Here is a 57671-nt window from a genome sequence, read left to right on the forward strand (position 1 = left end):
CTGCTGGCGTTCCCGCAAGTACCTCTCGATGGTTGGCACGTCATATTGCGCCCCTTCCGCCACCACTACAATGCAGTGCGCCTTGCCGCGGATGTAGGCGTGATCGAGGACGGTGGCGACATCCTCCAGCTCGAAGGGCTTTTCGGGGATGCAGATCATCTCCGCGCCGGCGGCAATGCCAGCCATCAGCGCCAGATAGCCGCAGTGACGGCCCATCACTTCGATCAGAAAGGCCCGCCGGTGGGAGGAGGCGGTGGCGCGGATCATGTCGATACAGTCGATCACGGTATTGAGCGCTGTATCCACGCCGATGGTGATCTCTGTGCCGTACAGGTCATTGTCAATAGTGCCGGGCGCGCCGACTACTCTGATGCCGGATTCGTGGAGGGCCATGGCCCCGCGCATGGAACCATCGCCGCCGAGCACGACCAGCCCTTCGATCCCCTGTTCATTGAGCGTGCGCAGGGCTTTGCGGTGGCCTTCCCGGGTCATAAATTCGTCGCTGCGGGCGGTCTCCAGAATCGTCCCGGCACGGTCCAGGATGCCGCCGACCGAGCGCAGGGTCATCTCCCGCACATTGCCGTCGCACAAACCCTGATAACCGGCGATGATGCCCACGACCTCCATGCCATAACCCAGCCCGCGACGCACTGCGGCCCGGATGAAGGGGTTCATGCCGGGGGAATCGCCGCCGCTGGTGAGGATGCCAATCCGCTTCACGGGTGTCCTCCATAAGGGGCCAGAACCAGAGCGTGTCCGGGCTAATGATAACACAGCGCCGGGAACGGGGCATTGGCGCGGCGGCTATTCCTCCGCCTGCTGGGGCGGCGGTACACCAGCCGCCAGCAGACGGTTGTACAGCGCTACTGCCCGCGGGTCAATCGCTTCTCCCTTTCGGAGCAGCCGGCGGAGCTGGTGCACCAGGGCGAAAAGCAGCGCCTCATCCAGATCACGTTCGGCCAGCGGACGTAACCGGACGATCCACCCGGCAGTCCGTGATGGCTCAACCAGATCGGCCAGGTAGAATAGTTTGTCAGCGCGGGTCATTGCCGGGTGGCCGGTGGTGTGGTAGAGCACGGCGCTGGCCGTCACTGGATCGTGAAAGCCCAGCGCTGCCTCGGCCTCCCGGAGGGCTATCGCCCCGTGGAGCAGCGCCGGGTTCTGTCGTTCAACAGGCCGGATCCGGCAGCCCAGCCGCTGCGCCTCAGCCAGCAGGTCATGACCATCGTTTTCTTTGGCGGCGTCATGGATCCAGCCGGCCAGCCGCAGCGCGGGCAGTTGCTCCGCCAGGCCGTGCAGTGCCGCCAACCGGGTCACCGATTCGACTACGCCGGCCGTATGGGCGAAGCGTGCGTCTGAGAGTCGCTCCCGCGCCCAGGCGCGCGCCTGTTGCTCCAGTGCAGAGGCGATTTCGGAGTCAGACAAGGAGTGGGCGGTCATCAGGATTCCGTTAGCAATACGTTGCCCGGTGGGTGGACGGCGGCCAGCTATCCGTGTCACCGGGCTGTGTTACAATGATATAAGTATACCATCGAACCTGTCTATGGTATGGCGCTGGTTCAGGGTCGGGAGGAGCGCGGTATGATGCGGTCGATGATGGTGCGGCTGGGGGTGGTCATGGCAGCTATGCTGGCGCTGGGCCTGCTGGTAGAGGCTCAGGGGCCAACGATCCTGCGGCTGGGACTGCTGGATTCGGCGGATAGCCCTGCCGGGCGCGGCGCGCAGATGGCCATCGCCGAGATCAATGGAGCAGGGGGGCTGCTTGGCCCGGATGGCCGGGTCTACGCTTTTGAGTTGCTCTCGGTGCCGGTGACTACCGCAGACGAGGTGCGCTCCGGCTTGCAGGCGCTAGCCGAACGTGACGTGCTGGCCATTCTGGGGCCGGATGACACTGCGGTGACGCTGGCCGTGTTTAACGACCTGCGGGCGCTGGCCCGGCCTGTGCTGACAGCGGCAACGGGCGATTCGATCACCATCGCCGACACCGCCGACTTCATCTTTCGCTCCCGGGCGCCGGAGCAGGTCTACGCGCAGGCGGCGGCGACCTTTCTGCTGGAACGGCTGCGTGCCCAGAATGTGGTGATCATCCAGGCCGGGGAAGGCACCGCTGAGAGCGTTGCCACGTTCACGGCGGCGCTGGGCAGCCGCAACATTGTGCCGCGTTCAACACTGCAGTGGAACGACCCGGAGGCGCTGGATAACCTGCTGGCCGACCTGCGTAGCCTGAATCCGGAGGTGGTGGCGATCTGGGGTGGGGTGGAAGCAGCAGCCGACCTGCTTGTTGCCTTGCGCGGTGCGGGTTGGGAAGGGACTTACTTCTACCGCGACGCCGACCAACCTGCCTTTCAGGAAGCGATTCGCAGCGCGCTTGGGCCGCGGCTGGGTTCCGTGGTCGGCGTGACTAACTGGACGCCAGGCGTGCGCTCCGCGCCCAGCGATCGCTTTCTGCGTCGCTATGTGACCACCTTCGGCGCGGTGCCGGACGGTTTGAGCGCCGCTTTCTATGACGCTGTTTACCTGCTGGCAGCGGGCATCGAGGCAGCTGGCCCGGTGCCTGAACAGGTGCGCCAGGGGTTGCAGGGCCTGGAAAGCCGGGTAGGAGTGCAGGGCACGTTCACGCCGGGGCGCTTTGTCATCGGTGAAACGATCAACGCCGCTGCGGTGTTCGAGCTGAATGCCTACGCCGTGCCACAGGTGCTCAGCCTGGTGATCAACAACCAGCTTGTCCCCAACCCCGGCGAAGATGTGGTATCGCTGCAGACGCCTGTCCCGGCCACACCGACTCTCTCGCCAACGCCGTCGCCCACAGCCACGCCGGAGGGCGTGTATGGGATTGTGCAGAGCGAACGCCTCAATGTGCGGACTGGCCCTGGTTTGAATTATGAGGTTGTCGGCCAGCTTCAGGGTGGGGAGACGATCTTCCCGGTTGGGGCAAACGCCGATTTCACCTGGCTGGTGGTGCCGTTCCGGGGGTCAACGGGCTGGGTGGCGGCCTACCTGGTGGACCTGCGCGGCAACCGCAACCTGCTGCCGATCATCGTGCCACCGCCGTCGCCCACGCCGGTCATCACACCCACGCCATCCCCCGCTCCGCTGGCTGACCTGATCGTGATCTCGGCCAGTATCGAGCCGGTGCGGCCTATCTCCGGGCAGCAATTCCTGGTCAGGGCGGTCATCCGCAACCAGGGGGTGGTGAATTCTGTGGAAACGGCGCTGGCGGCATCCTTCCAGCCCGGTGAGGTGTATACCTCGGCGCCGATCCTGCCGCTGGCGCCTGGCCAATCGATCGAAGTCTTCCTGACGCCGACGGTCAACGGTTCCGGGACATATACCGTGCAGCTGGTCACCGACCTCAACAACCTGGTCAACGAGGGGCCAGCGGGCGAAGCCAACAACCTCTACCCGGTGACCTATACGCTGGATCGCGCTGTGCTGCGGGCTGGCACGGCGATGCTCGCGCCGGGACAGGAACATGACATGATGGGGAGCGGGACGAGCATCCTGCGCTGGGACGGGGCGACGCTCAGCGCCCTGAATGGGGCGCAGGTGACACTGCTGCCGGGCGTGTCCTGGGGCGGGTTGTATTACGACCTTTTGCTGGGTGTAGCTGGAGGGAGTGTGCCCCGTTCCAGTCTGCCGACCGGGGCGGTGGTCGGGCTGATCACTGTACCGGAAGGATACCGTGGCGCGTTGCGTATCGATGGTTACGATGGCGACACGCTGCGCTACACCTTCCGGGTGTACACGCCCTGATCCGGGTGGAAGTCCGGCGCGCCGTCCAACCAGTTCCAGATCAAACAGGCCCGCATGCTGATGTTATGCGGGCCTGTGGACAGCAGTGAACGATGCCCGACCGGCTTAATCTTCTTCTTCGTCCGACCGGGAGCCAGGACGCTGTTTCTTGTAGCGGTAGACGATCCGTCCACGCGTGGGGTCGTAGGGACTGAGTTCCAGGCGCACCCGGTCGCCGAGCAAGATGCGGATATAGTACTTGCGCATCTTGCCGGAAAGATAGGCCAGCACCTGGTGCCCGTTGTCCAGCTCGACGGTGAACTGGGTATTGGGCAGGGCTTCAACCACGCGGCCCTCGACCTCGATCTTCTCTTCGCTCTTAGGCATAGGTCACTATGGACGCCAGTCTACCCATGGCCCACTTTGCCCAGGGCCTTCCGTTGACGGCGGCGCGAGCGGCGGATCGCCTTTTTCTTCTGGATACGGCGCAGTTCACTCTTGGAGACGTGCCACCGCTTGCGGCGGACGGTGCTCAACACACCGCTCTTGGCGACGCTCTTGCGGAATCGCTTCAGCAGTTGTTCCTGTGATTCGTTAGGGCGCAGCGTTACTGAAGGCAAACCAACCAACCTCCCTTAGTCTTCGATCTGACGTAACCTGTGATGTGTTAGCATGGATTATACCGTACAGGTAATTACCATGCCAGAGTCAGTTTACAGACCGCTTTAAGCCTCGGCGGTTTCAGCTTCTTCAACCGCTTCAGTTGTCTCGTTGGCGGCGCTTTCAGCAATTTCGCCGTTGCCACCCTGGGCTTCGCGCTGGGCGCGCCATTCGGCCTTTTCTTCCTCGGTGACTTCCTTGAGGCTCAGGCCCAGGCGCTGGCGATGGCTTTCAATGCTGATGACGCGCATGAGCAGCTTGTCGCCTTCCCGCACCAGCTCAGTCGGATCCGCCGGGGCGGGATCGGCCATCTGGCTGGTGTGCAGCAGCGCCTCAATACCCGGTTCCAGGCTAACAAACGCACCGAACTGGGTAACACGGGAGACCTCGCCTTCGACCAGCTGACCGACATGGTACATCTCGTCAACCAGCGCCCAGGGGTTGGGCTGCAGGCGCTTGAGGCTCAGGCCAATCCGCTTGCCTTCGGCGTCCAGGCGGAGCACATATACCTCGACCTCGTCGCCGACGTTCAGCAGTTCTCGCGGATGGCGCACGCGGTGCCAGGCCAGTTCGGAGATGTGGATCAGACCGTCAGCCCCGCCAAGATCGACGAATGCGCCGAAGTCGCGCAGGCCGCTGACGATACCCTTACGCACTTCGCCTTCCTTGAGTTCTTCCAGGAGGGCTTCCTTGCGCTGGGCACGGCGGCCACTCTGCGCTTCACGCTGGCTCAAGACCAGGCGGCGGCGCTTGCGGTTGACCTCAATCACCTTGACGGAAATCTTGCGGCCGATCAGGTCGGCCATGTGATTCTTGCGCTCGTTTTCGTCCAGGCCACGCGGCAGGTCCATGACATGGCTGGCGGGCACGAAACCGCGTAGATTGCCGAATGGCACGATCAGACCACCGCGGTTGGCTTCAGTGATAATACCTTCGAAGATCGTCTCATTGGCCAGGGCTTCTTCTGCCTTGGTCCAGTCTTCGATCTGGCGGGCCTGTGCGACGGAAACCACCAGGTTACCTTCGCCGTCCTCCGGGCGAACGACCATGACCGGGATTTCGTCGCCCACAGCGCAATGGAAGTCGTCGCCCAGCCGCTCCAGATCGCTGCGGGGCACGACGGCGTCGCGCTTTAGCCCGACATCGACAATCAGGCCCTGGTTGTCCATGGCCAGGACGGTGCCGGTCAGGATGTCTCCCCGTTCCGGCTGTTCGAGGTCGAACGAAGCTTCCAGCAGTGTAGCGAAGTCGACGCTGTCCTGAGCGTCCCAGGTTGTTACATCATTCATAGCTGTTTGTTATTCCCCCGAGGGTAGATTTTTGTTGATCTTCAGGCGAGACAAAACAAATACCCGGCGTTGAAGCGAACGCCGAGTGCGGAGAGGCAGCGCGCCAGTCGGTTATGCAGGGCTGGAAAACCAGGTAGGATGTCCGGCCAGGCCAAACTGCATCTGGATTGCGTTCCGTCCCGCGCTCAGATCGTCCAGAGTATAACCGTTTGGATTTCAGTTTGTCAACCTTGAATAAGGTATTTTCAACAAGGAGTCCAGCCGGGGAGCCTGCCAGGCAGGCAAACGCCCCGACCTGTGGGCCGGGGCGCCTGTCGCGAGGGAATAGCCTGTTGGGATCAGGCAGCGTCAAATTCAGAAAGGTCTGGCTCGTCTTCCTCATTCTCTGGCAGGATAGCTGGCTTTTCTGGCTCGTCCTGCGGCGCTGGGGACTCGGCGGCGGGGAGGGGGGCTTCCGCCTCATCCGCACCCACGCCCCAGCGCTGGGTGAAACCCACCCGACGGCGTTCTGGCTCCAGATGGCTGATGCACAGGGTCAGGCGGTCGCCCTTTTTGACGTAGGAGTACGGTTCCTTGAGCGTGCCATCGCCCATCTCGGAAAGGTGCAGCAGCCCTTCTAGGCCATCATCCAGGGCGATGAACGCCCCGAAGTCCACCACATTGGTGACCGTGCCTTCCACCTGCTGGCCTTCATGGTAGGTTTCCATGACGGAGACCCAGGGATCCGGCAGCAGGCGTTTGCGGCTGAGGGCGATGCGATTGTTGCTGCGATCCAGGCTGAGGATGTAGACGTCGATTTCCTCGCCAATGCGCAGGACATCGCGAGGATGGTCAACGCGGTGCCAGGCCAGCTCGCTGACGTGGATTAGCCCATCGGCCCCGCCCAGGTTCACAAACGCGCCGAAGTCCCGCAGCCCGGTGACTGTGCCACGGACGATCTGGCCCTCGGTCAGTTCGGAGAGCAGGCGGGCCTTCTGCTGCAGACGCCATTCCTTCTGCGCTTCACGCTCCGAGAAGATCAGGCGGCGGCGGTTCGGCTCCACTTCGATTACTTTGACGTGCAGGGTCTTGCCGATCAGGTCCTGGAGCGTCTCGCGCCGGTCGTTGCCGGACAGGCCGGGACTGACGGACACCATGTGGGAGGTGGGGATAAACCCCTCCAGCCGGTGCCAGCGCACCAGTACACCGCCGCGGTTATGGCCGGAGACGGTAACATCGACCACTTCCTGCGATTCCAGCAGCGCCTGCGCCTCATCCCAGTCATGCTTCTGCAGGCCCATGTTGATGGAGACGATGACATTGCCATCGGCGTCGGGATTCATGATGTAGACCGGGACTTCCTGGCCGACACGCAATTCAGCGCGGAGTTCAGGCTCCAGGCGCTCAAGGTCCTGGGCCGGCACAAGGCCGTCCTGCTTGACGCCCAGATCGACAATGATCTCGTTGTTACGGATTTGCTGGATGGTGCCAACCCGGATCTGCCCGCGTTCTAGCGGCGCGAAATCGGGCGAGGATTCCAGTAACTTTTCAAAATCGCTTTCCGACGAATTCGGGTCTACATGAGCCTTTTTATTATCCATACGAACGATTTAACCTGCCTTTGACGTAGAGTGGAGACGCCCAGAATAACCCACCTGGCCTAATGAGCCGTTTCCATCTGAGCCAGGAGGCGGCCCTGCCAGTATTCACCACCACACTCCCATGCTTGCTGTGTCGCTGACAGACGGGCGGCGCTGGAGCCAGCGGCGACGCCTGCCTGTGCCGTCAGTATTCCTCGTTCTGGTAGCCTCTCACGGGCATTTGGACTAACAGGCTTAATATAGAATGGCGACGCAAGCTTACACCGGCCTTTGTGGTAGCTCCTGCCACCTGTAGTATATCCCGGCGCGGTGTAATAAGCAAGATAGATGATTACAAAATTGGCAGCGCTTCCTGCTCGCTGGAGGCGTTATGTCTGCCTGCCACACCGGCAAACACCCGCACAGACGGTCCTAACGCCCTCCCAGTTCGATGTTGTGCAACCCCCGCGCCATTTCCCAGGGGTAAACGATGAAGGCGTCGGTGACCGCGCCGTAGAAATCCGGCTCAACCCGTGTAAAGAGCGACCGGTAGGGGTTGAAATGAAAGACACAGGTTGCCGCCTCGCCGCCGGCGGCTTCCACACGGCCCCGCACAGCGGTGCTGGTACGCCCGCTGCCCCAGACATCATCCACGATGAGGACGCGCCGGTCAGCCAGCAGTACGTCGCTGGGGAACTGCAGGAACTTGGGGAGCGCCAGCAGCTTGGTGGAATCGGTCTCTTCCGGGAAGTACACAGCGGCTGTCAGTACGTCGCGGATGTCCAGTGCTTCGGCCAGCAGGCCGCCGGGGATGATCCCGCCCCGGGTAACCATGATCATTGCGTCAAAGTGAGCGACGCTTTGAATCTGCGGCACAAGGACATCGACCAGTTTGTCCACGTCTGCCCAGGTCAATACTTCATGGCGTACAGGTCCTGTCGAGGTCATACGTTCCTGTGTCCTTGCCGTCACTGTTTGCGACCTGCGCCAGTCCAACTGGCTCCACCATCGCAGCGGATCAACACGAAGCAGGCAGCAGAACGCTTGCCGCCCGGCTATGTCCTCATATTGGCCACCGAGGTGACCGTGTGGTGGGTGCGAAACAGGCTGTACTGGCCCACCCGTCCCGGTACCTCATTCAGCACGTTTTCATCCTGCATAATCGATAGCCAGAGCTGCAGCTGGTCATAGGGCAGACCGGTTTCTGTCCGGACGGTTACTTCTGAGATCGCCTCATGGCGGTCATAAAGGGCCAGCAGCGCCCGGACGAACCGATCGCGCTCCGCCAGGATTTCCGCCACCAGCGGCGACGATTCCACCAGCGAGATGCCCTTGGTGCGGAACTCGCTCTGCGGGTTCTCGTATTCCTGGACGCGCACAGCGTCCTGTTCCAGCAGGCGCTCGATGGCCTGCTGAAAGACCGTGCCGGGGTCGTGGATGCGCAGACGGCGATGCAGGCTGCCCAGCGGGCACCAGAGAAAGCCGCGGAAGCTGGTGAACTGCTCCACGCTGACCACAATCCGCTTGATCATCGCCTGCAACTGCGTCTCATCCACCTTGCTGAAGAGAAAGCTGTGCTCTTCTGTGGTGGAATCGACATGCTCCAGGCGGCGCAGGGTGGCCTCGGAGAGCTTGATCACCGGCACGAGATCGTCCGGGTTATGGCGGTGAGGGACCAGTTCGCGGTGCAGGATGCCTTCCCGCACCAGGCAATCCACCCATTCGGAGCGCCACTGGTCGTTGAGGTTGAGGCCAGGGCGGTCCAGTTCGCGGTCCATGGCGATGCCCTTGAGCAGGAAGCCGTAATTGACGTACTCCCAGCCGCGCACATCCAGCGTATTTGCCACACGGGCGACGATCCGGTCACGGACCAGCCGCGTCTGTTCCACCAGTGGGTGGGTGTGATTCAGTTGCAGGAAGTCGGGGTCTTCCGCGCGGGCACGCAACAGGCCCATCGCCATCGCCTGAGTGATCAGGTTTTCCGCCCGGCTCTCGTTGACCACCGCATTCACGTTGACCAGCTGGGCAACCAGATCCTGGCGATGGACAGCGTATTCGTGGCCCTCCATGTTGTCATACTGCAGGATGATGCTGACCCACTGCGATGGGCGCACCTCGACCGCTGTGGCGGCGAATTCCTGCGGGCCGGGGCCAGTAGCGCCATACAGGCGGCCCAGCGCCTCATGCGGTTGCATCTGGGTGAAGTCTTCGATGTACTCCACGAGCACGCCGGGGTTGCTTTCCACCTGGCGGCTGATGCTGCCGCGCACCCCCCACACGATCACCTGCTTATTGTGGGCGCGCAGGGTGTTGATGATCTCGTTGAAGTCGCGATCGCCACTGGCCAGGATAAACACATCTGGGCTTTCCGGGTGCATCAAGTCGCCCAGCAAATCGCGGGCGATGCGCATATCGGCGCTGTTCTTGCCGGGCAGGTTAAAGACTGGATCGATGTTACTCATGGCCAGACGGCTGGGTGCTTCGTCGGTGATCTCCCGCCCCAGGTTGTCGACCAGCGGCGGCAGGCTACCGCGCTGGCCCCAGGGGGCATAGGCGGCCATCTTGACTACCTGGCCGTGGGCGCGCGCCTGGCTGACAAAGCGCGAGATCAGGTGTTCCAGGTTGACCGTCAGCCCCTGTTTATCCAGGCTGATGGCAATATTTTCGAAGTCGATGTACAGCGCCACCTGCGTGCCAGATACGCCGAGGATCGTTTCCAGCGGCTGGACAATCACATTGGGCTTGTCGGTTCTGAGCGCGCCCAGGTCCCCCCACAGCCGGATGCGTGCGCCGGGGGTGAGTTGCAGCGCATCGAGCAGGTCAATCACCGCCGGATCGTGGGTGACGATGATCAGCTCATTGATGGCCGGGTCTTGACGCAGGTACGTCTCCAGCAACAGGGTATTCAGGTTGGCTCGGCTGGTGAGGGTGGCAAGCTGGTAGCCGGAGGCTCGAAAGGCCTGCCGCGGGCTAACCGCACCGGTGTGAACGCCATCCTGCAGTTCCCAGTCGGCGATGGCGACAGCGGTCAGTTCGTTGACGCTGGCCAGCCCCGCGGCCAGGGCCGCACCATTGCGTAGCGTCACACCCAGCTCATACAGGTCAACTGCCGGCCCGCGCTGGCGCAATCGTGTGAGGAGCGTATCAACATCAACAAATAAGTAGGAACCCATGCCACAACCTGTTATTCGAAAAATAAACCCCGCACAGAATGAGTGGGGTGTGAATAGGGACTCCAGTTCCGGGCGCAGGGAGATATAGTCGATACTGCCACTGCCGCGCTTTCAACCGACGCAGATCAACCCAGTGTGAGGACGCCGGGTCAGGCAGTTCGACCAGAGCCACTCTCATTGTGGCGACGGTGCCGGTCGTCACCGTCACCCCTGAACGAAGGACGCAAAAGGTCGCCTCGTCAGGCCACTCCAGTCAGCAGGTCACCTAAAGTCTCTTTGTCACTCAAACCCACTTAAAATGATTCTAACAAATCCGCTGCCCTACAGCAAGGCTGAGGTTTGGCGCGGTGACACGCCTGCAGGCGCCCATCTCCGTACCTCCGGGGAGGATGAACCGCTGAGACGCCGGAGCAGATGAGGAGGAGGGAAGCCAGCAACCCGGCAAGGGGCAACATCGAGAAGAGCGCCCGGCAGCAGTGTGACCAGCCGGGCGCTCTGTGAGCTAATAAGCGCGGGCAAAGTAGGCCATAGCCGTGGCCTGCTGGCCGCAGATGATGCAGGGGCCGTGCTCGCCGGGGTGGGGCTGATCCAGCGGGAAGCAGCGCGAGACAAGTTGATGATCTTCTTTGATCTTTTCCTCGCAAGCCCTGTCGCCGCAGAACCAGGTGAGCGCCCAGCCGCCGCTTTCCACGATCTCGCCGAAACGCCCGTAATCCCCCGCAACCTCGAACAGGTTGGAGTCGCGGAACTCGGTCGCCTGGCGGAGCATGTTAGCCTGGATATCTTCCAGCAGCGCCCGGACACTTTCCACCAGTCCAGCCTGTGGGACAAACTGCTTGCCCGCTTTGCCGGGCACATCGCGCCGGGCCAGGGCGACGGTTTGCTGTTGCACGTCACGGGGGCCAACTTCCAGCCGGACGGGGACGCCGCGCATCTCCCAGTCGTTGAATTTGAAGCCAGGGGTCTGGTCGTCGCGGTCGTCCACATGGACACGGATGCCCGCATCCTTGAGGTCGGCTTTGAGTCGCCAGACGGTCTCCATCACCGGGGCAATCTCAGCTTCCTGGCGGTAGATCGGCACGATCACGACCTGGATAGGGGCCATGCGCGGTGGCAGCCGCAGGCCCTTGTCGTCGCCATGGACCATGACGATTGCGCCGATCATGCGCGTGCTGACGCCCCAGCTGGTTGTCCAGCAATACTGCAATTCGTTATTGACATCCAGATACTGGATATTGAAGGCTTTAGCGAAGTTCTGGCCCAGGTTATGGCTGGTGCCGGCCTGCAGGGCGCGTTTATCGCCCATCATTGCTTCAATGGCGTAGCTGTGCAGGGCGCCGGCGAATTTCTCCTGGTTGCTCTTGCGGCCCTTGATGACCGGGATAGCGGCGTCGTTGACAGCGAAATCGGCATAGAGATCGAGGATGCGCAGGGTTTCCTCTTCCGCTTCCTCATAGGTAGCATGGGCGGTATGGCCTTCCTGCCACAGAAACTCCATTGTGCGCAGGAAGAGCCGCGTGCGCATCTCCCAGCGGACGACATTGGCCCACTGATTGATCAGCACAGGCAGGTCGCGGTAGGACTGGATCCATTTGGCATAGGCCCAGCCGATGATCGTCTCCGAGGTCGGGCGCACAATCAGCGGTTCCTCCAGCTCCTTGCCGCCACCGATGGTGACTACGGCCAGCTCCGGCGAAAAGCCTTCCACGTGTTCGGCTTCTTTCTTCAGGAAGCTTTCCGGGATGAACAGGGGGAAGTAAGCGTTCTGATGGCCGGTTTCCTTGAAGCGGCGATCCAGCCCGCTGCGGACGGCCTCCCAGAGTTCATAGCCGTAAGGCAGGATGATCATGCAACCCCGCACCGGGGCGTAATCAGCCAGGCGGGCCATTTGCACCACATCGGTGTACCAGCGGCTGTAATCCTCGCTGCGGGGGGTAACGCCTTTCTCGGATGCCATAAAGACGGAAACTCCTTTGATGTACGGTGATGGGCAGGATGGCGACAGGCAGCCCCTTATTCGCGCCGCCCGGCGGCCTGGGCCGAATAGCGGGCGTAGGCTTGCCGGAAGGCCGCGTCAAGTTGCTGATGGTAAACCTGGATCAGCAATTTCGCCAGTGGCAGCTCGGTCTGTTCCCGGACAAAAGCCAGTTGCGTGGCCTGGTCCCATTGCTCCCACATTTCACGGAAGGATGGCTGGCGCAGCAGGGGGATGATCAGGGGCACGACCACGCTCTTCTGGAGCCGGGCCAGGTCGGCAGGATCAAGCGAGCGCTTGAACCACAGATAAGTCGGCACGAAGACAGAGTCGATGAGATGGCCGAGATCGGCCAGGCTGACCCCCAGGCGGTGAAAATGCTCGCGGAAGCCATCGTCCTGCCAGAGCGTATCCAGGATGAAGCTTGCTGCTTTGGTGTAGGCGCTCATTGGCTGTTGCCTGCCCATCCACGGCGATACTGTCACGGGGCGGGGCCGCACGCTGGCGTGCCTTCCGCCGTCTTTATTGTGCCATATTTCACCGCGGGCCGCCCGCGCGCCAGCCTGACCTGCCTTAGCGCTGTCCCTGAACCTGGGGCAGGACCGTGGCAGCAAACGCCTCCAGCCGGTCGATGTCGTCCTGGTCGAGCCACTGGAGCATCACGCGCTGGACGCCCGCCTCTGCCAGGCGGCCAAGCTGCTCAACAACCGCGCCCGGCGTGCCCACGATGATCCCGCGCGCGATGAGATCGTCGATGTCGCGATTCTGGAGTGCAGGCAGGGCGTGAAGCTCGGCCTCATGCCGGCCAAACTGGATGTTTGTCATCAGCGAACGGCGCACCTCATTCGGCGCACGACCGACAGTCTGGAGCAGTTCGTCCAGCCGGGCATTGAGTTCGGCAAAGCGCCCGGCGGGGAGGTAGACGCCGTTCCATTCGTCCGCATAGCGGGCGACCAGGGGTAGTGTTCGCTGCGGGCCGTTGCCGCCGATCAGGATCGGCGGGCCGCCGGGCCGCGCCGGGCGCGGCAACAGGATTGCCTCCTGCAGGCGGTAGTAAGCCCCGGAAAAGGTCACCCGTTCTTTGCTGCGCAGCAGGCCGTTGATCACCTGCAGGGCTTCCTCAAAGCGGGCAAAGCGCGCCTCCACGTCAAGCAGGTCATAGCCAAACATGGTGTGCTCGCGCTCTTGCCAGCCCGCGCCGACACCCAGGGTGAGCCGTCCACCGCTCAGATCATCCACCTGCGCGGCGATCCGGGCGGTGAAGACCGGATTGCGGAAGGAGACCGGCGAAACCAGCGGGCCGAATTCGATCCGGCTGGTGTGGCTGGCCAGCCAGGTCAGCGAGACCCATAGTTCCAGCGAGTCCTTCTCTGGTGGGTTGGCGTTGGTGAAGTGGTCGGAACGGTACAGCCCGACAAAACCCAGATCTTCAACAGCGCGGGCTAGATGCTTCCAGCGTGGCCAGTTCAGGCCGTCCTGCCCCTCAATCATGATCGCCAGTTCAAGCATGGTCTTGCTCCTTGTCTGCCTCCGTGTGGCCATTCAGGACGGCAACGGCTGCTGCTGGCCCGTCCACGCATTGCCAGAGGCGCATGTCCTTGTCGCGGATATATTCGCCGTTCCCGTAGAACTGACGCAGCAATGCTCCCCAGCTTTCCCCGACCAGGATCAGCGGGCGGACAGCAATCTCGCCGACCTGCATCAGGCTCCAGGCCAGCGATACCTCGCTCAGGGTGCCGATCCCGCCGCGCAGGGCGATCAGCGCGTCGCTGAAGGTGATCAGGTGGATCAATCGCTCGCGCAAAGTAGGGAAGCGGATCTCCTCGCGGACCCAGGGGTTGGGGTGGATGGTACGTGCTTCCCAGCGGTTGAGCCGATCGGTGGTCACGCCAATGACATGCCCGCCGGCTTCTGCCGCGCCGCGGCTAACGGCTTCCATCGTGCCACTATAGCCGCCGCTGGCGACGGTGTAACCGGCTTCCGCCAGCAATCGCCCGAGGGTGTACGCTTCCTGGTAGGCCGGGGAGCCGGGTGCGGGCGCCGATCCCCCCAGTACGCTGACGATACCTGCCTGCCTCATACTGCTGTCTGTCCTTCCTGTAGGATGGTAGCGCGGATCACGTTTGCCTGGCGGGTCAGCGGCCTGTTTGTGTCGGCACAGCGGCGCGGATAGCCTGCGCCAGCAGAGCGACGACCTGCTGCATTTCCGCTTCAGTGATGATGGCTGGCGGGCCGATCATGACACAGTCGCCGCTGGCGCCGTCAACAGCGCCCTGGGCCGGGTAGAGCATCAGTCCCAGTTCGCGGGCGGCATCGAAGACACGCCCGGCAACGCCCAGTCTGGACGGGAAAGGCGCGTGTGTGGCTTTGTCCGCTACGAATTCGACGCCCCACATCAGGCCCAGGCCGCGTACGTCGCCGACTCCGGGCAGATGGTCCAGCGCCTCATGCAGCATCTCGCCGAGGATGACACCCTTGCGCGCTGCGGCAGCAACCAGATCGTGCTCCTGCAGGTAGCGCAGGGTGGCCAGACCGGCGGCGGCGCCGACCGGGTGGTGGGAGAACGTGCCGGCATGGGCGATGTCCTGCCGGGCGGCGACCAGTTCCTCAACCAGCGCGCCGCTGACGGCCAGCACCGACAGGGGGAAGACCCCGCCTGCCAGCCCCTTGCCCATCGTCAGGATGTCCGGGGTGAAGTTGAAGTGCTCAAAAGCACACCAGCGACCCGTCCGCCCGAACCCGCACATCACTTCGTCAGCGATGAGCAGGATGCCGTAGCGGTCGCAAATCTCGCGGATGTGCGGCCAGTATTCCGGTGGCGGGACGGTAGCGCCGAGCGCCGCGCCGGAGACCGGCTCGGCAATGAAGGCGGCGACTCGCTCCGGCCCGTGTTCTACGATGGTGGCTTCCAGCAGGTCGGCGCAGGCGATGCCACAGGTGGGGTAAGTCTTGCCCAGCGGGCAGCGGTAGCAGGTCGGCGGCTCAATATGCGGCATGTCCGGCATCATGGGGCGGAAGCGTTCCCGCGCGGCCAGCCGCCCGCCGACCGCCAGCGTGCCCAGCGTGGTGCCGTGATAGGAGCGCCAGCGGCCGATAATGAGATAGCGATCCGGGTGGCCACGGATGAGCTGGAGCTGGCGGGCCAGCTTGATCGCGCCCTCGTTGGCTTCGCTGCCGGTGGTCAGCGGGAAGAAGCGCACACCGGGCAGAGGGATGACTTCAGCCAGTGCGGCAGCGTATTCCTCCAGCACGGGGGTGGTGAATTTCTCCGCGTGCACGTAGGCAATCTGTGCTGCCTGTTCGGCGATGGCGCGGGCGATGGCCTGCACGCCGTGCCCGGTATTGACCACGATGGCCCCACCAGCGGCATCAAGATAGCGGCGGCCAGCGTCATCGATCAGGGTGATGCCTTCGCCGTGCACGACAGTCGGATAGGTGTGCCACATGCGGCGGTAAAGGACATGGCCGTCAGGGTGTTGTGGACTCATGGGTGGTTCCGCGTCCTGCGACACAGAGAAGGGACGCCGTACTCCTTTCCTGGTATTACAGCATACACCTGTTGCAGAGGTCTGGCCGGTGATTCCTGCAGCGGCCCGGAATCATGGACTCTGACCGGCGCTCGCAGCGGGGAGGGTCAGCAGGAGCTGCTCCTCTGAGGGTACGTAGCCGCCCGTGCCGCGCGCCAGGCCCGACCCGGCGGCGAGCACGTCCAGGTACGGAATCAGGTGGTCACCGGGGCATTCGGTCTCCGGGTTGAATTCGCTGTGCCCGGCCAGATGAGTCAGGCCGAGTATCGCTGCCAGCCACTGCACCAGCAGCAGTGTGTTGGCCAGTTGCGACACGGTCGGTTCGGTCTCTTCAAAGTTGCCCAGCAGGCACACGCCGACGCTGCCCGTGTTATACCCTGCCACATGTGTGCCGCGCACATCCAGCGGACGCCCGGCGTAGATCATTCCTTCCCGACCGACGAAGAAGTGATAGGCGACATCGGCCCAGCCGCGTTCCTCGCGGTGACGGCGCTGGATGTACAGCAGCGTGTCAATGTCGTCACGGCCATAGTTGGCTGAGTGATGGATGACCACAGTCCGGTATACCGCGCGTAAATCGCCCTCATAGACGCGCCAGCCCTCTGGATTGTCCAGGCTGTAGAACCCTGGCTCATTGGGGGCGTTGTGATCCGGCGGCAGCGCGCCCCATTGGGCGCGTGGGACGATCGGCGGCGGGATCAGGGCCGCGGGCGGCGGGGTTGGGGAGGTGGGCAGCGCCACCAGCTGGCGCGCAGCGCGTAGCAAAAGCAACAGCAAGGCCCCGCCAGCGCCTCCGGCGACTGTCAGCCCGCCGAGGCCCAGCAGAGCCAGCATCGCCCGCCGTGAAAGTCCCGTTTGTTGCCGCGGCATGGTTTTCCCGTTGCAGGGGGGCTGCGCCTAGGCGCGGTAGAGGCCGGTCGGGTCCAGCTCTTCGCGCATGATGCGCAATTCTTCCAGCGTAGGCGGCTCCACCGTGGCCAGTTCCGGAGCGACGCGCAGGTCCCAGCCCACTCCAGCGCGGACATCATCGATCGTCACGCCGGGGTATAACCCGGCCAGGCGCATCTCCCCGCTCTCCGGATCAAAGTCGAGCACGGCTTTGTCAGTAATCACTGCCTGCGGGCCGTCGCCGGGCATGCCCAGCGCCACCCGCTCAGCGCGCCCGCTCAGGAAGCCAGGGCTGGTCAGGAAGTCCACCTTCTCCACAAACGTGCGTTTGCTCAGGCGGGTGATATTCAGGATACGGCGGGCGTTGATGGCGATCTCACAGGCGCCGCCGCTGCCGGGCAGACGCACTTTGGGATGGGCGTAGTCCGTGCCGACGATGGTGCTGTTCAGGTTGCCAAAGCGGTCGATCTGGGCCGCGCCGAGCATGGCCACGTCGACCAGGCCTCCCTGCAGGTAGTACATGAACAGGTCGGCCATGGGCATCACCGCCGCCGCGCCGCTGACCAGCGTGGGATCGCCAATGGAAAGCGGCAGGCGGGCCGGTTGTGCACCGTAGACGCCCGATTCGTAGATCAGGGCCAGGCCGGGGTTGGTGGTGCGGATGGCCAGGTTGCAGGCGATGTTGGGGATGCCAACCCCGACAAAAGCCGTCTGTGCGCCGGCCAGGTGCCGGGCAGCGACGGCGATCATCATCTCGGAAGCGGTATAGGCTTGGTCAGTCATTGGTCACGATCCTCAGCCAGGACTGGCCCGCCCGAAAGGGGGCGGGGTTACTCCCCGCGCAGGCGGGAATTCAGGTCTTCGGTATCCTCCGGGGGGAACTTTAGCGTCTCCTGCTCATCCACACTGAAGCGTAACTCGATCTCCGTACGGGGCGGCTGCTCGATCGTGGCGAACAGTTCACGCCCCTGCTCATCGGGTACGCTCACCCACAGGTAGCGTCCGTTGGCCAGCGCCGCCAGAAACTCGGCGGTGGCGTCTGTTTCCGCCGGGAGCCAGCGCCCACGCCAGACGACCGGCCAGCGGGTTGGGTTTTGCACATAACCCACCAGGCGGTTCTGCCAGGTGATCGGGTAACGGTCGGTGGTCATGCCCCCTGGCTCCTTTCGGTCAGGCATACACGCCGTAGTTGACCGGCTCACTGGGCGCCTGGCCAGGGCGCAGTCTGGCCAGCGTTTCTTCGCCCAGCTTCTTCAGGTAGGCAGCCCGATCCGGCACGCCGTAGACCCATTCCTCCAGCCAGCGGTTGGTTGCCTCAATGTCTTTGGAAAGCTCGCCCCATTCCAGGTAGAAAGCGTTGTCGCGGTCGTAGTAACCCTGCACGTAGGAGGGGTGAGCGCCGTACGGCTCGACGACAATCGCATCGACGATCAGGCCGGGAATCAGCGTGCGGTTGGGGTCGGAGCGAATGATGCGCTCATCTACGACCTCTTCCACCACAACGATCACCTTTTCGGCGGCGAAGGCGACCTCTTTTTGCATCCCCACCAGACCCCAGACCTGGGTGTTGCCGCTGGCGTCGCAACGCGGCGCGTGAAGGATGGCGACATCCGGGTTGAGTGGCGGCACAACGGAGATCACCTCGCCATCGGCGTAGGGACTCTGCACGGTCCTGATGGCCGGGTTGTGGGCGGGCAGGTCGCTGCCGCTATTGCTGCGCAGCGGGAAGAACGGCAGCCGTGCTGCCCCGGCAATATAGCGCCCGATCATGCCGAAATGGGTGTATTCCTCGATCTCCAGCGGGGCGGGGATGCCCTGTTCCACGGCGCGGCGGATGGCGTACAGGGAGCCAACGCCAGGGTTGCCCAGGTAGCTGAAGATCAGCTTGCGGGCAGTACCCGCGGCGACCATCTGGTCGTAGATCAGATCGGGCGTCATACGGCAGAGGGTCAGATCGCGGCGGCCCTGGCGGATGATCTCGTGGGCGGCGGCGAAACAGATCAGCCCGGTGAAGCCCTCGATAGCCAGCGTTGCGCCATCATGGACAAATTCCTGAATGGCTTCCTTCATGCTGATGATCTTGTTCATGGCGGTTCCTTGCGTGCCGGCTCTGGATGGCAGCCACCAGGCCGGCAATGCCCCATGCAGTGTACATCTTATTGCTTTAACACAAAAATCGCCCATCCGGAAGGGCTTTGGCCACGCATCCGGCGGACCAGCGCGGGGAAGAGCAGCAGGCCGGGGTGTCCCGGCCCGCCGCCAGAACTGCCGCCTTAGCCGATGATGCGTGTGCGGCTCTGCTCCCGACCATACTGGGGGACGGTGTAGTAGGAGCCGATAGCCTTGCCTGTGGAGCCGCTGGCTTTCCAGCCGCCGAAGGCCTGAATGCCCGGCCAGGCGCCGGTGGTCGCCCCGGCGGCGCGGTTAACGTACACGACACCGGCCTCGATGTGGTCAAAGAAGTACTGGATCTCGGCTTCGTCCTTGCTGAAGAAACCGGCGGTCAGGCCGTATTCGGTATCGTTGGCCTTGCGCAGGGCTTCCTCCAGGGTCTTGAAGGTGCCAACGTACAGGATTGGCAGGAACATCTCATGCTTGACCAGTTCGTGATCTTCCGGCACGCCGGTGAAGATGGTCGGTTCCACATAGTAGCCTTTGGCGAAGGGGCCGTCGGTCAGGACATTGCCACCGTAGAGAATCTGGCCGTCAGCGCGGGCCTTGGCAACATAGCGCTTGTAGTCTTCGTAGGCGTTGCTGTTGACGACCGGCCCCATGAAGGTGCGGCGGTCGCGCGGGTCGCCGACGACGACTACCCGCTGCGTGGTTTCCAGTAGCCTGGCGATGAAAGCATCCTTGACTTCTTCCTGAACATACACCCGCGAGCAGGCCGAGCACTTCTGCCCGTCCAGGCCAAAGGCGGCGCGGACGACGCCCATGGCTGCTATGTCCAGATCCGCCGAGGCGGTGACGATGGCCGGGTTCTTGCCGCCCATCTCCACGATGACCGGCTTGGGGTAGGTCTTGGCGAACTTCTTGTAGACCATGTTATAGCCGACATCGTAGCTGCCGGTGAAGGTGATGCCGTCAACGCCGGGGTTATCGATCAACTCCGCCCCAACGGAGCCACCGCCGCCAGTTACATAGTTGAGGGCGCCCTTTGGCAGGCCGCCTTCCAGGAACAACTCGGTGACTTTGACGCCGACCAGCGGGGTATCGGACGAGTACTTCCACACAACCGTGTTGCCCATCAACAGGGCCGCCGCCGCCGGATTGACCGCCAGGGCCATCGGGAAGTTGAAGGGTGAGATCACGGCCCAGACGCCATACGGGCGCAGTACGCTGAAGTTGACATCCTTCTTGGGGTCGTAGGAGCCAAGCGGCTTGACGTAGCCGTTGTTTTCCCGCATCTGTTTGACATTCCAACGGATCAGGTCAGCCGACTCTTCGACCTCGCCCAGGGCCTCGATGCGGCTCTTGCCCATCTCCATGACCATCACCGCCGCTAGATCGTAGACGCGGGCGCTGATCAGTTCGGCGATCCGTTCCAGGATGGCGCAGCGTTCTTCCCAGGGCGTGGCGCTCCAGGCGGGGTAGGCAGCGCGGGCGGCAGCGATGGCGTCCTGGGCATCTTCGCGGGTGCCGCGCTGGAAGTGGCCGACGACAATATCGGTGTCGATCGGGCTGCGCGATTCGAAGGTAGGACGGCCTGTCCGCCGTTCAGCCCCGATGAACTGCGGATGTATCCTGCCGAACTCGGCGCTCAGGCGCTCGACAGCTTTTTCGAACTCGATGTGCAACTCCTCGTTGTCGGCGGAAAGGGTCGTGTAGGTGATCTTCTGCCTGGCCATAAATCTCTTCTCCTTGGTAGACGGACGGGACTCAAGCCATATGGCCGGCGGAGAGGCGCTACGCGCCGCGTCATCCGCCCGCCCGGTGAACAGGATCATGGTTCTGACCATGCCCGATTATGCAACATACACAAGCGTAATGCAATCAAAGTCGGCGGAATCGCACCGCAGAAAAACCCTGTACCGGCGCACAGCTTTGTGCTATAGTGAGGACATGTGGGCGCGTAGCTCAACGGCAGAGCAGGGGCCTTTTAAGCCTTTGGTTGGGGGTTCGAATCCCTCCGCGCTCATCACCATGACCAGCCAACCGGCTGGTTTTTTATTCGGTAGCGGCGGAGACCCGGGGGCGGCGATGAGCGAAGCAGCAACCTGCCCGGAATGCGGGGCGCGCTGGCAGGATGGTATCACCTGTTGGGAGCACTTTGAGCGGATGCTGGCGCGGGAGTTCGAAGACCCGGCTGGAGCCGGGGCAGTGCACCATCTGACTGTGCTGTGTTATGGCATCCAGCATCCGAGCGCGTACTCTGCGCAGGGATTGGCGGAAGCAAAGACGTTGCTCGTCGCCTTTGTGGAGCGCGGCGATAGCCCGGCCAACGCGCGCCGCCGCAACCGCCAGCGTCTGGATTCAGGCCGGCGCACCTGGAAGATCGCTGGCACTGCTGCAACTTTGGAGCACGCGGTACACTGGCCGGTGACCATCGTCGATGTATCTCCCGGCGATGCTGACAACTATTGTGACCGGGTTGAACGCTGGGCGCGCTCGATCTGCCAGACACTCAGCAACACCAGTGAACGCCAGGTCCGGCGGTAGGTATGGCGAACATGGTTCCGTGGGAAGACCGTGACGCCCCGGCAGCGCCGTCTATGGCCCGCCAACCGGCTCGGCGACGACCACCAGGCGCGTGTCGTATTCCTGCCGTGCCAGGTCCCAGTCATCACAGGTGATCAGCGTCAGGCGCGGGATACCATCCTGGGCTACGTATTCGATGGCGTCGGGCGGCACCCGCACGATGGCAGTGACGCGGTAGGGATATTCCCGCTCGCCATCGAGCAGGATCACCTCATCGCCGATCTGCGCCTCAAACAGGTAGGCGAAGGGTCCCGGCTCGCCGCGCTCGTTGGTCACATGCCCGGCCAGGACGATGTTGCCACCTGGCTCGCCGATCCAGCTGGTGCCCTGCAGATGGCCGACCGAGTCGCCCAGATAGCGCGTCTCCCAGCTCTGGGCGGTGCGGGCAGCGTTGATGATGCGGGAGGTAACCAGCGCGCCGGGGAAAGTGATTGCTCGCGGTATGGCCACCGGATCGATGGTTGGCGTGGGCAGGACATCGGCGCGAGTCAGCCGTTCCGGCATGGTTGGGGTGAGGCCAGGGGCTAGTTCTGGCGGCAGGGTAGGTGTTGAGGCCGGGCGCGGGCTGAGCAGCGGCGTGCCAAGGTGCTCCCAGCCGATCACGATCAGCACAACGATCAGGGCCATCAGGGCGAGTTGCCACCAGAGGATGCGGCGGAGTCTTCGCCGCTGGTAGGGAGAGTACATGGCTGGTTTCCTGAGCCTGCTCGCAGCACGTAATGGTGATTGTAGTTCGGGCAGGCCGAAACACAACAGCTGGCTGGTCGGAATCCCCGCCTGTCACTATACTGATGGGCAACGCTGTACAGCTGAACCCTCAACCGAAGTGTAGCGGGGAGTTTGAGCCGTGGCCCTGAAAGATCTCACCCTGACCGATGTGATCGCCGCTGCTGAGACGGTGGAAGAGCTGGACATCCCGGTTATCATTGTCAATGATCTCCTGCTGCGGCTGCTGTATAACGAAGGGCAGGTCAGCCTGAGCCGGGCGACCGAAGTCATCCGTGTGCATGGCCACGTGCTTGATTCGCTGCTCCAACAGATGCAGTACGAGCATATGGTGGAGGTCGCCTCGGCGGGGGTAGTTGGCCGCATGAGCTACGTCTATTCCCTGACCGAAGAAGGACGCGCCCGCGCCCGTGAGGCGTTTGAGCGCAGCGCTTATGTCGGCCCGGCCCCCCTCTCCTTGGAGCGCTACAGCCAGGCCATTCTGATGCAGACGGAACAGGCGGAGGTCGTCCGACCGGAGACGGTCAGGCAGGCCCTGAGCGATCTGGTGCTGCCCGATAACTTCCACCGCCGGATCGGGCCGGCGATCAATGCCGGGCATTCGCTGTTTCTCTATGGCCCGCCTGGCAACGGTAAGTCGACCATTGCCGCCTCTATCGCCCGCCTGCTCAGCGGCGAAAGCCCGATCTGGCTGCCTTATGCTGTCACCGTCGCCGGGCAGATCATCACCATCTTCGATCCGCTGATCCACCGCTCAGCCTCTTTGCCGCCGGAGCGGGCCGCACTGCTGAACGTTGACCGGCGCTGGGGGCTGTTCTATCGCCCGGCGGTGACGGTGGGCGGTGAACTGACGCTGGACGCGCTGGAGTTGCGCTACGATGAGGTGGCCAAATTCTACGAAGCGCCACTACAGATGAAGGCCAACGGCGGTATGTTCCTGATCGACGACTTCGGGCGGCAGCGGATCAGCCCGGCGGCGCTACTTAACCGCTGGATTGTGCCGCTGGAATCGCGGGTGGACTACCTGCGCCTGCGCACCGGCCAGACCATGCAGGTACCCTTCCGTCAGTTCCTGGTGTTTAGCACTAACCTCGATCCCCAGGACCTGGTTGACGATGCTTTCCTGCGCCGTATCCAGGTCAAGGTGGCCGTGACCCGGCCCGATGAGCGGATGTTCTACCAGATCTTTACCCGTGTCTGTGAGCAGTTGAACCTGCCCTTTGATCGCGATTCATTTGTTCATCTGCTGCAACGCTGGTACCGCGAACCGCAACGCAAGCTGCAGGCCGTTCATCCACGGGATATCCTGAGCATTGTGGCGGCGATGTGCGAGTATGAGGGTCAGCCACGCCATATGACGCCGGAATTGATCGATGACGCGTGCGAGAGCTACTTTGTCAAGGAAGCCAGCGCCATGTAGCGGCAGAGGGCTGCTGTGCATCGCCCTGCATCTCTCATCCGGCTCATGGCCTGGGCGCCCTGCGTAGCTTGTCCAGCGCCACATGACCTGTTTGCCCGTTGACCAGCACCAGCCGGGTGTCGCCGTCAATCTCGATCAGTTGCCCTACCCATACCGGCAGCAGCGCCAGGCGGTAGGTCATGAACTGGGTATAAGCGCTAATTTGCAGCGAGCCGGGATCGTTGTTATAGCCGGTGTTGCGCGGACGGTGCAGGCGCAGACTCACCCCGGCACGATGCAGGGCTTCCCGCGTCAGGCGCGGGCGGACATCCAGCGAGGCCTGAGTCATGTCGGTCGCGTAAATCTGGGCCGGGAAGGCGGCTAGCAGGCGTGGATCATAGTCTACGCCGCGCCGGAGATCGTACGGCTCCAACTGCCTCAGCAGGGCAGGGGATGGGTTTGGCACGGCAGGATGCAGCACATCGCTGAGTAGCACGGGGTGTTGGCCGCTCGCCGCCGCCCGTGTCCATGACCAGTTGACGATCATGTCCGCATCGAAGACCCAGAAGGGCAGGTAGCTCCCCTGCAGGTCAATACGGGCTATGTCATCGGCGAAGAGGCGAGTGATCCGCCGCAACCCGCTACGCAGGAATTCCTCGACCGCCTGTTGCGCCTCCGCCTGGCTGAGCGTGAACGGCACGATCACATCAGGCTGTTCAAAGGTGTGGCTGACACTCTCCTGCACCAGATGTTGCGACTGACAGAACCGGCAGGTGGTGGTCAGGGTGGTGGGGGCCAGGGTAGTGATCGCCCCGCACGACTGGCAACGCAGCCAGCGCGGGCCAATATGCCACTCGTGGGCCGCAGTCTTGCGCCGGAGGTTGCCTTCCAGAACGGTTTCATGGCGGTCGGTGCGGTCCAGCGCGTCGGCGTCCACGATCTGGTAACCACAGAAGCGGCAGTAGACCAGACGCTCAGCCTCGTTGTAGGTCAATTGCCCGCCACACTGCGGGCAGACCAGGCGCTCGGTCGGGACCTGGCCGGGAGCCAGATTGGCGGCAGGGCGCGACGGTTTCTCCGGTTGCAGCGCGCCATCCAGTTCAGCCAGCAAGCGCATAGCCAGCGGATGGCCGGGCTTGAGGGCGATCACATGTTCCAGGCAGCGGCGCTGTTCGTCCGCATCAGCAGCCAGCGCGGCCAGATGTAGCCAGGTGTCGGCGTGCTCGTCGCTGATCTCCAGGACGGCTTCCAGCTTGCGGCGGACTTCGTCCTGATTGCCCCTCGCCAGCGCCCACATCACGTCCTGCAGCCGCCCGCGCAGGCGTACACGGGTGAAGTCGTCCAGGGTGGCGGGCAGATCGTCCAGATCGAGGCCGGGGGGCGGCGGGAAGGCGACCGGAGGTCGGGGGGGCGCGTTGGCAGGGCGTTCCGCGCCGTGCGCTGCGTCAGGGCGAAAGCCACAGGCCGGGCAGCGCATCGTCCCAATGCTCCAGTCAAAGGCCAGATCAGCGGCATGACAGCGGGGGCAGTTCATCAGACAACCCCTTTTGCGATCAGTCGGATGATACTGCCATTGTAGCATGGCGCGGGGTGTGTCAGGCGGATGTCAAACGCCTGTCGGCCCGGTTTCAGGACGGACACGGCAGGGCGAGATGGGACGTTTTTGCCTCTGCAAGCCAGATGTGTGATGATCGGTTGCAGGTCGGTCGTCCGGGTGGAAAAATCACGCGCAGGGGGAGCCATGCAGACGCTTGTACTTGACGGTGAGAGCCTGAAAATCGAGGACGTGTGGGCGGTAGCGATGGAGGGGGCTGACGCCGTCCTCAGCCCGCCGGCAAGAGCGCGCGTCCAGGCCTGCCATGAGGCTGTGCAGCGGCTGGTGGCGGCGGGCGAGATCGCCTACGGCATCACGACAGGCTTTGGTGCGTTTAAGAAAAAGCTGATCCGCCCGGAACAGACGGCAGCGCTCCAGGTAAACCTGCTTCGCAGCCACGCGGCGGGCGTCGGCCCGCTGGCCGACGAGGCGACGGTACGGGCGATGCTGGTTGTCCGCGCCAATACCCTGGCCAAAGGCTTTTCCGGCGTGCGCCCCGTGATCATCGACACGTTGCTGGACATGCTGCGCAGGGGCGTCTACCCGGTCGTGCCGCAGCAGGGATCGCTGGGCGCATCCGGCGACTTGGCTCCGCTGGCCCACCTGGCGCTTGTCCTGATCGGCGAAGGCGAGGCCGTGTACCAGGGCGAGCGGCTGCCCGGCGGGGAGGCGCTGCGGCGGGCGGGCATCACCCCGGTGACGCTGCAGGCCAAAGAAGGGCTGGCCCTGCTCAATGGCACGGCCTTCATGACCGCTCTGGGGGCGCTGACCACCTACCGCGCCGAGCGGCTGGTGTGCCTGGCGGATGTAGCCGGGGCGATGTCGCTGGAGGCGATGCGCGGCACGCCGGCAGCCTTTGACGCGCGGCTGATGATGGTCCGCCCGCATCCCCGCGCCATCGACGCAGCGGCCCACCTGCGTGAGATCATCGCCGGTAGCACCTTCCTGCGCCCGCACGACCCGACTGACATTCAGGACGCCTATTCGTTGCGCTGCATGCCGCAGGTACATGGCGCTGTGCGCGATGCCGTGGCTTACGCCAGCTGGGTACTGAACATCGAATTGAACTCCGCCAACGATAATCCGCTGGTGTTTGTTGGGGAAGATGGCCGGGCGGAGGTGATCAGCGGCGGTAATTTCCACGGCGCGCCGGTGGCGATGGCGATGGACTATCTGGGTATGGCCCTGACCGACCTGGCCAGCATCAGCGAGCGGCGGCAGGCCCGGCTGGTCGATCCCTCCAAGCATGACGGCGCGTTGCCGCTGTTCCTGACCGAACACGGTGGGCTGGAAAACGGCCTGATGATCGCTCAGTACACCTCGGCGGCGCTGGTGGCGGAGAATAAGGTGCTGGCCCATCCGGCGGTGGTGGACAACGCCTCGACTTCGGCTGACGTGGAGGATCACGTCAGCATGGGTGCGACCGCTGCCCGCCAGGCCCATGAAATCCTGATCAATGCTGAGACTGTCGTGGCTATCGAGTTGTTGTGTGCAGCGCAGGCGATCGACTTCCGGCGGCGGACACTGCCGGAGGGGGCGAAGCTGGGGCGGGGCACGCAGGCGGCCTATGATCTGGTGCGGGGAGCCGTGCGCTTCTGGGATCACGATCATGTACTGGCGCCGGATATTGAGGCAGTGCGGCGCATGGTGGCCGATGGCACACTAGTGGAGGCGGTGCGAGCGGTGGTAGACCGCCCACAGACGTGAATGGAGACCAGGAGGCCAGGAAACCGGGAAGCCGGGAGGTCAGGTGAGGAGCGTGCAACAGTATATTGCTATATAGCGGCCTCGCCATAGTAGGCAAGGCTACCGGGCAGGTCAGACCTGGCTTGGTCAGGACCGGCGGATGGATGCCTGCACGCCCTGGCCGTTTTCTCCGCAGCATCGCGGGCAAGCCGGAGTAGGGCGTCACTCAGAACAAACGCGGCTGGGTCGGGGCGGCAGCAGCGGCCATCTTCCTGACCAGCGCCAGCGTGAGCAGGACATCACCGAGGGCGCGGTGGACATTCTCGACTGGGATTCCTTCGCGGCGGCAGGCATCGCCCAGGCGGGTGTAACGCAGCGCTCCGATGAAGGTGGTGTAGGCGCGCATAGCGCACCACCACTCGGCGGGCTTCGGCTCCGGCAGCATGTGGCGGCGGCACACATGGCGTAGCACGCCCTGCTCGAATTCGTGATTGTAGGCAATGACCACCCGGCCATTGAGCAAATTGACGATCTGCGGGTAGACCGCCGGGAAAGGCGGTTTGTCAGCCACGTCGGCGTCGTAGATACGGTTGATACGGGATGCATCGGGCGGGATGCGCCCTTGTGGTCTGACCAGCGTGTTGAGTAGGACCGTGCCCGCCGCGTCAATGATAGCCACCTCAATGACCTGCACGCCGGGATCATCGGCCATGCCGGTTGTTTCCAGGTCTATCAGCACGCAACCCGCCTGCAATAGTTCGGCGGCGCGGGCTGCGACTTCCTGCGGGGTGTTCATCGGTATTTCCCCTTTCTCAACCACTTTGCGCCTGTCGCCTAGCGTAACTCACGCAGCGCGGGCGGTCTCTTCCCCGGTCTTGCGGATCGTACGGCCCCGGCTCAGCCAGGCGAAGCCACCCGCCGCCAGCAGCGAGGCTGCCGTGCCGAAGTACCAGATGGCAGCAGGCAGGAAGCGATCCCCCAGCCAGCCGCCGATAACCGGGCCGATCCCGCCACCAATGCGGTAGGACAGGCCGTATACGCCCATGTATCGCCCGCGCATATCCGCCGGGGCCAGCGCCGCAACCAGTGTGGTAGCGGTCGGGGCGATGATCAGTTCCCCGATGGTCATGATCACGATGCCCACCCAGAAGGCCAGAAAGACCTGACCCGTGGCAAAGATCGCCAGCCCTCCGGCATAGAACAGGGCGCTGACGGCCATCACACTCAACGGACGGTAGCGGCGCGTGATCCGGGTCACCGCGTACTGGAACAGGACGACCATTACAGCATTGGTGCCGATGATGAAGCCGAACTGATTCTCCGGGATACGGTACTGCTCCTTGACGTAGACCGAAAGCAGGGTGAAGACCAGTGAGGCGGCCATCTCCAGTAGCAGGTAGACCCCCCAGAAGGACATGAAGGCACTATCCCGGAAGAGCGGCCCGTAACCCCGGCTGGCTCCCCGGGCCGAGTCCTGCCGCTGGCGAATCTCGTCGGTAAGCGTCTCCCGCAGCAGGAACAGGGCAGTCAGGCCCAGGCCGATCTGGATCGTCGCCGCTGTCAGGAAGGAGATGGCATATGACAGGGTGATGATGAATCCGCCGATGGCCGGGCCGACAGCGATCCCGCTGTTGGACGCCATGCGCATCAGCGCGTAGGCTTCTGTGCGCTGTTCGGGCGGGATCATGTCGGCGATCATCGCCTGGCTGCCCAGCGAAAAACCGACGCCTGCTGAGGCGTACAGCACCAGCAACACCGCCCAGGCCGCATAGGTATCAGCGCCTGCCATCATGATCTGCGCCCCGGCGCTGATCAGCGGGCCGATCACCATCACCCACTTGCGGCCAAAGCGATCTACCGCCGGGCCGAGCGCGGCGGTGGCCGCCATCGTGCCCAGCGATTGCAGCGTAAATAGCAGCGTGATCTGCGTTAGCGGGACACCGAGCTGCTGGCGGATGTGAATCGTCAGGAATGGCCAGACCAGGCTCTGGCCGGTGATGCTGATCAGCGTCCCCCAGAAGAGCACCCACATCTGGCGAGGGTAACGCTGAGCAAAGAGGCGGCGGGGCAGGATGGTCACAGTGTTCGGTTCACCTTGCTGATCTGGCGCGGCAGGGCGCTACAGGTACAGTTCCCCCCGGATGACTGTCACGGCGGAGCCAGCGATACGCACAGCGGTGATGGCCTCCGGGGCGCCTTCCAGCTCAACATCCACCAGGCCAGGGCGGTTCATCAGGTGGCCCTGCTCGACGGTGAAAATGCGCCGGTCGATCAGGCCGTAGCGGAACAGGTAGGCCGCCATGTTGCCGGTAGCCGAGCCGGTCACCGGGTCCTCGAAGACATTATCGCCGGGGGCGAAGTGCCGGGCATGAGCGGCGTGGGCCGGATCCAGAGCTTCCAGCGTAAAGATATGCACGCTGAACCAGTCGCCTTCCGTCCGCAGGGCCTTGAGCGCGCTGGTGCTGGCTTCCACGCGCCGCAGTACATCCAGCGAGCGCACCGGGATCATGATCTGCGGCGTACCTGTGGAGACTGTCTGAATCGGGTAGCCGGGCAGCAGATCATCCGGTGTGATGCCCAGGGCGGCTGTCCAGGGTTCCGGGGCATAGGTGCGCAGGAAGACAGGCGGCTTCTGCGACATGATCACCCGCTGTGGGCGACCATCCCACAGGTCGATCTCCACCGGCAGGACGCCGATCCCCAGTTCCTGGGTGGCCCGGACACGCCCTTCACCCCGGATGCGCCCGGCTTCCGCCAGGGCGTGGAAGGTGGCGATGGTCGGATGCCCGGCCAGCGGGATTTCCCCGAAGGTGGTGAAGTAGCGGACGCGGAAGTCAGCAACCGATGAGCGCATGACAAATGCAGTTTCGGAGAGGTTCATCTCGATGGCGATGGCCTGCATCTGCGCTTCGGTCAGGTCATCGGCGTCAAAGACGATGGCGGCGGCGTTGCCGCCGAGCGGCTGCCGCGTAAAGGCATCAACCTGCCAGAAGGGATAGGTAGGCATAGGGATCACTCCCTCGTAAGTCACTCCGCTGATCGCGCCCACTGACATTACCAGAGGATGGCCGAAAGCACGAGTGATTGGCGGTGGCAAACAGCAGGTGGCGGCTGCGTCTTCTTGACGGATTTGCTGTATAATGCGGTCAGGTTGTACATTCTGGCGCTGAGCCTGCTTTTCTTACATCTGCGGGCATGCCACAGGAGGCAAAGCAGCCGATTCGGTGGCGGTCTAGCTGCGGGCCAGTACACAATAATACCTTTTGACAGGACAGTCGCTCCTGCGCTCATCGCTGTTTTTGCGGAAGAATACCCTGTTTGCTGGCAAGAGTGCTTTTGCTTGGTGGGGCATCCAGCCTGATCGCTGGCGGCAGTGCGCTGGATGATCGGCGCGGGTCGGGCATGGCCGGATGGGTTCCCCGACAAGGGGCCGACGGGGGAGATGAGACGCTATGATCGTGGTAGGAGTGATGTCCGATGCATCGATCGCCGGGATCGATGTCGCCGTCTGCGAGATCAATGGCGCGCCACCTGATCTGCGCGCCGAGGTGCTTTCCGCGTTATCCATTCCCTGGCCGCAGGAACTGAGCAAGCTGGTGATTGCCGCTCGCCAGCCCGAAGGCATTGACATTGCCGACCTGTGTCTGCTGGACGTGGCCATCGGAGAGACCTTTGCCGCTGCCGTGCTGGAAGGCATTGCCGCCGCCGGGTATTACCCGGAGCAGGTCGATCTGATTGGCGTTAAGGGGCACAACATCCGTCATGAGGTCGGCGATGACGGGCGGGTGATGACCTCGCTGCAACTTGGCCAGGCGTCCATCGTGGCGGAGTGGACGGGGATCACGACGATCGGCGGTTTCCGCCAGCGCGATATGGCGGCTGGCGGGCAGGGCGCGCCGCTGATTGGGTACGTGGACTGGTTGCTGCTGCGCCATCCTACCGCTTACCGGGCCGTTCTCTACCTGGATCGTATTGCCAGCATGGTGTTGATCCCGCCGCGGTCGTCTACTGACCAGCCGCTCGCCTTTGAAGTCGGGCCGGGTACGGCCCTGGTTGACGTTGCGGAAGCTCACCTGAGCCAGATGGCGGAGGAAGACCGTAGCGACGGCGGTGTCAATCAAGCTTTTCTGGCTCATCTGCTGGCGGATCCGTATCTCAGACGCCGCCCCCCCAAGACGCTCAGCGAGTATGCGTTCGCTGAGTCGGCGGCGCAACGACTGTGGGAAGAGGCGCGCGCCGCCGGGTTGACCCCCCCCAGCATCCTGGAGACGTTCGTGGCGTTTACGGTTAATGCTATTGTGAGCGCCCTGCGGAGCTTTTCCCCGGCGCCGCCGGATGAGGTCATTGTTGGCAGCAAGGGGCGGCGCTACCCGCTGCTGATGCGCCCGTTGCGGGAAGCCCTGGGCAACCTGCCGCTGCTGACCCACGAAGACCTGGGCCTGGATTCAGACAGCAAGTTCGGACTGGGATACGCGGTTCTGGCTCATGAAACCTGGCATAACCGCCCCGGCTCGTTGCCGTCGCTGACCGGGGTGCATCAGCCCACGCCGCTCGGCTATATCATCCCCGGTCGCAATTACGAGTCGCTGTTGCGGCGGACCTGGCTCAATACATCGCGGACGTAACACGCTGCCGCCCTGATGCCGCGCCGGATTGCCCAATGCGACGGCGTAGGGCGGCGCTGCATGTATCTGAGGGAACGCTCGACGAGCTGGTGTTGAGATAGCTGCGCTGAGGCGTATGACCTGCACAAGGCCGCTGGTGTCCTGGCGGCCTTGCTGCGCTGATCGGCCGCCCGGCCATGACATCGACGTGCCCTCGCAATCTGGTTACAATGGGCTGCTGCGCGGTGCGCCGGGAGACAACCTGGTGGCCCGGCATTCCAGGCTATGCTGCGCAGGCACAGGGCTGAAAAGCGTCAATGTTGCGTTCCCTCATCCATCAACTTCCGCTGGGCTGGGCGTTGCGGCTGGCGCTGTTGCGGCTGACGGCGCAATGGCAATCCCTGTTGACGATTGTGATCGGTGTGCTGCTGGCAGCGGTGATCGGAGCCAACGCGCCGCTGTATACCGCCGCCATTGCTCAGGTGGGCATGGTACAGCGGCTGGAGCGCCAGCCGGCCAGCGAGACCAACATCTTTTGCCGGATCAGCCTGACTTCACAGGAAGTTGACGATCTGAGCGCAACCTGGCAGGCGGCTGATGCCGTGGTCAGGGATCAGGTACAGCGTGTCTTCCAGGACGCACTGCCGGGTTGGGTAAGCCGCACGGTAACGTGGGGCGAATCCGCGCCGATGCTGCTGGTCGTGAATGGCGAGGATGTGGCAAGCACGCGCATCCGCGTGGCCTACTACGAAGGCTGGCAGGAAACTGCTCGGCTGATCGAAGGGCAGTGGCCGGCGGAGCCGACCGAAGCGGGGATCGATATGGAGATCGCGCTGCCGCTGCAGGCAGCGATCGGACTGAACCTGCAGGTCGGGGACTCTGTGGTTCTGGATCAGCGGGGATGGGAGACCAGTGTGCCGATCCGGGCGCGGATCACGGCGCTGATCGCCGCGCAGGACGAGGCCGATCCCTACTGGATGCCTCCTTCGCCGCTGCGGGTCGATAGCTCCAGCCAGTGGAACGTCGAGGCCAACGCCCTGACCACGCGGGAGAGCTTCCTGCGGGCGGTGACGGCCTATGTGCCACAGACGCGCTCACTGCTCGGCTGGCGAATACTGTTTGATCCGGAGCAGTTGCCCTACACGGCCATCCCGCAGGCAGTCGCCCACCTGAACGGTTTCAGCGCTAACCTGACGACGCTGTTCAGCGCGCCCGGTTCGCCGCCGGTGAACTTCGTCTACAGCACCAATCTCATCCCGCTGCTGCGCCAGTACGCGGCGGAGGTCAGCCTGCTGGGTGCGCCGTTTGGCCTGTTGCTGCTCCAGGTCGGCGCGCTGGTGATCTTCTTCCTGGTAGCGATGGCGACGCTGGTCCGGCGGGGGGAGCGCCGTGAACTGGCCATGCTGCAGAGTCGCGGTGCGTTTGACCGGCAGATTCTGTTGCTGCGCGGCGTGGAAGCGCTGCTGATCGTGATCCTGGCGGCGCTGCTGGGGCCACCGCTGGCCCGCCGCCTGCTGATCTGGCTGGCGCCGATCTTCACCGGGCTGGAGCGCCTGCCGCTGATCCTGGATGCCAGCGCTTTCCTGTATGCCGGGCTGGCAGCGGCAGTCGCCCTGGTGGCATTGATGGGTACGCTGCCGCCTGTCCTGCGTCTGCCGCTGACCCTGGCCGGAGGGAGCGCTGCTCGCGCTGCCCGTCAGCCCTGGTGGCAGCAGGCCTACCTGGACGTGGTCCTGCTGGTGGTGGGCGGCGCGGCGCTCTGGCGGCTGATCAGCACGGCTTCGCCGCTCTCCGGGACGCAGCTTGGCGGGCTGGAAGCAGATCCGCTGCTCCTGCTGGCCCCGGCGTTGCTGTTTGTGGCGCTGGGCAGCATGTTGCTGCGCCTGTTTCCCGCTGTGATGAGCTTGCTGGCTCGCCTTTTTGCCCGGCAGGATGGGCTGAGCCGTGTCCTGGCTGCCTGGCAGGTCAGCCGCGAGCCGGTGCACTATGGCCGGATTGCGCTGTTGCTGACCCTGGCCATTGGCACTGGCTGGTTCGCCACCAGTTTCCGGGCGACGGTCAGCCGTAGCCAGGTTGACCAGGCTCGCTATGCTGTGGGGACGGACATCCGCCTGCAGGAGCGCAATATTGTTCTTGATGCTGACCGCGCCCGCCCGCCGGAAGCGTACCTGGCGCTGGAAGGGGTGGTCGCTGCCAGCCCGGTGATACGCTTTTTTAACGTCGATGTAGCCCGTGACCGGCAGAACCCGGTCCCCGGCGAGGTGCTGGCGATCGACGCTGACACGTTCAGCAGCACGCTCTACTGGCGCGACGATCTTGGCCCGGTCAAGACGCCACGACCGCCGGGGGAGCCGCTTGCTTTGCCCCTGCCAGGGCGCGCCCTGCCGGGCAAGCCGGCCCGGCTTGGTCTGTGGGCGCGGATCGACGTGCGCGGCTCCGGCTTTTCGGCAGCGACCCTGTACCGGCCTGACCTCGACCGGCTGTTGCGGCGGACAACGCTGACCGCCCGTCTGTGCGATGCGGCGGGCACCTTCCTTCATGCGCCGTTTGAGGTGGTCGAAGTTGAGTGGACGCGGCGCGGGATCGACCGTCCGGGCCTGGATATGCGCTCCTTCAACACGACCGGCTGGGTTTACCTGGAAGCGGCGCTTGACGGCCTGCAGGCGCAGGGTGAGTTGCGGTTGGAAGCGCTTTACTGGAAGCATCGTGCCCGCGACACCCAGGAGCGCGATCTGCGGCTATCGCTGGCCAATCTGACGCTGATCGGGGTGGACGGAAGCGTAACTCCGCTGGACTGGCTGCAGCAACCCGGCTGGGAGGTGGTCTACGATTCAGGGGCGTTGATCCGCGACGGCTTCACGTATCCCGCCGCTATCCCGGACCGGGCGACGGTGGGACGCCAGGTGATCTGGGATCAACTTGGCGTGCTGAGCACGCTGGGGTTGATCCTCGATTACCCGGAAGCGCCGCCTATCCCGGCCATCGCCAGCACAGGTCTGATGCGTCTCAACGGGTTGCAGCCGGGAGATAGCTACCGGCTGATCAATGTGGGCGGCGTCAGCCCGCTGGTACAGATGGTGGACACCACCGAATACTACCCGTCGTTGTATGGCGATAAGCGGCCTTTTCTGGTGGTCGATCAGGCGGCGCTGTTATATGCAATCAATCGCCGGCCGGGCGCGTCGGTTTACCCGGCGGAGATGTGGCTGCGCCTGGCCCCCGGTGTCGCCGAGGAAGATATCCTGCGCGCCGCTGACACGGACGGCGACGACACGGCGATCATCTACACCGAGACGCTGCAGCGCACCCTGCATGGTTTACAGACCAACCCGCTGGCCCTTGGCCTGATGGGGCTGCTGTTTCTGGCGTTTGCTGTGGCACTGGCGCTGAGTGTGGTAGGGCTGGTGACCTACGCTGCACTGACCGCCCAGAGTCGCCGCAATGAATTCGGCGTGCTGCGGGCGCTGGGGATGTCGCTCGGTCGCCTGGCGGCCAGCCTGGCCCTGGAACAGGCGCTGGTGATGCTGACCGGCGCGCTGCTGGGGGCGGCCCTGGGCGCGGTCCTCAGCGATCGGGTCGTGCCGACGTTAGCGATTGGCGCAACAGGCGAGGCGATCACGCCGCCCTTCATTGTGCAGGTGGAAGTCGCCGCGCTGGCGCAGTACGGGTTGCTTATGACCGGTGTGCTGCTGACCGTGCTGGTCGCCAGCCTGCTGCTGGTGCGACGTCTATCCCTGGCGCAGACGTTGCGCTTCGGTGAGGAGTAAGCGATGCCGCTGCGGATGATCGTGCACCGGATGTGGCGGGAGCGGCGCTTGCTGGGCGTGCTGCTGATCGCCATTTGTCTGGTGACGGCCTTCTTCTCGCTGGGGCCGCTGTATGTGCAGGCAGTCTCGGAGGCCGGGCTGCGCTATGCGGTGGAGGGCCTTACCCGGCACCAACTGGACATCACCCTCAGCAACAGTGAGCCGTTTGGGCCGGAAACGTGGGCGCTGCTGAACCAGGAACTGCGCGGTGGGGTGACCGAACTGCAGCGCAGCGCCCGGTCAGCGGGGGTAGTCAACGGGTATGAGTACGCGCTGGGTGAACCGCTGACGATCTTCGCCCGTCCCACGCCCAATGACTACCTGATTACCGCTTATTCCAACCTGCAGGAGATTTTCACCCTGGTCGATGGCCGCTGGCCGGAGCGCCTGCCGCCGCCGACAGCCGGGCTAGGGGCGGGTCTATCAGCGGAGGAGCAGGCGGCCAACCAGGTCGGTCTCTACAGTCGGGGGCAGGTGGAAGCCGTGGTCGCTGCGGCAGCGGCGCGGGAGGCCCGCATTGAGGTCGGCAACCGGCTGGTGATCGGCGCGGAACCGACTGGCCCGACAGCCATTGTGCACATCGTTGGGCTGGTGGAGCCAGTCTTGCCGCTGGACGATCCCTTCTGGGATGGGCAGCGGCTGGTAGTGCAGGGTCAGCATGTGCAGGTTTCCCTGACAAGCGAGCGTTTTGACTTCGGCCTCATTGTGCCGGAGGGAGCCTTTGACGACTGGATCGCTCCGGCAACGCGCGGCAATACCTACCTCTGGACGCTCAGGGTTGACCCGGCGGTGATCCACACCGACACGCTGGACGCGCTGGAGGAGCGCCTGTCGCGCCTGCAGAGCGCGCTACGCGCCCGCTACCCGGACATCTTGATCTTCAGCGGTCTGTTCGACCTGATCGCGCAGTTCCGGACCGGCCTGGTCGAGACTGAGGGACCGACACTGCTGCTTTCCGGCGCGGTGATGGTGCTCATGCTCTACCATCTGGTGACAACCGTAGCGCTGGTGCTTGAGCAGCAAAACGCTGAGTGGGCCTCCATCGCCAGCCGGGGCGGGAGCGTGGCCCAGTTGATCGGGATGCAGGCCCTGACAATGGGCATGTTGGGTGCGATCGGTATGGTCGCCGGGCCGTTTATCGCCCAGGGGATGCTGTTATTGCTGGGGCGGGTCGGGCCGCTGGCGCGCGTGCTGCCGGGCGCCGGTTCGTTACCGGCGCGGGTCTTCGGTCTGAGCGCCATGGCAGCGCTGGCGGCGATTGTGGTGCTAACCCTCCCCGCGTGGCCAGCGGCGCGGCGCAGCCTGTTACGGCTCAAGCAGTTGATCAGCCGCCCCCCGACTCACCCGATCTGGGCGCGCTACTTCCTCGATATTGCCCTGCTGTTGATTGGTCTGGCTTTGCTGTTGCGGTTGTATTTCCTGGTCGGCGGCGATGCTGCGGCCAGCCTGGGTGTCCTGTGGCGCGATCCGACGGCGCTGATCCGCCAGATTGCCTCCAGCGCGGCTGAGACCGGTGGACTGAATGATCCGTTCAATCTACTTGCTCCGGCGCTGTTTCTGACCGGCGCGGCGCTGTTGTGGTTGCGAGTCTTCCCGCTGCTGATGCGCCTGATCAGGCGGTTGTTCCGCGCTGATAATGGCCTGACCGTACCGCTGGCCCTGTGGACAGTCGAGCGCGATCCGGGTCATTACGGCCAGCTGGTGCTGCTGCTGATCGGGACGCTGGCGCTGGGGACAGCGTCGTTGGCGCTGGAAGCCACCCGCGACGCCGGGGCATGGGCGGCGGCTCACCGCGAAACCGGCGCTTCCGCCCGGCTGGAGTTTGACCCGGTTCAGGTACGGGAACAGCCGGTATGGGGTGCCCTGCCGGGAGTAACGGCGGCGCAATCCCTGCTGGTAACGGCTACCCCACACCGCGCCGGGCAGCGCGACACCACGGTTTTCGGCGTAGAGCCGAGCGCATTTGCCGCGTCCTTTCCTGCCTGGGCGGAGGCGGTGGCCCCGCTGCAACACCTGAGTGCACCGTCGTTGCCGGGTCTGCCCCTGCCGGAGGATGCTGTCGCGCTGACGCTGCAGGTCTATGCCGACCCGACGCCGGATTCCGGGCCGCCGACCGAGACGCAGCTGGCGGCAGAACTGATCGACGCGCTGGGTATTCCGCTATCGCTGGCGTTGACGACGGTCGATCCGGCGGTCGCCGGGCGTTTTGCCCTGTACGAGGCAACCCTGCCGTCCGGGGTGGGTCATCTCCCCTGGCGGCTGACTGGCATCCGGCTGAGCAGTCAACGCGGCGAACTGGCGGATTTCAGCCACCGCGTATACCTGGACGCGATCACCGCCCGGCTGGCAGATGGATCGGAGGCGCTGCTTGAGGACTTTGAAGCAGGGCAAATGGCGGTCTGGGGTGCATCGGTGACGGGTTTCCAGCATGGCGGGGCATTACGCGCCGCCCCGGATGAACGCCGCGCCGCCTCCGGACGGGCCAGCCTGGCGGTGGATTACCGTATCCAGCGGCGAGGTACGGCGGTCACCCAGCCGCTGCTGGCCATCAATGAGACGGGCGAGGCAGCCGTCCCACTGGTGATCTCGCGCGGGTTCGCCGAGTACTTCGGCGGTCGCAGCCGCCGCGCGCCGCTGGCCGTGGGTGATGAAGACCTGTTTGACCTGGCGCTGGGCGCCGGCCAGGTTCGCTTTCGCTACCGGGTCGTCGGGATCGTCGAAGACTTTCCAACGCTCGGCGCGGGCGATAACTTTGTGATCGGCCGGCTTGATCAGTTGCTCCCGGCGCTCAACCGGGCGGCCAGCTGGCAGGGTTTCTACGATCGGAATCAGGTATGGTTTGAACTGGCCGGGCGTGAGCCATCCCCGGATTTCCGGGCAGCGATTGCGGCTCTGCCCGGTCTGACCGGAATGACCTATGCCTGGGATCGCTACAACGCCATCCAGCGCGATCCGCTGGCGAACGCGGTGACAGGGATGCTGTTTGCCGCGTTTTGGGTGTCACTGCTGCTTAGCGCGTTGGATTTTGGCTTTTATCTGGCGGTGACAGCCCGGCGGCGAGCGCTCTCCTTTGCTGTGTTGCAGGCGATGGGCTGGCCAGCACGCAGCATCTGGGGTGTGCTGGCGGTCGAACAGACGGCGCTGGTGATGCCAGCGCTGCTTGTTGGTGTTGGTCTGGGAATGGGGCTGGCCTACCTGCTATTGCCCTTCCTGGAACTGGTGGGCGGGCAGGCCCTGCGTTTTCCGGCGAGTGGCGTGATCGGGCTGCTGGCGGCGCTGATCGCTGTGTTTGCGGTTCTGCTGGGCGTGACGGCGTTGATGTCGCGACGGCAGAGCGTTCATCAGACGTTGCGGCTGGGCGAGGAGTGAAAGCGATGATTATCTTTGGCACACGGGCCAAAACGCAGGTGTTGGAGGAAGGTGAATTTACCTGTCCACAGTGCCGGGCGCGACGGCGTTACCAGCGCAAACAGGCCCGCCCGTACTTTGCTCTGTACTTCATCCCGATCTTTCCGGTGGGGAAGGGCATGGAGTATATCGAATGCCAGACCTGTGGTCGGGCTTTTGAGCCGGGAGTGCTCAACCTGAAATTGCCGGAGCCAAGGCCCGACCTAGCCTTTGTGCTGAACACAATCGGGGAGCGGCTGGCGGATGGTGCACCGATCGAATTCGTGATCCGCGACCTGACCGCCGCCGGGCTGGACTTTGACGTGGCCCGCGCGATCGTGGAGGCGCAGGCCGGGGCGGATCGTCAGCATTGTCCGGTTTGCGGGCTGACCTATACAGCTGTCCCCCGTGCCTGCACTTCGTGTGATGGCTTGCTGCAGGACGGCCCGGCCCGCCGCTGAAAAGGATGGCCCATGAGCGAGCGTTTTATCGTCTGTGAAAACCTGGTCAAGATTTACCGGGTGGCTGACCTGGAAGTGGTTGCCCTGCAGGGGCTGGACCTGGAGATTGCCAGAGGGGAGATGATGGCCATGGTGGGGCCGTCGGGGTCGGGTAAATCCACGCTAATGAACATCCTGGGCGGGTTGGACACGCCGACCGCCGGGCGTGTGTTTGTGGGTCAGTACAACCTGCTGGCCCTGAACCGCCGCCAGCAGGTGCTTTACCGCCGCCAGGTTGTGGGCTTCGTCTGGCAGCAGACGGCGCGTAATTTGCTCCCCTACCTGACCGCGCTGGAGAATGTGGAGTTGCCGATGGCGCTCAACCATGTTCCGGCGCGGGAGCGCCGCGCCCGCGCCGCGGAGTTACTGACCAGCGTTGGCCTGGGCGACCGCCTGAATCATCTACCTGATCGTCTGAGCGGCGGGGAACAGCAGCGAGTAGCAATCGCGGTAGCAATGGCCAACCGACCGGCGCTGCTTTTGGCCGATGAACCGACCGGCGAAGTCGACAGCGAAGCGTCAACCGCGATCTTCCATGTGTTGCGGGCGCTGAATGAGCAATTCGGCGTGACAGTGGTGATCGTGACCCATGATTACAACGTAGCCAGCCGGGTTGACCGCGTGGTAGGCTTCCGCGATGGTCGGACGAGTATCGAGGTACTGCGCCGGCGAGGGACAGACGGCGCGCCGCTGACCGAGGAGGAGTTCGCCATTCTGGATCGGGCTGGACGGCTGCAACTGCCTCAGGCCTATATTGAGGCACTGGAGATGCGCGATCGGGTCAAGCTGCGCCTGCGTGAGGATCATGTGGGCGTCTACCCGGATCGCAACGGGGACGCGCCAGGTGTGGGCGAGCAGGAGAGCAGCGTATGAGCCAGCCTGACATCGCGCCGATCATCCAGACGGAACATCTGAGCCGGGTCTACCATCTGGCCGGGGAAGATATCCACGCCCTGACCGATGTTTCGCTGGCGATCTATCCGGGGCAGATGACGGCCATTGTCGGGCGTTCTGGCTCCGGCAAGACGACCCTGCTCAACCTGATCGCTGGCCTGGATGAGCCAACGGATGGCGCTGTCTGGTTCGAGGGGCAAAAGCTGGCGGAACTGGACGGCGAGGTGCGGCTACAATTGCGCCGCGAGCGGATTGGCTTTGTGTTTCAGTCGTTCGGCCTGTTGCCGCTGCTCAGCGCAGCGGAGAATGTCGGCGTACCCCTGCGGATGCGCCGCCTTCCTCGCCAGGAACGCGAGGCGCGGGTGGCCGGGGCGCTGGCCTGGGTCGGCCTGACCGATCGCCAGCGGCATCGGCCCTACGAATTGAGCGGCGGCGAGCAACAGCGCGTCGCTCTGGCCCGCGCCCTGGCCGCTCGCCCGCATGTCATCCTGGCGGATGAGCCGACCGGCCAGCTGGACAGCCAGACCGGGCGCAAGATCATCGGTCTGCTGCGGCGGCTGGTGGCAGAACAGAACATCACTGTGGTGATTGTGTCCCACGATCCGCTGGTGATGGAGGAAGCTGACGTGATCCACGAGTTGCGTGATGGCCGCCTGATCGCCACACGCCAGAAGGAAAATGGTGGATCCTGACCGGCAGCGCCGGAGGGAATGCAAACCGCGCCCGATGCTGAGGGCGCGGTTGTTTTTTGGGGTGCTGATCTATTCCCGCCGAGCTTCGATGGCTACCCAGTCGACCATGGTGTGGCGTTTGTATGGCTTCAATCCGGTGCGGCGTAGCGCTGCCTCGACATCAGCCGCCTGTTCGTCGATGATGCCGCTGAAGATGCCGATGCCGCCCGGTCGGACAAGCGTCCCCAGGCCGCTGTCGCACATCGGGATGATCGTCTTAGCCAGGATATTGACCAGGATCAAGTCAAAATAGGCTGGCCGGTCGAGCAGGTTTTCCAGGCTGCCCTGGGCGATCAGGAAGCGATCGGCGACGCCATTGAGGTTGGCGTTTTCCGTGGTGGACTTGATTGCCAGCGGGTCCGTGTCGACTGCGACAATCTCGGCGGCCCCCAGCCGCGCTGCTGCGATCCCCAGGATGCCAGAACCACAGCCCAGGTCAAGGACACGCGCCCCGGCTACCGGCTGGCTTTCCAGGGCGATCAGGCAGAGCTGGGTGCTGGGGTGCGTGCCGGTGCCAAAGGCCATGCCGGGGTCGAGCACGATCTCGATATCACCCTCGCCTGGCTGGACTTCCGTCCATTCCGGGCGGATGAAGAAGTTCTCGCCCACACGCAGCGGGCGGTAATGCACCTTCCAGGCTTCGGCCCAGTCTTCTTCATGCACGGTGGTATAGCGCGGTTGCACCGGCACGCCGGGCGAAATGGTGTGCAGGTAGCGCAGGCCGGTTTCCAGCTTTTCGATCAGCCCGGTGGCCTGCTCATCAGCGGGCAGGTAGGCGCGCACGATCACATTTGGTGAAAGCAACCTGACCGTTTCTTCCCACGATTCGCCATCGATACCGGTCTGTTCGATAGCGACGCCCTGATAACCGTACTGGTGCAGCAAATCGGCGATGGCTTCGGCAAGCTCACCGTCCGTTTCAAGCGACACTTCGATCCAGTCCATCCGCGATGACTTTCCTTTGAGACATGTCGCGGTTACCCCGGCGGATTTTCTCCTGCCGGGCCGCCGCAAAAAAACAGGTGAGCGGTCTCGCTACCTGCCTGCTGCACAGGGTAGCAGGACTGTTTACTGCCGCTCAGAATACGACAGTTTGACCACGTTGGTGTAAGGGATGCAGTCCACGTTGGTAGTACGGCTGAAACGCCGGGCAACGCAGAAATAGTCCTCCCCCGCTTCCTGCAGGCGCAGGGTATCCAGCCCCTGGCCGAACGTGACGCTGTTTCCCAATCCGGAGATCGACGTGTTAAAAGCAACCGTAAATACGAAGCCGGAGGTCGTACTGGTGGTCTGTTCCTGCAGGACTCGTTCCCACAACTGGCCCATCAGTTCGGCGATGCCGCCGGGCGCGGGCTGGGCGGCAGCGCGGGAAGCGGGCAGGCCAGGGACGATCACAACCAGGGCAGCCGCCAGCAGAAGAAGGCCGACAAAAATCACTATTGTGCGCATAGTCCCGTTCCTCAAAGCTATTCAGGCGAGCGATACTGGCGGGACTCCTCCCTCAGGAGGTCGGCTCACCGCTCAGGAAATCCATGACACGGTCAAAGAAGCCTTTGCTCTGCGGGCGGATGACCTGCGTGTCCAGGGTCTTGGCCAGTTCCTCAAAGAGCGCCCGCTGTTTTTCGGTCAGATTGCGCGGGATGGCCACCTGTACGATCACCCACTGGTCGCCGCGGCCCGCGCTGGAGCCATCCCGCCGCAAGCGCGGGAAGCCCTTGCCCCGCATGCGGAAGGATTCGCCGGTCTGGGTGCCGGGCGGGATGCGCAACTGGGCGTCGCCGTCGACAGTGGGAACGGTGATAGTATCCCCCAGGGCGGCCTGGGCAACGTTGATCGTGATTTCCAGCAGGATATCATCGTTGCGCCGCTTGAAATATTCATGTTCCCTGACGCGGATGATCACGTACAGGTTGCCAGGTGGGCCGCCATAATCGCCCGGTTCGCCTTCCCCCTGAATACGGATCTTCATCCCGTCGTCAACGCCAGCAGGAATGGCGACATTCAAGCGACGGGTAGCGCGCATCCGGCCCGTACCCGCACATTTCTCGCACGGGGTGGTGATGACCTCGCCGCGTCCCTGGCAGCGCGGGCAGGTGTTGACACTGATCATGGAGCCGAGGAAGGTCTGGCGGACGGTGCGCACCTCGCCGCTGCCGTTACATTCCGGGCAACGCACAGGCGATGTGCCCGGCTGGGAGCCATCACCGCGGCAGAGATCGCAGACCTCCTGGCGGGTGATTTCGATCTCTTTCTCGCTACCGGTGACCGCTTCCACAAAGTCGATGGCGAGTTCGTAGGAAAGGTCGCGTCCCTGGCGCGGTGTGCGCCGCTGGGAGGCGCGCCGTGTACCGGTAAAACCGGCAAAAAGATCCTCGAAGATATCAAAGCCACTGAAATCGCTGAAGCCCCCAAAGCCGGTCTCGCCGTCGACGCCCGCATGACCGAAGCGGTCATAGCGCGATCGCCGGTCGGGATCGCTCAGCACCTGGTAAGCGGTGTTGATCTCCTTGAAGCGCTCTTCAGCGTCCGGCTCTTTGCTGACATCCGGGTGGTAGCGCTGCGCCAGCTGGCGGAAGGCCTTCTTGATTTGCTGGGTGGATGCGTTACGCGGCACCCCCAGAATGTCGTAGTAGTCCCTGGGTGTCATGCTGCGATCTGGCCTTTGTCGCCTGAATCGTCGGTCTACTTTTGAATTGTTTTAGCGCGAAGCGGCAAATTTTGCTACGGCTGACACACAGGTGACGCCCCCGCCAACCCGCCTGCTGGCAGGTTAACGGGGGCAACTCAGGTTGAAGCTGTGGCCAGCGTCAAGCCTCAGTGAATTCGCCGTCAATCACGTCTTCACCTGCACGATCGCCGCCGGTCTGGGCCGGGCCGCTGCCGTCGGGCTGCTGCTGGTACATGCTGGCACCGATCGCCTGAAGCTGCTGAGCCAGCGCTTCCGCCTCCCGACGGATGGCGTCAGTGTTGTTGCCTTCCAGAGCCTTACGGACGGCCTCGATCCGTTCCTGCGTACGGGCCTTGACATCTGCCGGAATACGGTCGGCGAAGTCGCGCAGGGTCTTCTCGGCGGCGTGGATACCCGCTTCCGCCTGGTTGCGGATTTCGACCGCTTCACGGCGCTTGGCGTCCTCGGAGGCGTGTTCCTGCGCCTCCCGGATCATGCGCTGGATTTCCTGCTCGCTCAGGCCGCTGGAGGCAGTGATGGTGATGCTCTGCTCGCGACCGGTGGCCTTATCCTTGGCGCTGACGTTGAGGATGCCGTTAGCATCGATGTCAAAAGTGACTTCGATCTGCGGCACGCCGCGCGGCGCGGGAGGGATGCCGTCCAGGATGAAGCGGCCCAGCGTCTTGTTGTCGGCGGCCATGGGGCGTTCGCCCTGCAGGACATGGATTTCTACCTGCGTCTGGCCGTCGGCGGCGGTGGAGAAGATCTGGCTCTTGCGGGCCGGGATCGTGGTGTTGCGCTCGATCAGCGGGGTGGCCACGCCGCCCAGCGTCTCGATGCTCAGGGTCAGCGGCGTCACGTCCAGCAACAGGACATCCTTAACATCGCCGCGCAGCACGCCGCCCTGGATGGCCGCGCCAATCGCTACGACCTCGTCAGGGTTCACGCCCTTGTGCGGTTCCTTGCCAAAGAAGCGGCGCACCGCTTCCTGAACCGCCGGCATACGCGTCATACCACCAACCAGCACGACCTCGTCAATGTCGGCGGGCTTAAGGCCAGCGTCGCGCAGAGCCGCCTCGCAGGGCTTGATCGTGCGCTCGATCAGGTCTTCCACCAGCGCCTCCAGCTTGGCGCGGGTCAGCGTCATGTTGAGGTGCTTGGGGCCGCTGGCGTCGGCGGTGATGAAGGGCAGGTTGATGTCGGTGCTCATCGTGCTCGACAGCTCAATCTTGGCCTTCTCCGCCGCTTCCTTCAGGCGCTGGAGCGCCTGGCGATCCTCGCGCAGATCGATGCCGTGCTCTTTCTTAAATTCGTTGGCCACGTAGTCGATGATGCGCTGGTCGAAGTCGTCGCCGCCCAGGAAGGTATCGCCGTTAGTGCTGCGCACTTCAAACACGCCATCGCCCACGTCCAGGATCGAGATATCAAAGGTACCGCCGCCAAGGTCGTAGACGGCGATCGTCTCGTCCTTCTTCTCACCCAGGCCGTAAGCCAGGCTGGAAGCCGTCGGCTCGTTGATGATACGCTTGACATCCAGGCCGGCGATGCGACCGGCGTCCTTGGTGGCGTTACGCTGGGCGTCATTGAAGTAGGCCGGGACAGTGATCACAGCTTCCGTGACCGGCTCGCCCAGGTAAGCTTCGGCGTCCGCCTTGATCTTCTGCAGGATCATGGCGGAGATTTCCGGCGGGCTGTAAGCTTTGCCGCCCATGTGCACGCGGACATCACCGTTAGGCGCGGCGGAAACCTTGTACGGCACCAGGCTGATGGCCTTTTGTACCTCAGGGTCGGTGAACTTGCGGCCCATGAACCGCTTGATCGAAAAGATAGTGTTCTCCGGGTTGACCACTGCCTGATTGCGGGCGATCTTCCCGACCAGGCGTTCGCCCTTGTTGCTGATCGCTACGACAGAAGGGATCAGACGCCCGCCTTCCGCCGAAGGGATGACCGTGGCTTCGCCGCCTTCCATCACGGCGACCACAGAGTTGGTAGTGCCCAGATCAATGCCGATGATTTTTCCCATAGTTAATGTGTCTCCTGCTGTGTCTGCTTGCCAGGTCTAGTGGCAGTCTCCAGAAAAAGCGCAAACCAACACTGCTCAGTTGGCCACCCGGACCAGCGCGGGGCGGAGCACCTTGTCTCCGCAGGCATAGCCCTTTTGCACGACGGCGGTGATCTGACCGCTGTTGCCACCCTCAGGGTTGTCGTCTGTACCGACCGCCTGGTGACGGATGGGGTCAAAGGCTTCGCCGAGCGGGTCGATCACCTGCAGGCCATGAGCATCCAGGATGGCGTTGAATTTGTCCTCAATGAGCCGGATGCCGTGCACCCAGGGGTGATCGGCCAGTTCAGCGGGCACGTTGGCCATGGCCCGTTCCAGGTCATCGATCACCGGCAGCAGCTTGATCAGCATGCTGTTGCGGGCATCCTGAAAGCTCTCCTCGCGCTCGCGCTCGACGCGCTTGCGGTAGTTGGCAAATTCTGCCCTGGCTCGCTGCCAGCCGTCCAGGTATTCGGCGGCTTCGGCGCGCGCCTTTTCCAGCTCAGCCGCCAGATCAGGCGCTGGCGCTTCCGTGGCAGCGCCGCCATCGCCTGGGGCTGCCTGCTGGCCCTGCGGCTGGGATGCCCCGGCGGCGGCCTGTTCTGCTTGGGGGGTGGGTTCCTCTACTGATTTGCGTTTACTCACGGTTCTGCTCCATCAGGCAAGTAGTATTGGGCAGCCTTACGCTGCCGACTGAAGTGTAGACTGCTTGCAATAGAATCACATTAGCGAAACGCCAGAAAAGCGTAAGACTTGCGGCGATCCAGGCCACCGGGTCACGCGCCGGAGGACTCGGTATCGCCGCCATAGATGCCGACCATCAGGGTGCTCATCAGGTCAGACATGTAACGCACGGCGCTGATCGCCCGCCCATAGCTCATGCGCGTTGGGCCAAGGACGCCCAGCGTGCCGGTGGCCTGCCCGGCGACACCGTAGCGGCCCAGCACAATGCTGAGCAGGCTGATGTTGTCCCAGCGCCCCTCGCCGGCGATCAGGACGCGGATGTTGCCGATCGAGGGGTTGGCCTCGTTGATCAGGTCCTCCAGCAGCGTCTGCTCCTCCAGGACACGTAGGGCCTGCTGGGCGCCTTCGCTTTCGCCAAACCGGCTGAGCAGTTCGGCCAGCCCGTCGCGGTAGACCAGTTGCGGACGATCTGATTCCTGCTCGATCAGGGTGATGACCAGGGAGAGGACTTCTTCCTCCAGCGCGTTCAGGCCATACAGCTTGGCGCGGAGTTGCTGGGCGGTCAACCCCAGGGCAAGCTGGGTCAGGCGGGCGGCAGTTTCGCTCAGGCGTTCCTGGCTGATTGGCTCGGCCAGGGTGAGCATGCGCTGGCGCACTTCGCCATTGTGCAGCACCAGCACCATCAGCACCATCCGGCCCTGTGTGGCGATCAGTTCCAGGTGCTTGAAGCGGTTGATCTTGCTGTAAGGCGCGGTCACCAGGGAGGCGCTGCGCGCCGTCCGGGAGAGCACCGCCGCTGCCAATCTCATCCACTGTTCAAGGTCCAGCGGCGCCTGGTGGAACTGGTGGGCGATCGTGCGCCGTTCAACAGCTGTAAGCTGATCATCATCCAGCAGGTGTTGCACGAAGTAGCGGTAGCCCTTCTCGGTGGGGACACGACCAGCGGAGGTGTGCGGCGAGCTAATGTAGCCAGTTTCCTCCAGCACGCCCATATCGTTGCGGATGGTGGCCGAGCTGACGCCGAGCAGGCTGACCAGCGACTTCGAGCTTACCGGGTGGCCGGTTTCGATGTAGTGCTTGATGATCAACTCCAGCGTGTGCTTCTGGCGTTCAGTCAGTTCCGAAGGGGAAAGGACTTCCGCTTCCATACCATCTCACCAGAGACTCGTTAGCACTCTCGGTATGTGAGTGCTATTCGTACGGTTGTCTCATCATACCATGCGCTCCGCCTGGCGTCAAAGGCGGGTGGCGGGCGCGGGAAATCCTGTCAGCGATTCCAACGGCGGAGCAGCACGCGAACATAGAGACGAGCAGGCTATGCAGGATGCAACACAACTAACTCCCCGGCAATCAGACTCCTGCAACCCTTGACACCGCCTGCCATCCTGTTTACTCTATGGCCACGGTTGATTCTTGATGAGGAGTGTTTCTCTGATGGCTGGCTCCAAGACGTTTGATGTGACCGAAGCGACTTTTCAGCAGGAAGTACTGGAATCGGATCTGCCGGTGCTGGTGGATTTCTGGGCGGAGTGGTGCGGCCCGTGCAAAATGATCGAGCCGCATGTGATGGCCCTGGCGGAAGAATATGAAGGGCGGATGCGCGTTGGCCGGATGGACGCGGACGCCAACCCCAATGTGCTGATGGATCTGGGCATCATGGGCATCCCCACGCTGATCCTGTTCAAGAACGGCCAGCCGGTCGAACGACTGACGGGATATATGCCCAAAGAGCGGATCATCGGCAAGCTGGAACCGCACCTGGACTGACGCGATCTGCCTGTCGCAGGCTTTTGCTGGCAGGCGCAGCGCAGCCCCGGCCAACCGGGCTGCGCTGTTTTGTTGTCTGCTGGCAGTCCGTTGCCGCGATGTCGCCTCCTTATTTTGGGGGCGGGGGCCGCTGTCGGGTGTAATGGCTGTGCCTTGTGCAGATTAGCCTAAGAAATTCATCCGAACAGGCTGCGCCAGGGTGCTTGGAGTTTTAGGCGGATTCCTTGTACACTGATAAATGTCAGGCCGTTAGTTCCGTCGACGCCACAGGCCTGGCAGGATCGTATTCGCGCAGCAGGAGGAGAGGGAAGCACAGATGGCACGCAGATCTGCAGTGGTCCTGATTGTGGCGGCCGCCATGCTGCTGGCTGCAACAGGCGGCTTTGCCCAGGGTGAGGAATTTGTCTTCGGTATGGTTCTTGTCGGGCCGCGCAACGATCATGGCTGGAGCGAGGCCCACTATACCGCCGGGCAGTATGTCGAGCAGCAGGTGCCCGGTACGCGGATGGTCTTCTTTGAGAGCCTGAACCCCGCTGATGCGCCAGAAACCACCCTGGAGCAGGTGGTGGAGGAGATGCTGGCTGAAGGGGCCAAGGTGATCTTCACCACATCCGACGAATTCGAGGAAGATACGCTGTTTGTGGCTCAGAAGTATCCGGACACCATCTTCGTTAATGTTTCCGGCGATGACGCCCTGACTGGGGAAGCGCCCGCCAACCTGAGCAATGTGATGGGCAACATGGAACTGGGTAAGCAGATTGCGGGCTGCGCTGCGGCGCTGGCCACCGAGACTGGCAAGCTCGGTTATCTTGGCCCGCTGATCAACTTTGAAACCCGCCGTCTGGCTGCCAGTGTTTACCTGGGCGCTCGTTACTGCTACGAGCATTATCGCGGCGGCGATCCTGACGACCTGAGCATGACGGTCACCTGGATCGGCTTCTGGTTCAACATCCCCGGCGTGACCCTTGACCCGACTGAGGAGACGCAGCGCTTCTTTGATGGTGGGGCGGATGTCGTGATCAGCGGCATCGATACCACTGAGGCGCTGGTGGTCGCCGGTCAGCGAGCTGCAGAAGGCGCAAAGGTGTGGGCGATCCCCTACGATTATGAAGGCGCCTGCGCGGGTGCGCCGGAGGTCTGCCTGGGCGTCCCGTACTTCAACTGGGGCCCGGCGTATGTCCAGGTTGTTGAGGCTGTCAAGAACGGCACTTACGAGCAGTTCTGGAACTGGAACCCGCCGTACTTTGAGGACATCAGCGACAACGACAAGACGGCGGTCGGCTGGGTTAATGGCGACGCCCTGACCGAGGAACAGGCCGCCCAGCTGGATGAATTCATCGCCATGCTGGCAGAGACTGATCCCGGTGTCCTGACGGCGGAGAACATCGACGACGAAGGCAAGCAGATCGGCCTGTGGGTGGGGCCGCTGGCGCTGCAGGATGGCACGGTGCTGGCTGAAGAAGGCGAGATTGTCCCGCCGCGCTCGGTCTGGTACCTGGAGCAACTCCTGCAGGGTATGACGGGCGATAGCTCCGCGCAGTAGCGATCACAGGGTTCGAGAGGAGGGCGACCACCTTCGCGGGTGGTCGCCCTGTTTAGGCGGAGCGCGCCCCCGCCCGGCTGGCGGCGCATGTTCCTCCAGGAGTCGCGATGAGCGTTGAGGTACGCCATATCCACAAGACCTTTGGATCAGTCCACGCGAACGACGACATTTCCCTCACTTTTGCTGACGGGCGCATCTACGGCATCCTTGGCGAAAACGGCGCCGGCAAATCCACATTGATGAAGATTCTCTCCGGCTTTTACCTGGCCGATAGCGGGCAGGTGCTGATCGACGGCCGGCCCGTCCACTACGATACACCGCGCGGCGCCATCGAGGTTGGCATTGGGATGCTGGCTCAGGACCCGCTTGATGTCGGCCCCCTGACCGTGCTGGAGAATTTCGTCTACGGTCAGCCGGTTGGCCCACTGCCGGACTGGCAGGCCGCCCGCCGCCGCTTTACCGAACTGGCTGACCGGCTGGGCTTCAAGCTGGAACCCGATATGCCGGTCGAGCACCTGAGTATTGGCCAGCGGCAGGAACTGGAGATCGTCCGTCTGCTGGCCCTGGGCGTGCGGGTGCTGATCCTGGACGAGCCGACCACCGGTATCTCTGCCGAGCAGAAAGGCATCCTGTTCGCTTCCCTGCAGCGGCTGGCGCGGGAAGACGGCCTGACCATCCTGTTTGTGTCCCACAAGCTGGAAGACGTGCTGGAGTTGTGCGACGAAGTGGCCGTGCTGCGGCTGGGACGGCTGGTCGGGACGGTAGTTCTGCCGGTGACTACTGCCGAACTGGTGGCCATGATGTTCGGCCAGGTGCTGGCCCCGCCTTCCCGGAGGGCGGTGACGCCGGGTGATACGGTTCTGGAAGTACGGGACCTGTTCATGGCCAGCGAGCGTGTGGTTATGCGCGATTGCCAGGTCTGTGTGCGGGCCGGCGAGGTTGTCGGGCTGGCCGGGCTGGACGGCAGCGGCCAGCAGTTGCTGACACGAGCCTGTGTCGGTCTGGCCCGTCCGCTGGGCGGGCGTGTGATCATTAACGGCGTGGATATGACCGGCCGGCCGTACCGCGATTTTCTGGCGGCGGGGGTGAGCTTTGGCGCGGCGGGCCGCCTGGAAGAAGGACTGGTCGCCGGTTTGACCCTGGCCGAACACTTCATCCTCACCGACGCAGGGCAGGGCTGGTGGATCGACCGCGAGCGCGGGCAGCGGATTGCCAAGGAACGGATCGCCCATTACCGGATCATGGGGCGGCCCGACAGCCCGATCGAGACGCTTTCCGGCGGCAATCAACAACGGGTGCTGATGGCCCTGATCCCACCTGCGCCGCGTCTGCTGGTGCTGGAGCATCCGACTCGCGGCCTGGACGTGGAATCGGCACGCTGGATTTGGGAGCAAATCCTGGCTCGTTGCGCTGCTGGCACTGCCGTGCTGTTCACATCTGCCGATCTGGATGAACTGGTGACCTACAGCGACCGGATTCTGGTCTTCTACGCCGGGCAGGTTACTGAAGTGCCCGATGCCCGATCGGTCACCGTAGACGAACTGGGGCACCTGATCGGCGGCCAGCGGGTGGGGGAGGAGACAGGACGATGACGAGGAGTTCGTTGCTAGGACAGCGGGCGCTGGCGCTGGGCATCGGCCTGGCCTCGATTGCCGTTTCGCTGTTGCTCACCGCGCTGATCATCCTGGCGGTGGGCGCTTCCCCGCTGGAAGTGTTCAACAAGGTGACGGAAGGCATTGGCCTGACCCCGACCGGCCTGGATATAGTGCGCTTCTCCGGTGTGGTCAACTTCTGGATTCCGCTGATGTTTGTCTGCACTGGTCTGCTGGTAACCTTTACGGCCGGACTGTGGAATATCGGCGTGGAAGGCCAGATGATGTTCGGCGCGGTGTGTGCAACCTGGGTGGCGCAGGAGGTTTTTCTGCCGACGGTTATTCAGGTGCCGCTGGAGATGCTGGCGGCAGCACTGGGTGGGGCGTTCTGGGCGGCGCTGACCGGCCTGCTTAAGACACGGGGCGGTGTGCATGAGATTTTCGGCGGCGTGGCCATGAACAACCTGGCAAATATCTTCAGCATCTACCTGATTTCCGGCCCCTGGGGCAACCAGGGCGGGCAGGCGACGCCGCCCTTCCGCCCTGAGACGCTGCTGCTGCCGATAAGCAGCGAGTTTCGGGTCAGCGCAGCGGCGCTGATCGTGATGGTGGTCGCTTTTGGCGGGATATTCCTGGCGCTTTCCGGGACGCGTTGGGGGCTGGAACTGAAGGCGCAGGGACACAGCCAGCGGTCGGCCCTGCTGCTGGGCGTGCCGGTAGAGCGCAATGTGCTGCTGGCGATGGCGCTATGCGGCTTTATGGCCGGGCTGGCCGGATCGGTGCGCGTGCTGTTCACGTATGGCAATCTGCGCCCGCTGGTTAGCGGCGGGATTGGCTTCCTGGGGCTGCTGGTGGTGCTGTTGACCGGGACACGGGCACTGTGGGCGCCACCGATCGCCTTCTTCTTCGCGGCTATTCTGGGCGGTAGCACGCGCCTGAAGATCGCTCTGCAGCTTGATCAGAGCCTGGCCGGGGTGGTGCAGGGCATCCTGGTGCTGATGGTCATCCTGGCTAACGGTGTGCGCGGGCGGCTGCACGGCAGACATCCGGTACAGGCCCCTGAAGCAAGCGCAAGTCTGGAAGCGGAGGAGGCAGCGATTCATGGATAGCGAACTGGCCCGCGTTCTGGGGTCTGTGGTGGCCAATGCCACGCCACTGGTGATCGCCAGCCTGGGCGAAACCATCACCGAACGGGTTGGCGTGATCAACCTGTCGCTGGATGGCAGCCTGCAGCTGGCAGCGATGGTGGCTTTTGTGGCCGCGTATGCTTCCGGCAATGCTATGCTGGGGCTGGCGGCGGGACTGATCGCCGGGCTGCTGGTGGCGCTGCTGATTCTGTTCTCCAACATCGCGTTGCGGCAGGATCAGGTGGCGGTGGGGTTTGTCCTGACCCTGCTGGCCGCCGATCTGGCGCAGTTCCTCGGCCAGAACTATACCCGTATCCCCGGCCCAACCTTCCCGACCATACCGATCCCGCTGCTCCGCGATATCCCCTTCCTGGGGACTGTGTTCTTCAACCACAACGCGCTGGTGTACTTTAGCTTCATTCTGCTGTTTACTACGTGGTTTGTCATGTACCGGACGCGCTGGGGGCTGGCGTTGCGTGCGGTCGGGGAGCGCCCGGCGGCGGCCTTCGCCCGCGGCACGAACGTGACGCGCACGCGCTACCTGTACACGGCCATCGGCGGGGCACTGGTGGGTGTGGCCGGGGCCAGCTATTCCCTGGCGATCAAGGCTGGCTGGGCTAACCCGGCGGTGATGCGCGGCGACGGCTGGATCGCCCTGGCGATCGTGATCTTTGGCGGCTGGCACCCGCTGCGTGTCGCCTTCGGCGCATACCTGTTCACCGGCCTGCGTGCGCTGGCCAGCACCATCCAGCAGACGACCGAATTCCCGCTGGTGCTGGTCAATGCGGTGCCCTGGGTGCTGATGATCCTGACTCTGTTGCTGGTCTCCAGCGGTCTGGTGGACCGGCTGATGCTACTCTCACCGCCCTGGGCGCAACGGTTGTTGCGCAACTTCCTGCGCTCGGCCCCGCCGGTGGCGCTGGGCACGCAGTTCACACGGGAGTGATTCAACGGAGCCGCATTTGTTCAGCGGGGCTGGCAGAATCACCGGGCGGCGGTCAGGTTGGCTGCTGGCCGCTGCTCTTGTTATGGGGGCGCGGATCGGGCTATAATGATTTGTACATTTGTTCTGATCGTGCGGGGAGAGGTGTGGGTGGCATGTTGACCCTGGAGGGCAACTGGATCGCCGCCGAGCGCGATCACCGCTATCGGCGCACACCGGAGCGCCGGGTAAGGAGCATCGACGACGCTGAGGTATTCATCAACGAGGTCGGCTTTGCGTTCCTGTGGCCGATCAAGGGGGTGGAGGCGCCCAATCTGTTTCAGGCGATCGCCGGGCGGGAGCGCGATGTGCCGATGGCCCACGACGATCCGGACAACAACCTGTGCTGGGGCTGGAAGGATCAATCGCTGGGCGGACGGCGCTGGTACTATGCCAAGTTGTTGCGCCGCAAGGCCACGCTGATCGCCCCGCGCCTGTAGGCGGCCTTCTACGCGCTGACCCGCAACTACGGCGACCTGCACGACTACCTGGAGCAGGTGCGCGACGGCGTGATGACCCACGAGGCCCGTCTGATCTACGAAGCGTTGCTTGACCTGGGGCCGCTGGGGACGGTGGCGCTGCGCAAGGCAACTGGCATGGCCGCCGAGGCCAACAAGACGCGATTCGAGCGCGGGCTGGTGGAGCTACAGATCGATATGAAAGTGCTGCCGGTTGGCGTGGCGGAGGAAGGCGCGTGGCGCTATAGCTTTATCTACGATATCCCCATGCGCCGCTACCCGGAGCTGCCGCTGCAGGCCCGCCAGATCGGGAGCGCGGAGGCGTGGCGGCTGCTGGTCGGCGCATATGTCGACGCCGTGATTGCTGCCACGACCCGCCAGATCGCCCAGATCTTCCACATTTTTGAGCCGACCACCCGCGAACTGGAGCGCGCGCTAGACGCTCTGGCGGCCGCCGGGCGGATTGAGCCGGTCCGCCTGCCCGGTGGGAAGGCAAGCACTCCAACCGGTTGGGTCTCCACTGCCGCGATCAGGGTTAGCTAACGCCCGGCTGTCGTGCTCGTTGTTGCGGGCTATTCGTCGAACAGCGCGCCGACGCTGCGACCCTCATGGGCGCGGATGATCACCTCCGCCAGCAGTGGCGCGACCGAAAGCACAGTCATGTTGGGCAGCCGCTTTTCCTCCGGGATGTGCACCGTGTTGGTGGTGATGATTTCCTTCAGTTCCAGCTGGCGCAGACGTTCCACGGCCGGGCCGCTGAGGATGGCGTGGGTGAAGGCGAGGTAAATGTCCTTGGCGCCATGCTTGCGCAGGACTTCCACGGCATTGACCACGCTGCTGCCGGTATTGACCTCATCATCCACCAGGACGACGTTGCGGTCGCTCACATCGCCGATTAGCGCCAGAAGCTGGGGTTTTTCCTTGTTGTCCGAACGACGCTTTTCCACGAAGGCCAGCGGGCAGTTGAGGCGGTTGGCGTAATCGCGGGCGCGCTTGGCAAAACCCAGGTCAGTCGTGCTGACGGCGACGTTGGGGATATGGCGGTCGAGCAGGTAGTCGCTGAGCAGGAAGAACGCCGTAAGCACGTCGCCGGGGATCTTAAAGAAGCCCTGAATCTGGCCAGAGTGCAGATCGATGGTGATGTAGCGATCTGCCCCGGCGGTTTCGATCAGATCGGCGATCAGGCGGGCGGTAATCGGGACACGTGGCTGATCTTTCTTGTCGGAACGGGCGTAGGTCAGGTAGGGAATAACCACGGTGATCCGGCCAGCCGAGTCGCGCTTGAACGTGTCGATCATGATCAGCATTTCCATGATATTGTCGCTGACTGGCGTGCTCATCGACTGTACCAGGTAGACATCCTGGCCGCGGACGCTTTCCTCCAGCTTGACGAAGATGTTCTCGTTGGAGAACATGGTGCGGGTGTAGTTGCCCGGCTCCAGGCTAAGGTATTCGCAGATTTCGCGGCCCAGTTCCTGGCTGGCCGATCCACAGAATAGCTTGATTTCGCCGTAGAGGTTGCTCTCGTGACGCGGTTGATACTTACGATAGAACTTGGTTCCGGGGACTTTTTGCGCCCTGCCAATCATCGGATTCGCTGCTCCTCCACCATGTGAGAGAAGGTGTCATCGGTTTCTGAGTAAATAGTCAACGGCGCTGGCCGGGTCCAGTTCACGCCTGACCAGGCGTGCAATCAGGGACTGCAGGCCGCCGGGATCGATCTGCTGCAACAGTCTGTCCAGTAAAGCGTCGCGCAGGCGGCTGGCTAGCTCTGCTTCCAGCCGGGTTCGTTCCCGGTCGGCCAGCTGGCCGCTGCGTTGCAGGTGGTCGCGGTGCCGGTCAATAGCAGCGGCCAGTTCGGCTACGCCGGTGCCGTCTGTAGCAATGGTCTGGATGATCGGAGGCCGCCAGCCGTCCGGTTGCCCATTGTCTGACGGCGTCACAGCGGGCAATAGCTGACCATGATGCCAGCGCCGGGGCGGGCGCTCCGCCCCCAGGTCGAGCATCGTCTGCAGGATGCGCACCGTGTTCAGGGCGTCGGGGCGATCGGACTTGTTGACGACGAGGATATCGGCGATCTCCAGGATGCCAGCTTTGATCGCCTGGATGTCGTCCCCCAGGCCAGGCGCCTCCACGACCAGGGTAGTTTGCGCCTCGTAGGCGATGTCGACTTCGCTCTGGCCAGCGCCGACTGTCTCAATGAGAATGATGTCAAAGCCGGCAGCGTCCAGCGCCCGGATGGCATCCGCGGTGGCGCGGGCCAGCCCGCCCAGACTGCCGCGAGTGGCCATACTGCGAATGAAGATACCAGGGTCCCCGGCCAGGTCAACCATCCGGATACGGTCGCCCAGGATCGCACCGCCGGAAAACGGGCTGGTGGGATCGACGGCGATGATGCCGACCGTCTGGCCGCGAGCGCGGTAGAACCGGGCCAGGGCGCTGACCAGCGAGCTTTTGCCCGTGCCGGGTGCGCCGGTCACGCCGATCAGCGCCGCCCGCCCGGTGTGGGAGTACAGCGCGGCCAGCGCCTCCTGCGCCTGCGGGGTTTCGTCCTCTATGGCGGAGAGAAGTCGGGCCAGCGCCCGCCGGTTGCCCGCCAGAAGCTCGGAGACCAGGGTGGTCATGGCCGCTCCGCAGGGGCCTGCATGAAACGCTCGATGTCAGCGATGATGGTGGCCATACTCGCACCGGGGCCGTAGATTCCGGCGACACCGGCGGCCCGCAGCGCAATGCTATCTTCTTCCGGGATGATCCCGCCCACGATGACCTTCACGTCTTCCAGACCGGCCGAGCGCAGCAATTCCAGGATGCGCGGCACCAGCACCATGTGCGCGCCGCTGAGGATGCTCAGGCCGACAACATCCACATCTTCCTGCAGGGCAGCCTCGACGATCATCTCCGGTGTCTGGCGCAGGCCGGTATAGATGACTTCCATCCCGGCGTCGCGCAGGGCGCGGGCAATGACCTTGGCCCCGCGATCGTGGCCGTCCAGGCCCGGCTTGGCGATCAGCACGCGGATCTTGCGGCTGGGCATAGCAGTTGCACCCCCGGTCATGACCAAATAAAAAAGCGGCTACCCGTAGCCCCGCTAGTCGGGTCTGAACCACGCAACAAATACAAAAACCAGAGCATTTTCCCGGTCACCGGGGCAGTACTTTCCTGCAGGTGATAGCCTGGCATTCAATCCGTACCTATTATAGCGGGTTTCAGGGCTGCTTGGAACCCGCCGCATTCTCTCAAGGCAAATGCGACTCAGCGAAACGAGCGGGCGTGAGCATGCCGAGTGAGAGATGGGGGCGCCGGTGGTGATAGTAGTCGAGAAAAGCATCGGCATACTGCTGGGCCAGCTCCAATTCATCGCCCCGGAACTTGAGAGCGCCAAACTCCTCACGGCGCAGCGTGCCGTTGAAGGCTTCAATGAAAGCCTGTTCGTTCTTCTTGTAAGCCCGCGCGATACGATGCTGATCCGCCCAGCGATGCATGCCCTCAGCGCACTCGGCTTTGAATTCTGACCCGCCATCGGTTTGCAGGAGGGACACGCGCCCGAATACCGCCATCAACTGCTCCAGGGCAACCCGGCCATCGGCGGCCTGTAAGGAGGGGCGCATGACAATCGCCGCTTCGCGGGTGAAGGTGTCAATCGCCGTGTAGGCGTACACCTCCCCCAGGTTGACGGTATCGACCTGCACCACCTGGCGCGGTCCGGTGGCACGCTGCACCGGCGCACCCTCGGGCTGGCGGTGATGCTTGCGTAAGACCAGATGGCGCTTGAGAATGCGATAGACCGTGCTGCGGCTGAGGTCAATGCCTTCCTGCGCCAGCACGTACACGACCTTCTCCCCGCAGCAGTCGCGATACTCCCGCCGGATACTCAATACCCGCTGCACCACATAGCCCGGCGTCTTGCGACTCGGCGTCCTTTCTTCGCCTGCTTGAAATAGGCCACATAGCCCCGAATGCCCCGCATCCGAATGCCTTTGA

51 protein-coding genes and 1 tRNA gene (2 of these 52 only partly in view) are annotated in these 57671 nt (G+C 63.6%); 18 read left to right on the top strand and 34 right to left on the bottom strand.

The genetic code is table 11. The features are described 5' to 3' along the window. Both HPY64_04315 and HPY64_04320 read right to left on the bottom strand, forming a co-directional pair. A protein-coding gene (locus HPY64_04315) for a 6-phosphofructokinase (GenBank protein NPV66352.1) crosses the window boundary here: on the bottom strand, positions 1–720 show its 5' portion. The gene continues 264 nt to the left of window position 1, outside the view; the window shows 720 of its 984 coding nt (coding positions 1–720); the start codon lies at positions 718–720; its stop codon lies beyond the left edge, outside the window. Between the two features lie 84 nt (positions 721–804). Further along, positions 805–1440 (bottom strand): HD domain-containing protein, encoded by a 636-nt coding sequence (locus HPY64_04320; GenBank protein ID NPV66353.1) that lies wholly within the window; start codon positions 1438–1440, stop codon positions 805–807. Between the two features lie 141 nt (positions 1441–1581). On the opposite strand from HPY64_04320, the gene HPY64_04325 reads away from it, so the two are divergent. Then, positions 1582–3753, top strand: coding sequence for an ABC transporter substrate-binding protein (locus HPY64_04325; GenBank protein NPV66354.1), 2172 nt, complete (start codon positions 1582–1584; stop codon positions 3751–3753). Positions 3754–3858: 105 nt separating this feature from the next. Here HPY64_04325 and infA read toward each other — a convergent pair whose 3' ends face one another. The 16 genes from infA to HPY64_04405 all read right to left on the bottom strand — a co-directional run bounded on the left by infA (position 3859) and on the right by HPY64_04405 (position 20651). Further along, positions 3859–4119, bottom strand: coding sequence for a translation initiation factor IF-1 (gene infA, locus HPY64_04330; protein ID NPV66355.1), 261 nt, complete (start codon positions 4117–4119; stop codon positions 3859–3861). A 20-nt stretch (positions 4120–4139) separates the two neighbouring features. Continuing rightward, on the bottom strand, positions 4140–4352 hold the full coding sequence (locus tag HPY64_04335; protein ID NPV66356.1) for a 30S ribosomal protein S21: 213 nt from the start codon (positions 4350–4352) through the stop codon (positions 4140–4142). Positions 4353–4457: 105 nt separating this feature from the next. Next, on the bottom strand, positions 4458–5681 hold the full coding sequence (locus HPY64_04340; GenBank protein ID NPV66357.1) for a S1 RNA-binding domain-containing protein: 1224 nt from the start codon (positions 5679–5681) through the stop codon (positions 4458–4460). A gap of 338 nt (positions 5682–6019) precedes the next feature. Next, a complete protein-coding gene (locus HPY64_04345) occupies positions 6020–7261 on the bottom strand; it encodes a 30S ribosomal protein S1 (GenBank protein NPV66358.1) in 1242 nt (413 codons plus the stop codon). Between the two features lie 411 nt (positions 7262–7672). Beyond that, complete coding sequence (locus HPY64_04350; GenBank protein NPV66359.1) at positions 7673–8188, bottom strand: phosphoribosyltransferase; 516 nt, start codon at positions 8186–8188, stop codon at positions 7673–7675. A 107-nt stretch (positions 8189–8295) separates the two neighbouring features. Further along, a complete protein-coding gene (locus tag HPY64_04355; GenBank protein ID NPV66360.1) occupies positions 8296–10413 on the bottom strand; it encodes an NYN domain-containing protein in 2118 nt (705 codons plus the stop codon). Positions 10414–10915: 502 nt separating this feature from the next. Next, on the bottom strand, positions 10916–12370 hold the full coding sequence (locus tag HPY64_04360) for a proline--tRNA ligase (protein ID NPV66361.1): 1455 nt from the start codon (positions 12368–12370) through the stop codon (positions 10916–10918). A gap of 56 nt (positions 12371–12426) precedes the next feature. Continuing rightward, positions 12427–12837 carry a hypothetical protein gene (locus tag HPY64_04365; GenBank protein ID NPV66362.1) on the bottom strand — a complete coding sequence of 137 codons (411 nt, stop codon included), beginning with the start codon at positions 12835–12837 and terminating at the stop codon, positions 12427–12429. A 124-nt stretch (positions 12838–12961) separates the two neighbouring features. Then, positions 12962–13897, bottom strand: a complete 936-nt coding sequence (locus HPY64_04370) for an LLM class F420-dependent oxidoreductase (protein ID NPV66363.1) — start codon at positions 13895–13897, stop codon at positions 12962–12964. Further along, complete coding sequence (locus HPY64_04375; GenBank protein NPV66364.1) at positions 13890–14468, bottom strand: LOG family protein; 579 nt, start codon at positions 14466–14468, stop codon at positions 13890–13892. The genes HPY64_04370 and HPY64_04375 overlap by 8 nt, the downstream gene beginning before the upstream one ends. A 55-nt stretch (positions 14469–14523) precedes the next feature. Beyond that, positions 14524–15876 carry an aminotransferase class III-fold pyridoxal phosphate-dependent enzyme gene (locus HPY64_04380; GenBank protein ID NPV66365.1) on the bottom strand — a complete coding sequence of 451 codons (1353 nt, stop codon included), beginning with the start codon at positions 15874–15876 and terminating at the stop codon, positions 14524–14526. A 111-nt stretch (positions 15877–15987) separates the two neighbouring features. After that, the gene (locus HPY64_04385; GenBank protein NPV66366.1) at positions 15988–16785 is read right to left on the bottom strand and encodes an N-acetylmuramoyl-L-alanine amidase; all 798 of its coding nucleotides are present in this window, start codon (positions 16783–16785) and stop codon (positions 15988–15990) included. Between the two features lie 27 nt (positions 16786–16812). Further along, on the bottom strand, positions 16813–17586 hold the full coding sequence (locus HPY64_04390; protein NPV66367.1) for a CoA-transferase subunit beta: 774 nt from the start codon (positions 17584–17586) through the stop codon (positions 16813–16815). Between the two features lie 47 nt (positions 17587–17633). Beyond that, positions 17634–17954 (bottom strand): hypothetical protein, encoded by a 321-nt coding sequence (locus HPY64_04395; protein ID NPV66368.1) that lies wholly within the window; start codon positions 17952–17954, stop codon positions 17634–17636. A 19-nt stretch (positions 17955–17973) separates the two neighbouring features. After that, complete coding sequence (locus HPY64_04400) at positions 17974–18891, bottom strand: CoA transferase subunit A (GenBank protein NPV66369.1); 918 nt, start codon at positions 18889–18891, stop codon at positions 17974–17976. A gap of 185 nt (positions 18892–19076) precedes the next feature. Continuing rightward, positions 19077–20651 carry an aldehyde dehydrogenase family protein gene (locus HPY64_04405; GenBank protein NPV66370.1) on the bottom strand — a complete coding sequence of 525 codons (1575 nt, stop codon included), beginning with the start codon at positions 20649–20651 and terminating at the stop codon, positions 19077–19079. A 218-nt stretch (positions 20652–20869) separates the two neighbouring features. Here HPY64_04405 and HPY64_04410 point away from each other — a divergent pair. Both HPY64_04410 and HPY64_04415 read left to right on the top strand, forming a co-directional pair. Further along, positions 20870–20941, top strand: a tRNA-Lys gene (locus HPY64_04410). A gap of 62 nt (positions 20942–21003) precedes the next feature. Continuing rightward, positions 21004–21462, top strand: coding sequence for a hypothetical protein (locus HPY64_04415; protein ID NPV66371.1), 459 nt, complete (start codon positions 21004–21006; stop codon positions 21460–21462). A gap of 51 nt (positions 21463–21513) precedes the next feature. Here HPY64_04415 and HPY64_04420 read toward each other — a convergent pair whose 3' ends face one another. Then, complete coding sequence (locus HPY64_04420) at positions 21514–22188, bottom strand: class F sortase (protein ID NPV66372.1); 675 nt, start codon at positions 22186–22188, stop codon at positions 21514–21516. A gap of 160 nt (positions 22189–22348) precedes the next feature. Between HPY64_04420 and HPY64_04425 the strand changes: the two genes are divergently transcribed. Then, positions 22349–23647 carry an ATP-binding protein gene (locus tag HPY64_04425; protein ID NPV66373.1) on the top strand — a complete coding sequence of 433 codons (1299 nt, stop codon included), beginning with the start codon at positions 22349–22351 and terminating at the stop codon, positions 23645–23647. 43 nt (positions 23648–23690) lie between these two features. Here HPY64_04425 and HPY64_04430 read toward each other — a convergent pair whose 3' ends face one another. Then, positions 23691–25160, bottom strand: a complete 1470-nt coding sequence (locus tag HPY64_04430; GenBank protein NPV66374.1) for a hypothetical protein — start codon at positions 25158–25160, stop codon at positions 23691–23693. A 207-nt stretch (positions 25161–25367) separates the two neighbouring features. On the opposite strand from HPY64_04430, the gene hutH reads away from it, so the two are divergent. Next, complete coding sequence (gene hutH, locus HPY64_04435; protein NPV66375.1) at positions 25368–26927, top strand: histidine ammonia-lyase; 1560 nt, start codon at positions 25368–25370, stop codon at positions 26925–26927. Positions 26928–27132: 205 nt separating this feature from the next. Here hutH and HPY64_04440 read toward each other — a convergent pair whose 3' ends face one another. The 3 genes from HPY64_04440 to HPY64_04450 are packed head-to-tail and all read right to left on the bottom strand — an operon-like array spanning position 27133 to position 29913. Further along, positions 27133–27702 carry a 3'-5' exonuclease gene (locus HPY64_04440; GenBank protein NPV66376.1) on the bottom strand — a complete coding sequence of 190 codons (570 nt, stop codon included), beginning with the start codon at positions 27700–27702 and terminating at the stop codon, positions 27133–27135. A gap of 48 nt (positions 27703–27750) precedes the next feature. Then, positions 27751–28986: an MFS transporter gene (locus HPY64_04445; protein ID NPV66377.1), complete on the bottom strand. Its 1236-nt coding sequence runs from the start codon at positions 28984–28986 to the stop codon at positions 27751–27753. A 39-nt stretch (positions 28987–29025) separates the two neighbouring features. Further along, on the bottom strand, positions 29026–29913 hold the full coding sequence (locus HPY64_04450) for a PhzF family phenazine biosynthesis protein (protein NPV66378.1): 888 nt from the start codon (positions 29911–29913) through the stop codon (positions 29026–29028). A 445-nt stretch (positions 29914–30358) separates the two neighbouring features. On the opposite strand from HPY64_04450, the gene HPY64_04455 reads away from it, so the two are divergent. The 6 genes from HPY64_04455 (at position 30359) to HPY64_04480 (ending at position 40789) form a co-directional block, all read left to right on the top strand. Next, positions 30359–31531: a hypothetical protein gene (locus HPY64_04455; GenBank protein NPV66379.1), complete on the top strand. Its 1173-nt coding sequence runs from the start codon at positions 30359–30361 to the stop codon at positions 31529–31531. 296 nt (positions 31532–31827) lie between these two features. Further along, the gene (locus HPY64_04460; GenBank protein ID NPV66380.1) at positions 31828–35277 is read left to right on the top strand and encodes an FtsX-like permease family protein; all 3450 of its coding nucleotides are present in this window, start codon (positions 31828–31830) and stop codon (positions 35275–35277) included. 3 nt (positions 35278–35280) lie between these two features. Further along, positions 35281–38685 carry an FtsX-like permease family protein gene (locus HPY64_04465; protein ID NPV66381.1) on the top strand — a complete coding sequence of 1135 codons (3405 nt, stop codon included), beginning with the start codon at positions 35281–35283 and terminating at the stop codon, positions 38683–38685. Positions 38686–38690: 5 nt separating this feature from the next. Then, on the top strand, positions 38691–39164 hold the full coding sequence (locus tag HPY64_04470) for a zinc-ribbon domain-containing protein (protein NPV66382.1): 474 nt from the start codon (positions 38691–38693) through the stop codon (positions 39162–39164). A gap of 12 nt (positions 39165–39176) precedes the next feature. After that, positions 39177–40076, top strand: a complete 900-nt coding sequence (locus tag HPY64_04475) for an ABC transporter ATP-binding protein (protein NPV66383.1) — start codon at positions 39177–39179, stop codon at positions 40074–40076. Continuing rightward, positions 40073–40789: an ABC transporter ATP-binding protein gene (locus tag HPY64_04480; protein ID NPV66384.1), complete on the top strand. Its 717-nt coding sequence runs from the start codon at positions 40073–40075 to the stop codon at positions 40787–40789. The genes HPY64_04475 and HPY64_04480 overlap by 4 nt, the downstream gene beginning before the upstream one ends. Before the next feature lie 69 nt (positions 40790–40858). Here the strand turns inward: HPY64_04480 and prmA are convergent, their stop codons facing one another. From prmA to hrcA, 6 genes are all read right to left on the bottom strand, one after another. Beyond that, positions 40859–41773, bottom strand: coding sequence for a 50S ribosomal protein L11 methyltransferase (prmA, locus tag HPY64_04485; protein ID NPV66385.1), 915 nt, complete (start codon positions 41771–41773; stop codon positions 40859–40861). 123 nt (positions 41774–41896) lie between these two features. Beyond that, positions 41897–42277 (bottom strand): hypothetical protein, encoded by a 381-nt coding sequence (locus HPY64_04490; GenBank protein NPV66386.1) that lies wholly within the window; start codon positions 42275–42277, stop codon positions 41897–41899. A gap of 52 nt (positions 42278–42329) precedes the next feature. Then, positions 42330–43475: a molecular chaperone DnaJ gene (dnaJ, locus tag HPY64_04495; protein ID NPV66387.1), complete on the bottom strand. Its 1146-nt coding sequence runs from the start codon at positions 43473–43475 to the stop codon at positions 42330–42332. Positions 43476–43635: 160 nt separating this feature from the next. Next, on the bottom strand, positions 43636–45519 hold the full coding sequence (dnaK, locus tag HPY64_04500; protein ID NPV66388.1) for a molecular chaperone DnaK: 1884 nt from the start codon (positions 45517–45519) through the stop codon (positions 43636–43638). A 75-nt stretch (positions 45520–45594) separates the two neighbouring features. Further along, positions 45595–46182, bottom strand: coding sequence for a nucleotide exchange factor GrpE (locus HPY64_04505; GenBank protein NPV66389.1), 588 nt, complete (start codon positions 46180–46182; stop codon positions 45595–45597). A 131-nt stretch (positions 46183–46313) separates the two neighbouring features. Continuing rightward, positions 46314–47369 (bottom strand): heat-inducible transcription repressor HrcA, encoded by a 1056-nt coding sequence (gene hrcA, locus HPY64_04510; protein ID NPV66390.1) that lies wholly within the window; start codon positions 47367–47369, stop codon positions 46314–46316. A 286-nt stretch (positions 47370–47655) separates the two neighbouring features. On the opposite strand from hrcA, the gene trxA reads away from it, so the two are divergent. The 7 genes from trxA (at position 47656) to HPY64_04545 (ending at position 54233) form a co-directional block, all read left to right on the top strand. Next, positions 47656–47988, top strand: a complete 333-nt coding sequence (gene trxA / locus HPY64_04515) for a thioredoxin (protein NPV66391.1) — start codon at positions 47656–47658, stop codon at positions 47986–47988. Between the two features lie 316 nt (positions 47989–48304). Further along, entirely contained in the window at positions 48305–49531 is a 1227-nt protein-coding gene (locus HPY64_04520) for a BMP family ABC transporter substrate-binding protein (GenBank protein NPV66392.1), read from the top strand. 107 nt (positions 49532–49638) lie between these two features. Further along, complete coding sequence (locus HPY64_04525) at positions 49639–51123, top strand: ATP-binding cassette domain-containing protein (GenBank protein NPV66393.1); 1485 nt, start codon at positions 49639–49641, stop codon at positions 51121–51123. Beyond that, positions 51120–52232, top strand: a complete 1113-nt coding sequence (locus HPY64_04530) for an ABC transporter permease (GenBank protein ID NPV66394.1) — start codon at positions 51120–51122, stop codon at positions 52230–52232. Before HPY64_04525 ends, HPY64_04530 begins: the two co-directional genes overlap by 4 nt. Continuing rightward, complete coding sequence (locus tag HPY64_04535; protein ID NPV66395.1) at positions 52225–53196, top strand: ABC transporter permease; 972 nt, start codon at positions 52225–52227, stop codon at positions 53194–53196. Before HPY64_04530 ends, HPY64_04535 begins: the two co-directional genes overlap by 8 nt. Before the next feature lie 152 nt (positions 53197–53348). Next, on the top strand, positions 53349–53672 hold the full coding sequence (locus HPY64_04540; protein NPV66396.1) for a hypothetical protein: 324 nt from the start codon (positions 53349–53351) through the stop codon (positions 53670–53672). A gap of 69 nt (positions 53673–53741) precedes the next feature. After that, positions 53742–54233, top strand: a complete 492-nt coding sequence (locus tag HPY64_04545; protein ID NPV66397.1) for a hypothetical protein — start codon at positions 53742–53744, stop codon at positions 54231–54233. A gap of 29 nt (positions 54234–54262) precedes the next feature. On the opposite strand, the gene HPY64_04550 is transcribed toward HPY64_04545, so the two are convergent. The 5 genes from HPY64_04550 to HPY64_04570 form a co-directional block, all read right to left on the bottom strand. Further along, on the bottom strand, positions 54263–55279 hold the full coding sequence (locus HPY64_04550; protein NPV66398.1) for a ribose-phosphate pyrophosphokinase: 1017 nt from the start codon (positions 55277–55279) through the stop codon (positions 54263–54265). Positions 55280–55315: 36 nt separating this feature from the next. Beyond that, on the bottom strand, positions 55316–56314 hold the full coding sequence (gene meaB / locus HPY64_04555; GenBank protein NPV66399.1) for a methylmalonyl Co-A mutase-associated GTPase MeaB: 999 nt from the start codon (positions 56312–56314) through the stop codon (positions 55316–55318). Beyond that, positions 56311–56724: a cobalamin B12-binding domain-containing protein gene (locus HPY64_04560; protein NPV66400.1), complete on the bottom strand. Its 414-nt coding sequence runs from the start codon at positions 56722–56724 to the stop codon at positions 56311–56313. Before HPY64_04560 ends, meaB begins: the two co-directional genes overlap by 4 nt. Before the next feature lie 202 nt (positions 56725–56926). Beyond that, the gene (locus HPY64_04565; protein ID NPV66401.1) at positions 56927–57565 is read right to left on the bottom strand and encodes a transposase; all 639 of its coding nucleotides are present in this window, start codon (positions 57563–57565) and stop codon (positions 56927–56929) included. Beyond that, on the bottom strand, positions 57562–57671 hold the end of the coding sequence (locus HPY64_04570; GenBank protein NPV66402.1) for a helix-turn-helix domain-containing protein. The gene runs 112 nt beyond the window's last position; 110 of the gene's 222 nt are visible here — the last part of the coding sequence; the start codon falls outside the window, past its right edge; its stop codon occupies positions 57562–57564. The genes HPY64_04565 and HPY64_04570 overlap by 4 nt, the downstream gene beginning before the upstream one ends.

This window comes from Anaerolineae bacterium (assembly GCA_013178165.1).
Taxonomy (GTDB): Bacteria; Chloroflexota; Anaerolineae; order Aggregatilineales; family Ch27; genus Ch27.

Bases quoted from the DNA above. Each gene is read 5' to 3' on its own strand.
- HPY64_04320 (NPV66353.1), bottom strand. From the start codon at position 1,440: ATGACCGCCCACTCCTTGTCTGACTCCGAAATCGCCTCTGCACTGGAG.
- HPY64_04325 (NPV66354.1), top strand. From the start codon at position 1,582: ATGATGCGGTCGATGATGGTGCGGCTGGGGGTGGTCATGGCAGCTATG.
- infA (NPV66355.1), bottom strand. From the start codon at position 4,119: ATGCCTAAGAGCGAAGAGAAGATCGAGGTCGAGGGCCGCGTGGTTGAA.
- HPY64_04340 (NPV66357.1), bottom strand. From the start codon at position 5,681: ATGAATGATGTAACAACCTGGGACGCTCAGGACAGCGTCGACTTCGCT.
- HPY64_04345 (NPV66358.1), bottom strand. From the start codon at position 7,261: ATGGATAATAAAAAGGCTCATGTAGACCCGAATTCGTCGGAAAGCGAT.
- HPY64_04350 (NPV66359.1), bottom strand. From the start codon at position 8,188: ATGACCTCGACAGGACCTGTACGCCATGAAGTATTGACCTGGGCAGAC.
- HPY64_04355 (NPV66360.1), bottom strand. From the start codon at position 10,413: ATGGGTTCCTACTTATTTGTTGATGTTGATACGCTCCTCACACGATTG.
- HPY64_04360 (NPV66361.1), bottom strand. From the start codon at position 12,370: ATGGCATCCGAGAAAGGCGTTACCCCCCGCAGCGAGGATTACAGCCGC.
- HPY64_04365 (NPV66362.1), bottom strand. From the start codon at position 12,837: ATGAGCGCCTACACCAAAGCAGCAAGCTTCATCCTGGATACGCTCTGG.
- HPY64_04370 (NPV66363.1), bottom strand. From the start codon at position 13,897: ATGCTTGAACTGGCGATCATGATTGAGGGGCAGGACGGCCTGAACTGG.
- HPY64_04375 (NPV66364.1), bottom strand. From the start codon at position 14,468: ATGAGGCAGGCAGGTATCGTCAGCGTACTGGGGGGATCGGCGCCCGCA.
- HPY64_04380 (NPV66365.1), bottom strand. From the start codon at position 15,876: ATGAGTCCACAACACCCTGACGGCCATGTCCTTTACCGCCGCATGTGG.
- HPY64_04385 (NPV66366.1), bottom strand. From the start codon at position 16,785: ATGCCGCGGCAACAAACGGGACTTTCACGGCGGGCGATGCTGGCTCTG.
- HPY64_04390 (NPV66367.1), bottom strand. From the start codon at position 17,586: ATGACTGACCAAGCCTATACCGCTTCCGAGATGATGATCGCCGTCGCT.
- HPY64_04395 (NPV66368.1), bottom strand. From the start codon at position 17,954: ATGACCACCGACCGTTACCCGATCACCTGGCAGAACCGCCTGGTGGGT.
- HPY64_04400 (NPV66369.1), bottom strand. From the start codon at position 18,891: ATGAACAAGATCATCAGCATGAAGGAAGCCATTCAGGAATTTGTCCAT.
- HPY64_04405 (NPV66370.1), bottom strand. From the start codon at position 20,651: ATGGCCAGGCAGAAGATCACCTACACGACCCTTTCCGCCGACAACGAG.
- HPY64_04415 (NPV66371.1), top strand. From the start codon at position 21,004: ATGAGCGAAGCAGCAACCTGCCCGGAATGCGGGGCGCGCTGGCAGGAT.
- HPY64_04420 (NPV66372.1), bottom strand. From the start codon at position 22,188: ATGTACTCTCCCTACCAGCGGCGAAGACTCCGCCGCATCCTCTGGTGG.
- HPY64_04430 (NPV66374.1), bottom strand. From the start codon at position 25,160: ATGAACTGCCCCCGCTGTCATGCCGCTGATCTGGCCTTTGACTGGAGC.
- hutH (NPV66375.1), top strand. From the start codon at position 25,368: ATGCAGACGCTTGTACTTGACGGTGAGAGCCTGAAAATCGAGGACGTG.
- HPY64_04440 (NPV66376.1), bottom strand. From the start codon at position 27,702: ATGAACACCCCGCAGGAAGTCGCAGCCCGCGCCGCCGAACTATTGCAG.
- HPY64_04450 (NPV66378.1), bottom strand. From the start codon at position 29,913: ATGCCTACCTATCCCTTCTGGCAGGTTGATGCCTTTACGCGGCAGCCG.
- HPY64_04455 (NPV66379.1), top strand. From the start codon at position 30,359: ATGATCGTGGTAGGAGTGATGTCCGATGCATCGATCGCCGGGATCGAT.
- HPY64_04460 (NPV66380.1), top strand. From the start codon at position 31,828: ATGTTGCGTTCCCTCATCCATCAACTTCCGCTGGGCTGGGCGTTGCGG.
- HPY64_04465 (NPV66381.1), top strand. From the start codon at position 35,281: ATGCCGCTGCGGATGATCGTGCACCGGATGTGGCGGGAGCGGCGCTTG.
- HPY64_04470 (NPV66382.1), top strand. From the start codon at position 38,691: ATGATTATCTTTGGCACACGGGCCAAAACGCAGGTGTTGGAGGAAGGT.
- HPY64_04475 (NPV66383.1), top strand. From the start codon at position 39,177: ATGAGCGAGCGTTTTATCGTCTGTGAAAACCTGGTCAAGATTTACCGG.
- HPY64_04480 (NPV66384.1), top strand. From the start codon at position 40,073: ATGAGCCAGCCTGACATCGCGCCGATCATCCAGACGGAACATCTGAGC.
- prmA (NPV66385.1), bottom strand. From the start codon at position 41,773: ATGGACTGGATCGAAGTGTCGCTTGAAACGGACGGTGAGCTTGCCGAA.
- HPY64_04490 (NPV66386.1), bottom strand. From the start codon at position 42,277: ATGCGCACAATAGTGATTTTTGTCGGCCTTCTTCTGCTGGCGGCTGCC.
- dnaJ (NPV66387.1), bottom strand. From the start codon at position 43,475: ATGACACCCAGGGACTACTACGACATTCTGGGGGTGCCGCGTAACGCA.
- dnaK (NPV66388.1), bottom strand. From the start codon at position 45,519: ATGGGAAAAATCATCGGCATTGATCTGGGCACTACCAACTCTGTGGTC.
- hrcA (NPV66390.1), bottom strand. From the start codon at position 47,369: ATGGAAGCGGAAGTCCTTTCCCCTTCGGAACTGACTGAACGCCAGAAG.
- trxA (NPV66391.1), top strand. From the start codon at position 47,656: ATGGCTGGCTCCAAGACGTTTGATGTGACCGAAGCGACTTTTCAGCAG.
- HPY64_04520 (NPV66392.1), top strand. From the start codon at position 48,305: ATGGCACGCAGATCTGCAGTGGTCCTGATTGTGGCGGCCGCCATGCTG.
- HPY64_04525 (NPV66393.1), top strand. From the start codon at position 49,639: ATGAGCGTTGAGGTACGCCATATCCACAAGACCTTTGGATCAGTCCAC.
- HPY64_04530 (NPV66394.1), top strand. From the start codon at position 51,120: ATGACGAGGAGTTCGTTGCTAGGACAGCGGGCGCTGGCGCTGGGCATC.
- HPY64_04535 (NPV66395.1), top strand. From the start codon at position 52,225: ATGGATAGCGAACTGGCCCGCGTTCTGGGGTCTGTGGTGGCCAATGCC.
- HPY64_04540 (NPV66396.1), top strand. From the start codon at position 53,349: ATGTTGACCCTGGAGGGCAACTGGATCGCCGCCGAGCGCGATCACCGC.
- HPY64_04550 (NPV66398.1), bottom strand. From the start codon at position 55,279: ATGATTGGCAGGGCGCAAAAAGTCCCCGGAACCAAGTTCTATCGTAAG.
- meaB (NPV66399.1), bottom strand. From the start codon at position 56,314: ATGACCACCCTGGTCTCCGAGCTTCTGGCGGGCAACCGGCGGGCGCTG.
- HPY64_04560 (NPV66400.1), bottom strand. From the start codon at position 56,724: ATGCCCAGCCGCAAGATCCGCGTGCTGATCGCCAAGCCGGGCCTGGAC.